Source organism: Lapidilactobacillus salsurivasis (assembly GCF_054785215.1).
Window position 1 is genome coordinate 1 of sequence record NZ_BAAABI010000006.1, and the last position, 57,671, is coordinate 57,671.

A 57,671-nucleotide genomic window follows, 5' to 3' on the forward strand; every position below is an offset into this window, starting at 1 on the left:
CCGAGTTTTGAGATTTTCGGCGCACTTCCGAAAAGCTCAAAATCGTGCCCGCCGCGTTCCACCACCCCCAGCCCGACCTGGAGCCCCACCACATCTGCCATCCACCAACGCCACGCGCAGCGCAAGCTGCGGCCAACCTACTTCCTTTGGCATGCGCTTACTGGATTTTTAAAGCTAATCTAGGTATAATAATGTTGATCAAAAAAGCGACAACCACTCACTGGCTGCATACTGTCCAATAAGCGTCAACAAGCGGTTTCGGGGGAAACAACTTGTGTATTTACGCTTAAAGTGACGCCTGAGATTTATTCAGTAGTTGATGATTGGCAAAATTATTGGGAATTTTGCGCCAATGGGGGAATCATCATGAAAAGATTAAAAGAGCAACAGGACACACCATCAGTGACGGCACATTTAGTTCAGGCTGGATTAGTGATGACAGTGGGTCTATTTTTGTACGCGCCGAATGTGTTGGTGAAAGCGGCGGCGAATGTGGAAGCGACCGAGGAAAATAGCTTGAACACTAGACTAACGGCGGCTTCGAGCCAGTTAGGAACAACGGCACGCCTGACCAGCACCACGGAGGTGATCACGATAAGTGCCACCACTGCCATGGAAAACGGCAACACAGAGCCTGGTGAAACCGGAAATCCAAGCGATGTGGCTAAGGATTCTGGATCGACAACTGAACACGAACCTACAATCGCTGCTGGGCCGACTAACTCTGAGCAGTCGGCCAATTCGGACCAAACGACCAATTCAAATCAAACGAACAAACCTGATTCAGCAGATCCTGACTCAACTGACGCGACTGATGCAGGGGTGTCCACGACCGAAACGCCCAACCAAGACGCGGAGGTGGTTCAGTTTGGCGATGAGAATCTAAGCAATTATTTGAAGAACTCGGTTTTTACAATCCCGCAAGCAGAACCGATCACTCTGAAGATAATCAAGCAATATTCTCGCGGGAAATTGACGATTAAGCCTCAAGACGATACTAGTAAGAGGTTCGCGGTGACAAGCTTGCAGGGACTGGAGGCGTTCCAGTATTTACCGGAGCAAGTTAAACTGGAACTCAATCTTGATTTATCTATTCCTACGTCTGGCGAGTTCAGTTTTGATCCGTTGAAGACTTTGAGACCTGCGGAGCTTACACTGAATACACCAATGTGGGGAAGAGTAAGCGATGAGTCGTTGTCAGAACTGAAAAATATCAGCGTGGAGCGACTTGATTATCTGGCGTTGAGTGGCTTTCAACTCAATCGTTCAAGGGAGTTCTATCAAGCAAATACACACGGCTTAACCAATCGACAATTAGGGCTCCTCGCAACTTGGATCAAAGGTTTTGCTGAGAATCACGTGTACTCGTCATCGTACAAATCGCTCGATTTACAGAATAATTCCCTCAGTGATTTTAGTTCGTTGGGAATCATTGACCCGAATCAAATTGACGCGGAGGATCATTTTTGGATCAAGGGTCTAGCACAGTGTTATCTGAATCGAGAAAAAAAGCTGAATTTTGTCATTGGTCAACCCGGAGAATTTGATATGGATGACCTGATCGGAATTGACGGTAAGCCCATGAATTTGAAAGCGGGTTCCAATGGTGATCCAGTCGTGCCCGGCACAGTTGGGAATGAATCGGTTGACATTTTTAGTTACAATACCGCGAATGGCGAATCAACAGCGTTGGAGCATCTTGGGTCGGCCTCATCCTTACGTTATCGAATTTCTGCCGCAAACCAGCTTCCTAACTCGAAAATGTTTATGTACTATCAGAAGGGGATTTATGGGACTGGTTTGAATAGCATTGTTTATCCTGGTTATTACAACAACAAAATCGAAATCGAATACGACGCGGCAATCTACTACAACAATGTTAACTGGCAAGCGCACCCGCAAGTTACTGTCAATTTCGTCGATGAGGCGGGCAAAGTAATCCACGACTCCATGACTCTAGGGGACAAGGATACGAAGATTGGTGACGTTTATGACGCGACTGCGCAACAGGGAACCCAGATTGCTGGTTATACTTTCGAAAAAGTTAGCGCTAGCAGTTTAACGGGTACTTATCAACAAGATCCGCAAAGCGTCAACCTGACGTACCAGAAAGACGGCAGTAATGTAACTGAAACCGGGCAGATCATCGTGGATTATCTTGACCAAACCACCGACGCCACGATTGCTTCTGAGAAATTGAGTGGGGAGGTTGGCGCCGCCGCAACTTATGCGACCGCTGATAAAATCGCCGCGTTGACCAAAGCCGGCTATCAACTGGTCACTGATGATTTTCCGGCAAACGCCACTTTCGCGGAAATGGCACAGCATTATCAGGTGACCTTGAAGCACAGCCAACAAGCTGTCCAGCCGCAAATTAAAACAGTCACGCGGATGATCCAGTTTCAATATGCGACTGGTAAAACGGCGGCGCCGACCCAGACCCAACAGGTTGTGTTAGCGCGGTCAGGCGCTAAAGATTTGGTCAGTGGTGACATCACTTGGGACGCTTGGGCAGCCAGCAACGGCGCTGCTTATTTCGCCGCTGTCACCGTGCCGAAGTTAAGTGGGGTTACGGCCAGCTTGCCGCAAGTACCACGGGTCGAGCCCGTCACCGCGGCCACGGCGGACACCACAGTTACCGTGGCTTACACCGCTAGTGGCAGCGCTCCGGATCTAAAACCCGAGCCAACACCGAGTCCCGATTCAGAACGGCCGACATTGCCAGTCACGGGTCAGAAAACCGCTGATCCCACCAGTCAAGAGCAACCGACACCGACGTTGCCACAAACCAATGAGACGCGTTCGACGCTGGGTCAGCTGGGCACGGTCTTGGCTGGGTTGTCGCTGATGGTTTTAGGCGCAGTTTGGTTAAAGAAACATTAAGGCTAGGTACTGTGGCCGGCGGGCGAATTCGGCGTGTTCCTCAGTAATACGATCTGAAAAAATTAGGTGCAATTAAGAAATATTAGTTTTTCGTGGTTTTACTTTGCTTTACGCGGCTATTTCTAGTATAATGACTTTGAAAACAAGGGAGTAACTGGCAGCGACTTCGCTGCGACAAAACCATCAACAAGACATAAGTTCTGGTTTTGTCTTAATTAGTGAGACTTGTGCGTGTATTTAGCGTACAGGTCTCTTTTTATTCCTGAGTGAAAGAGGAGGAATTATTGTTGACAGAGACAAGCAAGGCATCGTCCAAACGGTTTTATGCCCTGAAGAAATCCGACTTGCTGGCCGCGCTCAAAACCAGTGAACAGGGTCTCAGCGCTGACCAAGCCCAACAACGGTTAGCGGAGAATGGGCCAAACGCTTTGGCGCAGGGGAAGAAACGGACCTTGTTCCAACGTTTCTTTGATCAGTTCAAAGATTTCATGATTTTGGTTTTATTAGTCGCAGCTTTGATTTCCGGGGTGGTCGCGCAAGAATGGGCTGACGCTGGTTTGATTTTGGCCGTGGTGATCGTGAACGCGATCTTCGGGGTCTTCCAAGAATCGAAGGCGGAAGAAGCCATTGATGCTTTGCGGGAAATGTCCACGCCGGAAGCGCATGTGCGGCGCGGCGGTCAAGTTGAGACGATCAGCAGCGAGAAATTAGTCGTTGGTGATGTGGTCTTGCTGGAAGCCGGCGATATTGTCCCTGCTGATGTGCGCTTGATCGATTCGGCCTCGATGAAAATCGAAGAAGCGGCGTTGACCGGTGAATCGGTGCCAGTGGAGAAAGAAGCTGGCGTGTTACCAGACGAAGAAATCGCCATTGGTGACCGCAAAAACATGGCCTACATGAACAGTAACGTGACATATGGCCGCGGTGTTGGTGTGGTTGTCGGCGTGGGGATGGATACCCAAGTGGGGCACATCGCCGGAATGATCAACCAAGCGGAAGAAACCAGCACGCCATTACAAGATAACTTGAATTCATTAGGCAAAACGCTGACTTGGCTGATTTTAGTGATCGCGGCGATTATTTTCGTCGTGGGGATCTTGAATAATCACGATGGCTTGCCAATGAATGAATTGGTGATCAACATGTTGCTGGTGGCGATTTCACTGGCCGTAGCCGCGATTCCAGAAGGCTTGCCGGCGATCGTGACGATTATTTTGGCCTTGGGGACCACACGCATGGCCAAACGCCAATCTTTAGTACGGAAATTGCCAGCTGTGGAAACGTTGGGCAGCACGGAAATCGTTGCTTCTGACAAAACTGGGACCTTGACGCAAAATAAGATGACCGTGGAGAAAGTTTACGAATACGGTCGTTTACAAAACGCGGCGGATCCAATCACCGGCGCGGATATGGCGTTGAAAGTCATGACTTTCAGCAACGATACGAAAACGCAAAGCGATGGCAAGTTAGTTGGTGATCCAACGGAAACCGCCTTGGTTCAATTTGGCTTGGATCACGACTACAATGTGACCACTGAATTGCAACAAGAACCCCGGGTGGCAGAAGTACCGTTTGATTCTGAACGGAAATTAATGTCCACGATCCATCAATTGGCTGACGGGAAATTTTTCGTCGCGGTCAAGGGCGCTCCGGATATGCTATTGAAACGGGTGACCCAGATCCAGGCTTCACCAACGGAAGTTCGCGCTTTGACCGCTGCGGACAAACAAGAAATCTTGGCGCAAAACAAAGGAATGGCGACCAAGGCGTTGCGGGTTTTGGCGATGGCTTACAAGGTGATTGACGCGGTGCCGGCAAAACCAGATACCAATAATGTTGAACAAGATTTGATTTTCGCGGGCTTGGTCGGGATGATCGATCCGGAACGGCCAGAAGCGGCTAAAGCTGTCGCTGACGCGAAAAAGGCCGGGATCCGGCCAATCATGATCACCGGTGACCACCAAGACACTGCTGAAGCAATCGCGGGACGCTTGGGCATCATCAAGCCAGGCGACGACAAAGCAGTCATTACCGGGGCGGAATTGGATCAATTGAGTGACGCGGATTTTGAAAAGAAAGTTAAACAATATTCCGTTTATGCCCGGGTCTCACCTGAGCATAAGGTGCGGATCGTCAAGGCTTGGCAGGATCAAGGCAAGGTCGTGGCGATGACTGGTGACGGGGTCAACGACGCCCCAGCGCTGAAGTCAGCGGATATCGGGATCGGCATGGGCATTACCGGGACAGAGGTTTCCAAAGGTGCTTCTGACATGGTCCTAGCCGATGACAACTTCGCGACGATCATCGTGGCCGTTGAAGAAGGCCGGAAAGTCTTCGCCAATATCCAAAAATCGATCCAATATTTGTTGTCAGCTAACTTAGGGGAAGTTTTGACCTTGTTCATGATGACCTTGATGGGTTGGGATATTTTGCAGCCAGTCCAATTGTTGTGGATCAACTTAGCGACGGATACCTTCCCGGCGATCGCCTTAGGGGTAGAGCCAACGGAACCTGGAATCATGGACCGCAAACCACGGGGACGGAAATCCAACTTCCTTAGTGGCGGTGTCGGCTCCTCGATCATTTATCAAGGGATCCTGGAAGGCGCACTGACCTTGGGCGTTTATGGCTTGGCGATTCTCTTCCCTGTGCATACTTCAAATGACGCGATGCATGCGGACGCGCTGACGATGGCGTACGCGACTTTAGCGCTGATCCAATTGTTCCACGCGTTCAACGTGAAGTCGATCCATCAATCGATCTTCAGCGTCCATCCATTCGCTAATCGGATGTTCAATATCGGGGTGGGAACTTCCTTCATCATGGTCGCTTTGACCATTGTGGTGCCAGGCTTCAACAGCCTCTTCCACGTCACCGAATTGAATCTGTTGCAATGGAGCATGGTGCTTGGCGCCGGCGTCTTGATGGTGTTGATCGTCGAATTGGTCAAATTCTTCCAACGCCGTGCAGGCAAAGAATAACGATTGATTTCTGCGAGCAAACGTTGATCAGTTTGTCAGGTGCTGAGGGTGCCCCTTGTGGCAGCCACAGTTAATCAGTCATCAAAAACTACCGACAGCATTTTTGTCGGTAGTTTTTTTGACTCTTTTTTTCTTGCTCGTCCGCTTGACTGCAGTTTTTGGTGGGTTTGGGTGGTGACGCAACCGCCTCAGGACGTTTATCATGGCTGGAAACGTGGTCACCGACCCAGCTCCCTGCGCTTAGCTACGCCACTATTCCGGAGGCACAGACCAGGCTCCAAAATAGTGGCTAGGCTAATGCTCAGAAGCTGACCGGGTCGGCTCTCACTCTGGTTAGAGCCGCGCAGTCCTGAGGCGGTTGCTAGGCGGCATTGAGCCTATCTGCAATCGAAGGCGAAGGATTAGACAAAGTGCTTTTGCAAGTGTGGTGGTCAAACAATTAACCTATTTTGGGGTGGTATGGCAATGTCAACGGATTCGGATTGGTTGGTCGGTACAGCTTGCATCGGTTGGACAGCTTAACCCGTTCCCCAAACAATCCATAGGTGGAAAATCGACCGATTCAGTTGATTAACTGCGAACTAGGTCTGTTTATCAGACGGACTTGTACTGGTGTCACCAATTCAAGCATTGTAATCACTAACCACGGTCGTCAATGGCGTGGATTACCATCAATTGGCAATAGTTTGCCAGTCGGCGTGAGTGCTCAAACGGCTGCTATAACGTTGAGCGGCTGGAGCGGAGAAATTCGGGGTGAGATCGCCGTGAAATTGTCCTAGCGGCTCTGCCGCTTAGGACAAGGCTCAGCTTTGAGATTCGCGGGTTTTGCGAAGCTCAAAGTGACGCCCACAGCGAGCTCACCCCGAATTTCGCAGCGCAAGCCGCGGACAATCTGCTTTTGCCTGGGCAGTACACCCCCAAGGTCGACTCGCACTGGGTCGAAACGTGCTCACCGACCCAGCTCCCTGCGCTTAGCTACGCAACTATTCCGGAGGCACAGACCAGCCTCCAGAACAGTTGCTAGGCTAATGCTCGAAGTCAACCCGTTGCGCTGCGCACTGTTTTTAAACATGCGCCCTGACCTGGTTTTCAAAAAGGCGGCTGTAATGATCTTCCAGCTCCGCTTGCCCTTCATTGGCGACCAGCTCAAAATGACGCTCAACTAAAAAACAAATTTGCTGCGCAGTCCGACTCAGCTCTGTCAAATCATGGGAGGCAACCAAGACCGTGCGCCCGCTTTGCCCTAATTGGACCAATTCTTCGCGAATGATCCGTAAACTAGTGGGATCGATCCCGTTCAAGGGCTCGTCCAGCAAAATCAGCGGAGTTTGGGGCAGCAGGCTCATGGCTAACACCAAACGTTGTTGCATCCCTAGCGAATATTGCTTGACCTGTTGTTCCCAAATATCGGTGAGCTGGAGTTTTTCAGCGATTTGGGTAATCTCTGTTTCTGGCAATTGGCGAGATCGGGCGATAAAACGCAGGTGATCGCGGCCGGTCAATGTAGGAAACAGGCAATCAATGCTGGGACAATAGGAGATGTTTTCGAAGACGGTTTGATCGTTATTCGGTTGATCGAAAAGACTGATCGTGCCTGTCTGCGGCCGCAGGAGTCCGCACAATAAGCCGAAGAACGTGGTTTTTCCATGGCCGTTCGGTGCGACCAAGCCATAAACACCAGGCGCGCTGATGGTTAAATTGGCGTTTTCAAGAATCAGTTGGTGACGGTGAAAGCCAAAACTCAGTTGTTCCGCAGAAATAATCATTTTGTAAACTCCTTAATGGATTTTCTTGTGGTGGGGGTATGGCTCAATTGGACCAAAACCAGGCGCCGCTCGCGATCAGCCCGCTAAACAAACCGCTTGGGAAACTGACCACGGTTGCAAGCGTAGTTGTCAGTCTGACGACCAGCTTTGTGGCAGGGCCGTGACCGCCTAGTCCGCATCATCTGCAGGTAAGAGGATCTCTAAATTTAATTGTAACGCTTTCAAAAGCGGAAGCAACTCAGATTTTCGAGCAAGACCCACGATTATCGAAAAATTTTAAGGCCATTCGCCAAACGTTACAAGAACTGGATAATTTTGCTGCTGAGAGCGCATGGCTCGAACCGGTTGCTAGGCAAAATTGAGCTTATCTACAATCGAGACGAAGGATTTGACGAAGTGGTTTGGCAAGATAGAGGTTGAACAACTGAGTCTTTTTGGGGCGGTACACAATGTCAACGAATTTAGGCTCGTAAGCGGTCGATGCAGTTTACATCGGTTGAATATCTTTACCTGATCAGTAAACAATCCTTGGGTGAGAATTGACCGATCTAGTTGATTCATCAAGAACTTGCCTCAGTTCGTCAAGCAGACTGCGCTGGTGTCACCAATTTAAAGCTGGTGACCACTAACCACGGTCGTCAATGGCGTGGTTCCTCATCAATTGGCAATAGCTTGCCAAATGGCGTGAGTGCTCAAACGGCTGTTAAAACGTTGAGCGGCTGGAGCGGAGAAATTCGGGGTGAGATCGCCGTGAAATTGGTCTTAGTGGCTGTGCCACTTAGACCAAGGCTCAGCTTTGAGATTCGCTGGTTTTGCGAAGCTCAAAGTGATGCCCACAGCGAGCTCACCCCGAATTTCGCAGCGCAAGCTGCGGCCAATCTACTGTTGCTAGGTTAATGCTCAAAGTCAACCCGTTGCGCTCCGCACCTTATCTAAACGTGCTGCGAGGTGCAGACCGCTGCGCCTTAAAGTATCTGCTTGCCCAATCTGCTGCGCAGCTTAGTCAATCAGATAAATTAATGCTCACGGTCTAACCGCACCTCTCCGCACTCTGTTATAATAGAACTATCAATTTTGAAGAGGTAGACGAGATGGCTAATAAAATGCAGCAAAAAGCGATGCACTATGGCGTAACAATCAATCAGGTCGTGGAGCGGACTGAACAGATCCAAGAGGAATTGGATCCAATGTTCCGCGCGTTGAAGGATGCGATTGCCGCGGATCAAGTTGCGGCGATGGCTCCGGTTAAGTACACAGAGACTCGCGATGTTTTCACGGAGCGGTCGGCGGAGTATCAGCAACTTTGCGCCCGTTTGGCGAAGGGAACCGCCCCAGCGCGGTTAATGGGCAATCATAAATTGTTGGTCGCGGCTTATCAGGATTTTGCTGATGGTTGTCAGGCGATGGCGGCCAGTCTGCATGAAGATCAGACTGTCGATCAGGCGGCTTTCGCGGCGGCGGAGGCTCAACAAGATGACGCGACGGAGCGGATGAGCAAATATTTACAACGGATCACTGCTTTGGTTTAAATCGGTCCGCCATTTGGGATGAAGTAGGAGAAACGGCCATTCGTTGGCCGAGGAAAAGGGATTACAACGGTTATGATTTTAGAATCAAGAGCGTTAATGCAAACACAGGCAGCGTTGTCCTATAAACCGGCGGCTGTGGCCACGGTTTTGACCATGCTCAACGAAGGCAACACGGTACCATTTATCGCCCGTTATCGGAAAGAATGGACTGGCAGTCTTGATGAGGTCCAGATCCGCGAGATCGAGGCGACCTTCAATCGCGCGGAACGGTTGCTCGCCCGCAGAGATGAGGTCTTACGGTCGATTTCAGAGCAGGGTAAACTGACACCTGCTTTGAAGAAGGCCTTGGAAAAAGCGAACAAGTTACAACAGGTGGAAGACCTGTACTTGCCTTTCAAACAAAAGCGGAAGAGCAAGGCGACCGTGGCGCGGGCTCAAGGACTAGCGCCGTTAGCCGAGAAAATCAAGAAGCAGTTGGATCTGTCGCCGGAACAGTGGCAAAGTAAAGCGAAGCCATATTGTGATCCGCAAAATGGCCTGCCAGATGTGACGGCAGTTTGGTCAGGCGTTCACGAAATTTTAGCCGATGAATTCGGTGATTTGGCGACTTGGCGGCAGTGGGCCCGAAACTACATCCTGACGACCGGGAGCTTGACCGCCGAAGTTAAAGATGAGACGGCGGATCCGAAGGGCGTTTATCGCCTGTATTACGATTTCACTAAGCCCTTAACGAAAGTGGCGGCCCATCAGATCTTAGCCATCAATCGGGGTGAAAATGAAGGCGTTTTGCGGGTAGGAATCAATGTTGATAGCGAGTATATTTTGGCGCATTTTATGCAACTAGCGGATTCGCGAAAAAATTATTTTGCTTCTGAGCAGATCAAAGATGCCACAGTTGGCGCGTACCAACGCTTCATTCGACCAGCGCTCGCGCGAGAAGTTCGCGGCAATCAGAAGGAAAGCGCCGGCACCCAAGCAATCAATGTTTTCGGTGAGAATCTGCGTCACCTGTTGTTACAGCCACCGTTAAAAGGAAAGGTCGTTTTAGGCTTCGATCCGGCGTATCGGACGGGCTGCAAGCTGGCCGTGGTTGATAGTACTGGGAAGTTTTTGGACAAGTTGGTCATTTACCCCCACAAGCCCGCTAGCCAACAGCAGCGAGCCGCTGCTGGACCAGCTTTTCTCGATTTCTTGGAAAAATATCAAGTGACGATGATCGCTATTGGCAACGGAACTGCCAGTCGCGAGTCGGAACAATTCGTGGCGGAAACGATCAAGCAAAGTCCCCGGGAGATCTATTATGTCATTGTTAATGAGGCCGGTGCTTCGGTTTATTCCGCCAGTGACACTGCGCGCGCTGAGTTCCCGGAATTGCACGTGGAGGAACGTTCGGCGGTCAGTATCGCCCGGCGCCTGCAAGATCCCCTAGCTGAATTGTTGAAAATCGACCCCAGCTCAGTCGGCGTCGGCCAGTATCAGCATGATGTGAGCCAAAAAGCGCTGGGTGAACGCTTGGATACGGTGGTCGAAGATGTGGTCAATAGTGTGGGCGTGAATTTGAATACGGCCAGCGTTGATCTGTTGCGGCGCGTGTCTGGCTTGTCCACGATGCTCTCAACGTATATTGTTGCTTATCGCAATGAACACGGGCGTTTTAACAGCCGCGCAGAATTACGGAATGTGCCGCGCATGGGGCCGAAAGTCTACCAACAGGCTGTCGGGTTCTTACGCATTAGCGGCGGCACCGAACCTTTGGATAATACCGATATTCACCCGGAAAGTTATGCAGTGGCGGAGCAAATACTGGCACGCGTCCACTTGACCAAGGCTGATTTGGGCTCGGATAAACTGCGTCATGCCACCAAATCTTTGAACGTGGCCCGCTTAAGCGAGAAATATCAAATTGGTCGGAGTACGTTGCAGGATATTATTAAGGGATTGACCACGCCGGGCCGTGACCTGCGCGACGATGTTCCTGCGCCTTTGTTGCGCCAAGATGTCATGGCGATTGAGGATCTGCGTCCGGAAATGATTTTGCAGGGGACCGTCCGCAATGTGGTCGACTTTGGCGCTTTCGTGGATATTGGCGTTAAGCGTGATGGCTTCGTCCACATTTCCCAACTGGCCGACCATTTAGTCAATAACCCTAGCAGTGAAGTGGCCGTTGGGGACATCGTCAAGGTTAAGATCCTTGAGGTTGACTTGGAGCGGGACCGCATCAGTTTAACGATGCAAGGGCTCCCTCGTGACTGATCAGGAGCTTCAGCGCTTGGTGGAACAGGTTTCCTTGACCGCCTTTCATCGACCTTTTCGCCATCAAGCACGCTTCAATTCGCGGCTGAAAACTACAGGCGGTCGTTATTTCATCGGGGATCATCATTTGGATTTCAATCCGAAATATGCGGCCACCCTGAGCCCGGCGGATTTTGTCGGAATCGTGAAACATGAGTTGTGCCACTACCACTTGCATTTAAGTGGTCAGCCTTATCAGCATCGCAGCCCGGCGTTTAAAGCGCTGTTGACGCAAGTGGGTGGGTCGCGCTATGTACCCGCGACGGCGGCTACTTCGGCGCGCCAAACGCAACGACCGGCCCGCTACCAGTACCGCTGCCAAAAGTGTGGGCAGGTCTATTGGCGACAACGACGGATCAATCTACAACGGTTTGTTTGCGGCCGCTGTCAGGGCCAGTTGCGCCTGCAGGCCTAGGCTTAACGCCGTCGCAGTTCGGATATAACGAGTAGCTAGCTCCCACAGAATTAGCGGTTGAGTATACTGGCCCATTGCAGCTGGGGCCATTGATTTGAAGATATTGAGGTGAAAGATAGCATGCAATTGGCTTTATTAGCCCAAAACATTGGTGATACGATCAAAGGTCGCCAGCAGCGACCGGCGCGGGCAGAAACTACTTTTCCAGTCGAATTTACCCATGCCTATAAATCGGCCCAAGGTTGCTTAATTGTACTGGTGACCACTGATGGTCATTATCAGATCAAGAAGTTCGAGCACCAATATAAGGATGTGAACGATCCTTGGCGCGAAATCGCCCACGCGGCCTTTATGGAATGTGATGAAGATTTCGACGCCGCCGATGAGTTGGTCAGCGCCATCGCCACAGTTGTTGGCGCGCCAGCTCAAGACTGAGTCACCGTCAAACCAACGTTGCCCTTGGGGTAACGCTGGTTTTTTGTCTAATCGAGATGGTCAAGGACCAGCCATTTTTTCCACAAAAAAAGCGCTGGATCAAATGATCACAGCGCTCACGACTTGCACGATGCGGGCAAGAAGACTCGAACTTCCACGGCCATAAGTGGCCACAAGATCCTTAGTCTTGCGCGTCTACCAGTTCCGCCATGCCCGCGAAACAATGCAACATTCATTATAAGTTATTTTACAAGCCAGGTCAACAAAATTTTGCGCCAGGTTGCCCGGTAGTTTTGGCGGATGTTGCTGCTGAAAGCACGATGCCCGCAGTTTGCGCTGCGCGTGGCGTTGGTGGATTGCAGATATTGTAGGGCTCCAGGTCGGGCTGGGGGTGGTGGAACGCGGCGGGCGTCACTTTGAGCTTTTCGGAAGTGCGCCGAAAAGCTCAAAACTCGGCCTTATTGTAGGCGATAAATCGCCAACAATAATTGGTTCAGAGTGAGAGCCGACCTGGGTAGCTTCTGAGCATTAGCCTAACAACAATTTTGGAGGCTGGTTTGTGCCTCCGGAATTGTTGTGTAGCTAAGCGGAAGAAGCTAGGTCGGCGAACACGTTTCGCGGCTGACTCACCCCCAGCCCGACCTTCCGCTGACGAGCAAACAGACCACCAACGCCAGAGCGGAACACAACTGGTTGACTTTGAGCATTAACCTAGCCAGGCCTCCGGGAGCTGGTTTCGCTTCCGGAAGCCTGGCGTAGTTAACCGAAGAAGTCAGTTGTGTGGAGCACATTTCAACGCTCCGCTCCAGCTGCTCAACGTTGTAGCAGTCGTTTGATCACCCACGCCCAACTGATAAGCTATTGCCGATTTGATGTGGAGCCGCGCAAATGACGGCCATGGCTAGTGGTTATCATCTTTAAATTGGTGACACCAGTATGGTCTGTCTGATGAACAAGCCTAGTTAACAGTGAATCAACTGAATTGATCGGTTTTCACCTAAAAATGGTCTAGGGAGCAAGTAACGCTGTCCAACCAATGCCAACCGTACCAACTTCCTAATCTAAATCCGGCGGCATTGCTGTACCACCCTAAAAAAAGGGGGGCAATTGTTTGACAGCTAGCTTGCGAAAGCACTTTGTCAGATACCCCACTTCGATTGCAGATGGGCACAATCCTGCCTAGCAACCGGCTGGGACTGCGCGGCTCAGTGGTGAAATTGTCCTTGGCGGCTTTGCCGCTTAGGACAAGGCCTGATTTTGAGACAAGCCGCGGTCTTTGCGGATTGGCTCAAAACAGCGCCCACCACGTTCGAAACAGAGTGCGAACCGACCCGGGTAGCTCCTGAGCATTAGCCTAGCAACTATTTTGGAGGCTGGTCTGTGCCTCCGGAATAGTTGCGTAGCTAAGCGCAGGGAGCTGGGTCGGTGAGCACGTTTCCAGTCCGCAACAGCAGTCCCAGCCGGTTGCGTTCACGCGCAAAACCCGCCATACCCGCAACCAAGCGCAGACCAAGAATCAAGCCGAACACTTTTTCGCAAAACCGCGCGAGAAAAAATGCACGCCAGTCTTGACAAAACGCTCATTTCGCGGTAAATTGGACTAGACCAAACAAGGAGGATGTATGGATGGATATCAAAATTGTTAAAGATAAACTTGCCGGCGGACAAGCCGCTTTCGAACTGATCAAAGCAGGAATGGCGCATGGCGCGCAGGTCTTAGGCCTAGCGACTGGGAGCACACCGATCTCACTTTACGAGGCAATGTGCCAAAGTGACCTGGACTTCTCCCAAATGGTTTCAATGAACTTGGATGAATATGTTGGGTTGACGCCTGACAACGATCAAAGCTATCACTATTTCATGAATGAACATCTTTTCAGCAAGAAGCCATTCAAGGCTAGCTATGTGCCTGATGGGGCTAATCCAGATACAGACGCCGCGGCGGCCGCTTATGAGAAATTGTTGGCGGAACACCCAATCGATATCCAGATCTTAGGGATCGGCCGCAATGGTCATATCGGGTTCAACGAGCCTGGTTCTGACTTGGACGGCAAAACCCAAAAAGTGGCGTTGACGCAATCGACGATCGATGCCAACTCACGGTTCTTCGCCGACGAGAAAGATGTGCCTCGTTTCGCGATCTCAATGGGGATCGGTTCGATCATGAAGGGCAAAGAAATTATTTTGATTGCCTATGGCGCTGACAAAGCTGACGCCATCAAAGCAACGGTTGAAGGCCCAGTGACAACGCATGTTCCCGCTAGCGCTTTGCAAAATCATGACAATGTGGTCTTGATTTTGGATGAAGCCGCTGCCAGCAAATTGTCTAAATAATTTTAACAAAGTTTTAGTTGTGAAAAGCCAGTCCGTGGTGTGAAAATTGCCACGGACTGGCTTTTTGCAAACTTTAAAATTGCGAGTAAACGATGACCAACGGGGTGTCAGTCGATCGTGGCGAAGAATTGGTACAACTGTTCTTTGGTCAACGCTTGTTTCGCCGCGCCGGTGACGTCAAACGTGATCCGGCCTTGGTGTAAGACGATCAGGCGATTGCCATAGGTGAGGGCGTCTTCCAAATGGTGGGTGATCATTAAACAAGTGAGTTGGGCCTGGCTGACCCGCTGTTCGGTCAAGGTCATCAAACTTTGGCTGGTTTGGGGATCCAACGCGGCGGTATGTTCATCCAGCAGCAGGAGTTCTGGGCGGCGGATCGTGGCCATTAAGAAGCTTAAGGCTTGCCGTTGCCCGCCGGACAAGTTTCCGGTGGGGGTATCCAAACGTTGCTCCAAACCATTCCCCATGGCTGCCGTTAATTCTTGGTAACGTTGGTGTTGCTGCTTCAAATGTCGTGGTCGCAAGCCGCGCCGTTGCCCACGTCGTTCGGCCAATAATAGGTTTTCCGCCACGGTCATTCGCGGCGCCGTGCCCAGTTTCGGATCTTGGAAAACCCGGCCGAGAAAGCGGGTCCGTTTTTCCACCGAATCGTGGGTCACATCGTTGCCGTGGAGCTTGATTTGGCCGCTGCTTAAAGCGAGATCGCCGGCGATGGCATTGAAGAGGGTTGATTTCCCGGCGCCATTGGAACCTAATACGGTGATGAAGTCGCCTTGATTGATGGTCAAGTTAAGATCGTCCAGGATTCGTAATTCTTCGTTTGTCTGGCGATTGACTTTCACGACCAGATCTTGTAATTCCAATAATGGTTTAGACATTGCGATCTAACCCCCGTTTCAATAAGTGTTTGAGGTGTAAGCGTTGCTCGAAGACCGGCAACATCATGCATAGCGCCAAGACAATGGCAGACAGCAAGTTCAAGTCGTTGGCGTTAAAGCCGAGTTTCAAGACGAGCAGTAAGACGAAGCGATACAAAATACTACCTAAGGTCACTGCCACCAAACGTTGATTCAGGGTCAATTCGCCAAAGGCCACCTCACCAATAATGATCGAGGCCAAGGCGATCACGATAATACCGATCCCCATATTTACGTCTGCGTAGCCATTATTTTGGGCGACCAGCGCGCCGCCAAAAGCGATCAGGCCGTTGGAAACCATTAAGCCAAGAATTTTCATGCGGTCGGTGTTGATGCCTAGAGAACGGGCCATGGTTTGATTGTCGCCGGTCGCGATAAAGGCCTGACCGAGGTCGGTTTGCAGGAAGTAGATCACCAAACTCGTGACCAGGACCATAACCACCGCCCCTAAGAAAACTCCGTCAAAGTAAGGCGGCAAACTTTTCAGAAAAGGTAGCTTGAACAAGGTCTTTTGTCCCAATAATGACAAGTTGGCCCGGCCGAGAATGCGTAAATTGATCGAATAGCAGGCGGTCATCACCAGGATTCCCGCTAACAGGATCGGAATGTGCCCTTTGGTATACAATAATCCGGTCATCAAACCGGCTAAACTCCCAATCGCGAAAGCCAATAATGTGGCGGCCAGCGGAGAGAGCCCGTGACTGATCCCGGCGACGCAAACCGCCGCGCCCAAGGGGAAGGTGCCTTCAACCGTCATGTCGGCGAAATCAAGGATCCGGAAGGTTAGGAAGAGGCCAACGCCTAAAACTGCCCACAACAAACCTTGACCGATTGCTGAAACCATTAAACTCATTTGAAAACCTCCCCATCTTGTTTCGCTTGTTTGATTAGATCCGCTGGGAAAGTGATGCCCAGTTTCTTTGCGGCGCTAAGGTTCAACGTCAATTCACCTTTCCGTTCAAAGTGGATCGGGGTCGTGGCCGGCACGGCGCCCTTGAGAATTTTAGCGGTCATTTTGCCGGTGGACACGCCTAATTGATATTGATTGATGCTTAAGGTAGCCAGACCACCTGCCTTGGCCATCGTATCCACCGCTGGGAAAACTGGAATCTTCGCGGTATTGGCCGTGGCTACCAGCGTCTGCATCGCGCTGGCCACCGTGTTATCCGTGGGCACGTAGATGGCGTCGACTTGACTGATCATTTGCTGGGCGACTTGATTCAAATCGTTGGTGCTGGCGATCGAATAGGCCTTGAGAGGAACCCCGGCCGCTTGGCAAATTTTGACGAACTGGTGATATTGCGCCGTGGCAGAATCGTCAGACGAGGTGTAAATGATCCCCAATGTTTTCATCTGCGGCATGATTCGCTGAATCAATTTCAGCTGAGCTTTCAAGGGGGCTTGATCAGAGACCCCGGTCACATTACCGCCAGGGCGCTGGTTATTCTTGACCAAATGAGCCCCTTGCGGATCGGTGATCGCGCCTAAAACCACCGGAATCGTCGTCGAAGCATTGGCCAACGCTTGCGCTGCCGGGGTGGCGATCCCAATCATGGCGCTGGCCTGTTCGTTGACGAAGCGCGCGCTCATTGTTTTCAAGTTACTCTGATCATTTTGCGCGTTTTGAAAATCAATTTTGATATTTTTGCCGACATGGTAGCCTTCCGCCGCTAGTCCGGCGATGATGCCCCGATGGATCGCGTCCAAGGCCGGATGCGAGACCAGTTGTAAGATCCCAACGGTCGGCACCGCCGCTTGTTGCTGATCTTGTTGCCGTTCCTTAACGAAGGCAAAGCCCAGAAAAACCAGGATCAGCCCAATTAACCCATATAACCGTTTCATTTTTTCCTACCTCATTTCATCATTGTAAAGCAGAGTGCGAGCCGACCCGGGTAGCTTCTGAGCATTAGCCTAGCAAAGCGGAAAGCACTGGGCTGGAGAGCACGTTTAGACAGAGTCTGAGCCACCCCGGTTAGCCAAGTTGAAAACGCTGGAGTGGGGGAACAAGTTTAAAAAAAGGGTACCCAGTCCACCTGGATACCCAAAAATAAAAGGCCCGCTGGCGGATTAACATCCGTGCGGACCCCTTCATACGAAAAGTTGGCCGGCGCAGATGCGATGAGCACTCTGAAGAGCACAAGTCGCATCTACTTCGATGACGACTTGCTTACCGGCTTTGCCAACGTCCATTTAATGTCATTACGTTTGTCATCATAACTTTTCGTCCTTCCGTTGATTGATTAGGTTTAGTTTACGGCAATGTTTCCCAGCCGTCAAGTGGAAAAATAGGTAAGTAAGGTATGGAAAGTAGCTTTGGCAGCTGTTTTATTTTCGTCCAGTCCGCCAAACTTCAACGTCCTGGGACTTTCTTTTTCTCAGGGGTTCAGGTAGAATTAGACCAGTTTAGAACAATGGCGCTGGTTGATTTGTCGCGGTCAGCGGCGGTTACGTAATCTTGTCCGGCATATTTATTCAATGAGGTGACTGAAATGAATCGAAGTCGTGGTAAGGCACGAGAAATCGCGATCCTTGGTATTTTTACAGCTATTCTGATTTTACAATCATTTGTTCCGTTTCTCGGCTATATTCCACTTTTGCCAGGGATGCCGGTGATTACGTTAATGGTGATGACGGTGATGGTCGGCGCGGTGATGCTGGGGCCGAAAGACGGCGCGCTATTGGGCTTGATCTGGGGCGTCACTTCCTTGATCCGCGCTTATACCATGCCAGGAACGGTCACGTTTCTATTATTCGCCAATCCCGTCATCGCCATTGTGCCCCGCTTTCTAGTTGGCTGGTTGACCGGTCTTGGCGCCAGCTGGTTGCGTAAACTCAAAATCCCTCAGGCCGTGAGTTATGGGCTGATTGGCTTTTTCGGAGCGGCGTTGAACACGTTTACCGTGATCGCATTGTCTAGCTTATTTTACTTGAATCAGTCCAGCACCTTGTTGAGCCAACTGGGCTACCAAGGAGATTCGCGGAATTTGTTTGTCATTTTGTTGACGGTGCTTGGGGTCAACGGCTTGGCCGAGGCGATCAGCGCGCTGTTTATCGTGCCACTGTTGGGAATTCCGCTGATCCATGTTTGGCAGCGGCGGCAGTCTTAATGGTTTTGTTTGCTGGAAAAAAGTTTGCTGTTCATTGGTTTGCGATTGGTTGCAGGTGTGCTGGGTTTGGATGGGGACGCAACCGGCTGGGACTGCTGATGCGGACTGGAACGTGGTGGGCGTCGTTTGAAGCCAATCCGCAAAGTGCGCGGCTTGTCTTCAAATCGAGCCTTGTCCTAAGCGGCAAAGCCGCCAAGGACAATTTCACCACTGAGCCGCGCAGTCCCAGCCGGTTGCTAGGCAGAATTGAGCCTATCTGCAATCGAAGTCGGATATCTGACAAAGTGGTTTTGCATGTGTGATGGTCAAACAATTCCAACTTTTTTGGTGGTATGGCAATGCCAACTGATTTGGATTAGTTGGTTGGTACAGTTTGCATCGGTTGAACATCTTTGCCTGCTCCCTAAACGATCCTTGGATAGAAACAGACCGATTCAGCTGAGTCATCAAGAAATTGCCTCAGTTCATCAGATAGACTGTACAGGTGTCGCCAATTTAAAGCCGGTACCCACTAACCACGGTCGTCATTTACGTGGTTCCCCATCAATTGATGATAGCTTGCAAAATGGCGTGAGTGCTCAAACGGCTGTTATAACGTTGAGCGGCTGGAGCGGAGAAATTCGGGTTGAGATCGCCGTGAAATTGTCCTTGGCGGCTCTGCCGCTTAGGACAAGGCCTGATTTTGAGACAAGCCGCGTCCTTTGCGGATTGGCTCAAAACAGCGCCCACAGCGAGCTCACCCCGAATTTCGCAGCGCAAGCTGCGGACATTATACTCTCACAGTCAGCACTTTGGCGGAAATAAAAAAACTCTCAACTGATGCTCTTGAGAATTTTTTTAGCGGCAGCTTCGGTACTATTTAAATTGACTTGCAAAATTTCAAGTTGTTGATCCACCGCGCCCAGATAGCGCCGTGATCGCGATTGACGCTCATCCAGCCCATCCTTGTCCGCCGCGAACAATTCTGGGACGTCCCGATAAAACTCAGTCTGATCTTTCTGGAAAGCCGAAATGAAATTGGTAAAGTTTTCATGATCCAAAGTAATAATGTGGATACTTTGAGTCAGTTCTGTCACCTCTGCCGAGGTCAGCCCGTTGATGCGGGTGATATCGACTTTTTTCACCCGCTCATTGATCTTTAGGACTTGTTTTTGGCTACGACCTAGCCGATCCAAACTTTTTCGTGCCTGTTCATTCAGGCGGTAGGTCTGGGTCGAATGGTCGGTCAAGAGATTAGTTTCCGGGTTATTTTTTTGCTCTTTGGCGAAAACTTTTTGTAATTGCGCGTATTTTTGGTAGATCGTCTTGAGTTCTTTGCGTTGGGTGGCGATCTCCGTTTGGATCGTTTGCACGTCGTTTTTGAGATCGGCGGTGCGATCGGTCGCTTTCTGGCAAGCGGTCAGCAGGATCAGTAGTGGCAGCGCTAGTAAAATTAAGTAAACCGGTGTTTTTTTCATGAGCTCGACTCCCCTTATAGTTAATAAGTTACCATATTCACCACGCGCATTAAAGCAGAATTTGAAAAATGAGCTGACAGGTTGGTCGGTGATTAGCCTAGGCAGTCATTAAGTGCCAACAAATGGCAGAAAGATGATAAAAAAGGTGATTCATGAATGCGTTTTAATTGTTGCTATAATAAAGAAAGTCCGCACAATTTCCGCAAAAACGCTTGTATTCTTTCGCCCTGCATGATACTATAAGAGTTGTACTTTTTGAATGGTATTGGTTCGATTGTTCGCATAGACTTTCTTCCAACAAGTACCACACAGAAATACACACATACAAATTTTTAGCTTTATCAAGGAGGAAACGTTCTAATGGAACACGGAACAGTAAAATGGTTTAACGCAGAAAAAGGTTACGGCTTTATCACTCGCGAAGATGGCAGCGATGTATTCGTACATTTCTCAGCTATCCAAGGCGACGGCTACAAGACTCTTGAAGAAGGCCAAGGCGTTACTTTCGACATCGAAGAAAGCGATCGCGGACCTCAAGCCGTTAACGTTAACAAAGACTAATTAATTTTTGATTAAAAAGTTTTTTGGATCGGCAAAGTGCCGGTCCTTTTTTTGTACAATTAATTCAATATCCTTAACTGAACGGCCTTGCCAGCCTGGGTGAAACGCCTGGATGAAATGACTGAATGAAACGCCAACCTGAATGGGAGATCGAAATGTTCGTTTAAAGACTAGATGAGGACCGGGTAGGCAAGTTTACCGCGATAATTTGCTAATCAGGCGGTAAAGTGGGAGAAAAATCGTTATAATAGAATTCAAAGTCAATTTTTAGCGGGCAGGTGGGTTAGGGCCACTGCGCGCTGACTGATGGAAGGAAATGATCAGGTGGTTGAGCTACTGAAATGGATGTCGGGAATCAGCTTGTGGCAAGTTGCGGCGGACGAAGCGTGGTCGCAATTGGCGCCGTTACTCTGCTTGGCCGATGAGGATCAGGAGATGATCGTTCGCTATTTGCTGGATTGTGACTATTGGGCCTTGCGTCAGGATGATCAGTTTATCGCCAGCATTGCGGTGCGGCCGTTACCGGCGGAAGAAGCGATGGCGCCGACTTGGGAGATCATGAATCTGGCGGTCGCCCCCGCCAAGCAAAATCAGGGATTGGGCGGCTGGTTGGTGGCTTGGATCTGGCACAAAGCGGTCCTTACCCATCAACAAACTTTGCTGGTGGGAACGGGTGATGCTTCGCTGGCGAATCTGCGGTTTTATTTGCGTCAAGGTTTTCGCTTCGATCATGTGCGCCGCGATTTCTTTAAGCAATATGATCAACCGATTTTCGAAGACGGGATCCAATTACGTGATATGGTCGTGCTGGCTCAAGAATTACCTAGGCGGCAAAAGCAACAAGTGTTGATCGATTTTCTCAAGGTAGGTCCAAGAGGCTGAGCGCCAAGCCGCTGCTTCGTTCGGCCGGTCAATGAGTTGCAACTGTTTTTTTGAAAAATGGGGTAAATTTAGCGAAACAAAGGAGTGGGCGTTGTTGCCTTATCAGCCTAAAAAGAAAAGAGTCACACCGGCGCGTCCACCGCGCAAGCCGAAGCGGTCGCGTGGCAAACTGATCGATACGAATAATTTCTTCTTGGGGATCTTGATTTTCTTTGTCTTGGGGATCGTGGTGGTGTTGTTTCTCCACTCCCATCAACAGGAAGAAAACCTTGCGGCGCAACAGGCGGCCTCGTCGCAAGCAGCTGCCCGCGAACGGCAGGAAAAGCGCGACTTCATCAAGAAGGTCGCGCCGGAAGCCGTTAAGTTACACCAAACTTATGCGGTATTACCCAGCGTGACCATTGCCCAGGCGATTCTAGAAAGCAATTGGGGCAAAAGCGCCCTCAGCGCCAAATATAACAATTTATTTGGAGTGAAAGGCTCGGACCCCGCGAATACCCAGGAAATGACCACGCAAGAATATGTTAACGGCGAGTGGCAAACGGTGACCGCCCGTTTTCGCGTCTATGACTCGTACGCCGCTTCGATTCTGGACCATGCCCAATTATTTGTGCGCGGCACGACCTGGAATCCTCAGCAGTATCAACATTTCTTGGCAGCCAAAGACTATCATGCGGCGGCTCAGGCCTTGGAAACAGATGGCTATGCCACCGATCCAGAATACGCTGCCAAAATCGTCTCTTTAGTGGAAACCTACAAGCTGGATCAGTATGATCAAACCAGCGCCAATTAAAGCGTCGCTGGGGAGCTCAGTCGCGTTGTCCAATGCTTAGCTGCCTTAGCTGCGGCGGGCAATGCTTCGTTGTCCAAGCGTCAACCAAGCGTCAACCAAGCGCCGCCAACACCAATGATCGCAGAAACACATCAATCATAGGCTTTTAAAATCACGCAACAATACTAGGAGGATGAATTATGCGCGCCTTAGAAGAAAAGATTCGCCAAGATGGTCAAGTTTTACCGGGAAATGTGTTGAAGGTCGATAATTTCTTGAACCACCAAATCGATCCCCAATTGATGTTTGCCATCGGTCAAGAATTCCAGCGGCTTTTCGCTGACAAACCAATCACGAAGATTCTGACGGTGGAGTCCTCGGGGATCGCGCCTGCGGTCATGGCCGGGTTAGCGATGAAAGTGCCGGTGGTGTTCGCGCGCAAGCACAAGTCGTTGACTTTGAAAGACGATCTTTACACGGCCACCGTTTATTCCTACACCAAGAAAACCAGTAATCAGATTTCGATTTCGCGGAAATTCCTGGATGCCAATGATCATGTGCTGATCATTGATGATTTTCTCGCCAACGGTCAGGCGGTTGAAGGATTGATGGCAATCATCGCCGCTGCGGACGCGACTCTTGAAGGCGTCGGCATTGTCATCGAGAAATCCTTCCAAAAAGGTCGTCAATTATTGGATGAAAAAGGGATCCAGACCGAATCTTTGGCACGGATCAAAGCTTTCGCCGATGGTCAAGTTGTTTTCGCCTAACCTGGACAGACGGTGTCAATGTCAGTTCGCGGTTGCGACAATCGGCGTCCTGACGGCATAAGAAGTGTTTTTCCCGGTCAAATTTGCTAGAATGGCAATAGTAGTCGCGTTACGGCAAGCACGTGTTGCCGCCAAATCATGAAGTTAGAGGGTTTGTGCAGATGAGTTTCATTTATCCACGTTCTTATATTGGCATTATTGGTGGTGGCCAAAGCAATTGGCAATTAGCGCAAGCGGCCCATCGGATGGGGTTCTTGGTGAATCTACTGGTGCCTGACGCCAGTGACCTAGCCACCAAAGAAGCCGACCAGGTGATTGTTGGCGCGCCCACCGATGTTCAGCGGTTGCGGCAGTTAGCCGCAGCAAGTTCGGTGGTGATTTTTCAAGATGAGAAAATCAGTATCAACAGTTTAAATGAAGCCCAAATCAGCGCCAAATTACCTCAAGGCACCGAGTTGTTGGCGATGACGCAAGATCGGTACTTGGAGAAGACATTCTTAGAGGATCACAACATTAATATTCCCCCTTACGCGATGGCAGTTTCGCTGGCCGACATTCGCGCGGCGGTTGACTCCATCGGCTTTCCCAGCGTCCTGAAGCCAATCCAAAAGGGCATTGGTCAGGCGCATTATATTTTGAAATCCGCGGCAGATGTTGACCGCCTAGCTGGGCAGCTCAGCGATGGTAGTTATATCTTGGAATCGTGGGTGCCAGTCAGCAAGGAATACGCGATCATGGTTACGAAAGACGCGCAACAACGAATCCAAACGTTGCCGGTGTTGGAAACCGCTGCCCGCGAAGGTCGATTCCATAGCGCTTTGGCCCATCAAGAAACGCCGGCGCCCCTGGTTCAGGAAATCCAGCGCGTGGCCACCCAAATCGCCGAGAATCTCGATTATCAAGGCCTCTTAGGGGTGACTTTCTTCGCTACTGAGGCGGGGATTCTCTTCGTTGACCGAATCTATCCCGGACCGTATCAAGGCGCCGATCTGTATGAGAGCGTAACTAACTTTTCTCAGTATGACCTACAGTTGCGCAGTCTTTGCGAGTGGCCCTTGCCGGAACTTTATTTGCGGCAAGCAGGGGCGCTCTTAAGTTTGCCCGCGAAATCAGAGCCGCAAGTTTTCGCGCAGATCCAGAAGCGGGCCAACTGGCAGTTCCTGTTTTGGCCAGTGATTACCGGCGTCGCTGACGGCGCCACCATTGGCGAGGCCATGATCATCGCCAATGACCACGCCAGTTTAATGGAATTGGTCGAACACACAGAATTATGGTAAAACCAGAGTGCGAGCCGACCTGGGTAGCTTCTGAGCATTAGCCTAGCAATTGTTTTGGAAGCTGAACTTTGCTTCCGGAACAATCGCGTAGCTAAGCGGAAGAAGCTAGGTCGGCGAGCACGTTTAGATAGAGTGCGCAGCGGTCTGCACCGCGTAGCACGTTTCAACAATGGACAGTAGCGGAGGAGAGAGCACATGATCGAACGTTATACCCGCCCAGAAATGGCGCGAATTTGGAGCTTACAGAACCAATATCAATCTTGGCTAGAAGTCGAGGTTTTGGCCTGTGAAGCTTGGTCAACCCTAGGTGAGATCCCGGCGGTTGACGCGGCTAAAATCAAAGCCAACGCCAGCTTTGACGCCGAGCGTGTCCAAGAATTGGAGAAAGTGACCAAGCATGATGTGGTCGCTTTTACCCGCGCCGTTTCCGAGTCTTTAGGCGCCGAGCGCAAATGGATCCACTTTGGCTTGACGTCAACGGATGTGGTGGATACCGCTCAAGGCTACCGCTTAAAACAAGCCAACGACCTGATCCGCGCCGATTTGAATGAGTTGTTGGCCACAATCAAGCGGCGGGCCGTGGAATTTGAGGACACGGTCATGATCGGGCGCACCCATGGCGTTCATGCTGAGCCAACCACTTTCGGCCTGGTTTTGGCAACTTGGTACGCCGAACTCAAGCGGGACATTGAACGGTTTGAACACGCGGCCCAAGGAGTCGAAGCCGGTAAAATCAGCGGCGCAGTCGGCACCTTCGCCAATATTCCACCAGAAATCGAAGCTTTTGTGACCGAAAAGTTGGGGCTGCGCGCGCAAGACATTTCCACGCAGGTCCTGCCCCGTGACCTTCATGCCGAATATCTCTCGACGATTGCCTTGATTGCCACTTCCATCGAGCGCTTCGCCTTAGAAATCCGCCACCTCCAACGAACTGAAGTCCACGAAGTCGAAGAAAGCTTCGCCGCTGGTCAAAAGGGTTCTTCGGCGATGCCGCATAAGCGCAATCCGATCGGTTCTGAGAATTTGACCGGTCTAGCCCGCGTTCTTCGCGGCTATCAAACGCCTGCGTTGGAGGATGTTGGTCTGTGGCACGAACGGGATATTTCCCACAGCTCAGTTGAACGGATCGTCTTACCTGACGCGACCAGCCTGCTGGACTATCAGTTAACGCGCTTCAACCAGATCTTGACCAACCTTGGCGTCTTCCCGGATAAAATGCTCCAGAATCTTAACCTGACCCACGGCTTGATCTTCAGCCAACGAGTTTTGTTGAAACTCGTTGAGAGCGGTTTGAGCCGCGAGCAAGCCTACGATTTGGTTCAGGGCAAAACCGCCTTGGTTTGGAATGAGGGGTTGGACTTTAAGACTTTGTTGGCGGATGATCCCCAGGTGATGGCGCAGTTGACGCCGGAACAGTTGGATGACGCCTTTGATTATCGCTGGCATTTGCGCCGGGTCGATTTGATTTTCCGGCGACTGGGGTTGAAGTAGCCTTTCTTGTGATAACGGCGGGGTTCTATTCCTGATTGTTCGCTTGATTGCAGGTGTGCGGGGTGTTGCGCGTGAGCGCAACCGGCTGGGACTGCTGATGCGGACTGGAACGTGGTGGGCATCGTTTTGAGCCAATCCGCAAGACCGGCGGCTTGTCTCAAAATCGAGCCTTGTCCTAAGCGGCAAAGCCGCCAAGGACAATTTCACCACTGAGCCGCGCAGTCCCAGCCGGTTGCTAGGCAGAATTGAGCCTATCTGCAATCGAAGCGAAGGATTAGACGAAGTGGTTTTGCAAGCTAGAGGTCAAACAATTGCCCGCTTTTGGGGTGGTACTGTAATACCAACAAATTTGGATCAATAATTCGGTACATTTCGGATAGAGCCACCAACTTTATCCCACTTACAATAAGTGGATTTGGGTTAGAAACTGACCGATCCAGTTGATTCAACAAGAGCTTGCCCTAGTTCATCAGACAAACTGCGCTGGTGTCGCCAATTTAAAGCTTGTTACCACTAACCACGGTCGTCAATTGCGTGACTCTCCATCAAATCACCATAGCTTGCTGAGTGACGTGAGTGCTCAAACGCCTGCTATAACGTTGAGCGGCTGGAGCGGAGAAATTCGGGGTGAGATCGCCGTGAAATTGTCCTTAGCGGCTCTGCCGCTTAGGACAAGGCCTGATTTTGAGACAAGCCGCGCACTTTGCGGATTGGCTCAAAACAGCGCCCACAGCGAGCTCACCCCGAATTTCGCAGCGCAAGCTGCGGCCAAGCTTCAGCTACTTCACCCATTCAAAAACAGCAAAACTCGTAACCACAAGCTCTTGGTTGCGAGTTTTCTATTTCTCCGCCAGCGCGAATAAAAAAGGCGCCGAAAGCAAAGCCTCATGGAATTTTAATATTTTCGCCCCGTTTTTTTGTTATAATGGTAGTCTGGATGTTATGTACAAAACAGGTTTCGGGAAAGGACGGCAACATGGTCGTAAGTAAATTATTGGCAGGTTTGAACGATAAACAAGCAGAGGCGGTCCAAGCAACTGAGGGCCCCTTGCTGATCATGGCAGGCGCGGGCTCGGGCAAAACGCGCGTGCTGACCCATCGAATCGCCTACTTGATTCAAGAAAAAGGCGTGTTGCCTTGGCAGATTTTAGCCATTACCTTTACCAATAAGGCCGCGCGGGAAATGCGAGAACGGGTGGAGAATTTGTTGGGCGCTGACGCCAATGAAGTCATGGTGGCCACCTTTCACGCCTTGTGTTTGCGAATCTTGCGGCGGGAAGCGAAGAAAATTGATTATAGCAGTTCCTTTTCAATCGCTGATCCGGCGGAACAATTAACCTTGGTCAAGCGCATTCTGAAACAATTGAATCTGGATCCCAAACGTTATGATCCCAAAGCGATTTTAGGCACGATCAGTCAGGCCAAAAACGAACTGCAAACGCCGAAAATGTTTGCGGCCACCGCGAGTCAGGGTTTTGACCAGATCGTCAGCCAGGTTTATACGATCTATCAGCGAGAAATGAAGCGAAATCAGTCCTTTGACTTCGACGATTTGATCATGGAAACGATTATGTTGTTCCAACGAGACGCTGAGACCCGCGGCTACTACCAACGGCGCTATCGCTATATCCATGTGGATGAGTATCAGGATACCAATGAGGCGCAATATCAGCTGGTCCGGTTGCTAGGGGCAGGCTACCACAATGTTTGCGTGGTCGGTGACGCTGATCAGAGTATTTACGGCTGGCGGGGCGCGAATATGGATAATATCATGAATTTCGAGAAGGATTATCCAGACGCCCAGAGCATCCTCTTGGAGCAAAACTACCGCTCAACCAAGAATATTCTTGACGCGGCCAATGCGGTGATCCAGCACAACAATTATCGCAAGCCGAAAGAGTTATGGACAGATAATCCAACGGGCGATAAGCTGGTGTATTACCGCGCGCAAAGTGAAACCGATGAGGCTAACTTTGTTGTCAGTCAAATTCGGACCGGCATCGCGACGGACCATCGGAACTACGGCGATTTTGCGGTTCTTTATCGGACCAACGCCCAATCCCGGGTGCTGGAAGAAGTTTTACTGCGGGCCAATATCCCATACAAATTAGTGGGCGCGCATAAGTTTTACGATCGTAAGGAAATCAAGGATATTTTGGCGTATTTACGACTGGTAGCCAATCCGGCCGATTCGTTGAGCTTCAATCGGGTCGTCAACGAACCGAAGCGAGGCTTAGGCGCGGGGACAGTTGGCAAGTTACAGGAATTCGCTGACGAACATGACTGGTCGCTCTTAGAGGCGGCGCATAATGTTGATTTGGCGAATTTACCAGCGCGGGCGCGGACGAGTCTGCTGGACTTTGCCCAATTGATCTATGACCTGCGCGACCAACGCTTGAATCTATCGATGACCGACTTGACCAAACAATTATTGGAGAAAAGCGGCTATCAAACCAGTCTAGAGGCGCAAAAAACCGTTGAAGCAGATACCCGCCTAGAAAACTTGGCTGAGTTTCTCACGGTGACGCAACAATTTGATGATAGTTATGAGCCAGAAACGGACGAAAGCGAGCCTTTGACTGATTTTATCGCAGGCTTGGCGCTGACTTCGGATCAAGATGATCTGGAAGAGGACAGCAAGCAGGTCACGTTGATGACCTTGCATGCGGCTAAAGGGTTGGAGTTCCCCGTGGTCTTCCTGATTGGCCTGGAAGAAGGGATTTTCCCCCTGTCCCGGGCGTTATTGGATGATGACGCGTTGGAAGAAGAGCGCCGCTTGGCTTATGTGGGGATCACCCGAGCGCAACAGCAGCTCTTCTTGACCAACGCATATGCGCGGATGCTTTATGGGCGGACGCAAAGCAATCCGCCGTCCCGCTTTTTGAACGAGATCGACCAGAATGTCTTAGTGGAAGAGAATCACGCTACTGCCAATGTGGGCAGTCCATTTCCCTTTGATCGTGGTCGTGGCGGCCGTTATAACGGCGCTACAGGTGGCGGCAACGCCAGCCAGCGCCGTGAGCAAAACCGCCAGGACCGTGTTCTGGCGCCAACTTATCAAGCGACAAAGCAGGCCAAGACAGCTACTGGCGCGGTGGGTGCGGAGCAAATCGGCTGGCAGGTCGGTGATAAGGCAGAACATCGAAAATGGGGTGTCGGGACGGTGGTTCAGGTCAGTGGCAGCGGCGATGACGTGGAGCTGGCGATTGCCTTTCCGGAGATCGGCATCAAGAATTTAATGGCGGTGTTCGCGCCAATCAAGAAAGTAGATTGAGCACCGTTCATAACGGTGCTGTAACGCTGGCCGCTGGACGTGATTGGCGGACGCTGATCAATGACGTTCATAATCGACGCTAACTTTTGCACGTAGATCCGGCAATCAGCGCGCTGATTGTCTCCATACGGCGACCGTGACGAACGTTTGAACGGTCAGACCTTCGGGTTAATTTTTTAATTACGTTTTCATGATCCTCAGGTTTTACGGTGGGTGGTGCCATCGGTTATGATATTTCTAAAGGTGTTAAGGAGGATGCAATCATGCCCTTACCAAAAGCAATTTCGGCCTACTCATTAGCAGAGGCGACCGCGACTAGCGCCCAATTACGGCAACAGTTGCGGCAGTATGCTCAAGCTTACTACACCCAGGACGCGCCTCTGGTTGAAGATGCGGTTTATGACGACCTTTATCGCCAATTGCAACAGTTAGAGACCGCGTTTCCCAGCTTGGTCACGGCTGACTCGCCGACGCAACAAGTTGGTGGTGCGGTGTTGGCTGGTTTCAACAAGGTGACCCATCAAGCGCCGATGCTGTCCATGGGCGATGTCTTTTCATTCGAAGAGTTGGCTCAGTTTGACAACCGCATGACCAAGGCAATCGATCAGGCCACGGAATATAATGTGGAGTTGAAGATTGATGGGCTGGCGATTTCTTTGCGCTATCAAGCGGGCCGCTTAGTGCTGGGCTCCACGCGAGGTGATGGCGCTGTTGGCGAGGATGTGACCGCTAATTTGCGGACAATCAAGTCGATTCCCCAACAATTGAGTCAACCGTTGGACTTGGAGGTTCGCGGTGAATGTTATATGCCGAAGAAATCCTTTGAAGCGCTAAACGCCGAGCGTGACCGGAATGGCGAGGCGGTTTTCGCCAATCCACGGAATGCGGCGGCTGGTAGTTTACGTCAATTGGACACCAAAACCACCGCCAAGCGGCAATTGGACACGTTCATCTATACGATCGTTGACGCTCAGCGGTACGGGATCAGCACCCAGGCAGACGCTTTGAAACAACTGCGGCAGTGGGGCTTTCACGTTAATCCCGAGTCGCTGGTCGCCCGGGAATTACCGCAGATCCATGATTACATTGACCGTTACCAAGGGCAGCGCGATGAGTTGCCCTATGGCATTGACGGCGTCGTATTGAAAATCAATCAGTTGGCGCTCCAAACTGAATTAGGTAATACCGTGAAGGTTCCTCGTTGGGAAATCGCTTATAAGTTTCCGCCAGAAGAAGCGCAAACGATTTTGCGCGCCATCGAGTGGACCGTGGGCCGAACGGGCGTGGTGACGCCGACCGCGGTGATGGATCCGGTCACCTTGGCGGGAACGACGGTGGCACGGGCGACGTTACATAACGTCGATATGCTCCGGGAAAAGGACGTGCGCATCGGCGACACGGTGCTGATCCACAAGGCGGGCGACATTATCCCAGAGGTTTCCCAAGTGGTTTTGAGCAAGCGGCCTGCCGACGCGGCGCCTTACCAAGTGCCGACCACGTGCCCATCATGTGGCTCTAAGTTGATTCATTTGGCGGACGAGGTGGCCCTACGTTGCGTCAATCCCATGTGTCCCGCCCAGGTCAAGGAAGGCTTGACCCATTTTGCCTCGCGCAATGCCATGGATATTTCCGGCTTGGGTCCGAAAGTGATTGCCCAATTGTACGATCGTCACTTGATCAAAGATGTGGCGGATCTGTACAAATTGACCGCGACGGAATTGGCCCAGCTAGATAAATTCAAGGAAAAGTCGATCAATAATTTGTTGGCGGCGATCCAACGCTCGAAACAAAATTCGGCAGATAAACTTTTGTTTGGACTGGGCATCCGCAATGTGGGCGCGAAGGCGGCGACCTTGTTGCTGGCTCATTTTGGCTCGATTCCGCGCTTAATGGCCGCCGACGCTGATGAAATCGTGGCGATCAAGTCGATCGGCCAAACGATCGCCGACAGTTTGACTGCCTATTTCGCCAACGCTCAGGTTCAGGAATTGATCGAAGAGCTGACCGCGGCCAACGTTAATTTGACTTTCTTAGGCTCAACAACGGCAGCGGCGGCGAACTTTTTCAAAGATAAAAAGGTTGTCTTGACCGGCAAATTGGTTCACTATACTCGTAGTGAACTGACCGCGAAACTGACCGCGTTGGGCGCGGAAGTGACCGGTTCCGTTTCGAAGAAAACAGATTACCTGATTGCCGGCGCTGACGCTGGTAGTAAATTGGCGAAGGCGCAGCAATTGGCCGTCGCGATTTTGACGGAAGCGGAAGCGCAGCAACATTTGGACGAGGTGAGAGAATGAAGTTTTCGGTAAAACGATGGTTCCAAGGCGCTGTTGGTCTGGCAAGTTTGCTGGTGCTGGCGGCCTGCGGGAATTTACAAAACGCGGATCTGAGTGGCACGGAAACCACCGCCAGTAGCAATAAATCGGCTTCCTATCAAATCACAGGTAGCACGGATGGCACGCAATATAGCGCGTTGTTGGCTAACGGCAAGTATAAGGTTAGCACGTCCCGCGGCTTGACTGTGGATCAGAATTCCAACACGTTCAATACCTCCAGTTTTGAGACCGGTTTGACCACCATCAGTAAAAGCACTTTTTCTCCGGAGAAGTATGCCTTTCAAGAAGGCCAACATATTTCGCGAACGACAGCCAATAGTTGGCTGAAGCGGGAATCGGACAGCAATGAGGCCGGGCTCAACCCGAAAGACAATGGGTCCACCGACCCGGACAAGCGGGCGCCGATTTATCTGCAAGAGATTCTGGAGCAAGACTATTTGCAACGGACCAACAATTCCTATCAGACGGCGGGCGTGGCCATTGGGTTGGGACTCAACGAGATCGACTATTACCAGAAAGTCCAATACGGCGCCACGTTCAAAACGACGATCAGCCAGGCTGAGCGGGAGAAACAAGGTAAGGCGATGGCGGTCAAGATTCTGGCGCGCTTGCGCAAGAAGAAAGAGTTGGCCGATGTGACGATTGTTTTCGGCTTGTATAAACAAGCGGCGAATGATAGTTTAGTTGGTGGTACTTATTTCGCCACCGCGGTCAGTAAGTCAGGCACGACGATTTCTGAATGGAAGACCCTGAATCAAGAGAATGGGGTTTTGCCGGTGGTCAATAATCAGAAAGCGGTCAATGACGGCGACGCTGATTCCTTTAGTAATTTCAAAACGAAGATCCAAGCCTTTTTCCCGAATTTGAGCGGGGTCACCGCCCAAACCCACTATGAGAACGGGACCTTACAGGGAATGAAGATCAAGATCAACACCCAATTCTTCGGAGTCAACGAGATCCAGAGTTTCACCCAATACGTGGATACCGCGGCCAAGCGTTACTTGCCGGCCAATATCCCGATCGAGATCACAATCTCTTCAGTGGAGGGTATGCAGTCCTTCCTCAGTCGAGAAAGTGGCGATAAAGATTTCTACACCCATGTTTTTAGCAGCTATTAGTTTGTAAGTTGGGCGTTAAATGATAGAATTAGTTTTGACTGATAAACGAATGGAGGACGTTTAGCAATGATATCAAAAGATCAAGTTGCTCACGTGGCAAAACTTGCACGGTTATCTTTCAGCGAGGCGGAATTGGAACAATTTACCCACCAGCTGGATCAGATCATCGCGATGGAAAATGAATTGGCAGCAGTGCCAACAGATGGGGTAACGCCAACAACTCAGGTCAGTGACGAGCGCAATGTCTTTCGGGCAGACGTGCCGGTGACTGACGGACCGACGCGCGACCAATTGTTACAAAACGTACCAGAAAGTAAAGATGGGCTGATCAAAGTACCAACGATCATTGATAAGGGGGAAGCTGACGCATGAGTAATTCCGATTATTTGAGCTACGACCTACAAACACTGCATCAGCTTTTGGTCGACAAGAAAGTTACCGCCGTCGCGTTGACTGAAGAAGCGCTGGCGAAAATCAACGCGCAGCAACCAGCGTTGAACGCCTTCATTACCATTAACCAGAAAAAGGCTTTGGCACGGGCGGCCGAGCTGGACGCTAAAGGAATCGATCCCGATGACTTGTTGGCGGGGATCCCGATTGCTTACAAGGATAATATCGTCACCAACGGCATCCGCACAACGGCGGCCAGCCATATTTTGGATAACTTCAATCCGGTTTATGACGCCACCGTGGTTGAGAAACTAGACGCCGCCGGCACGATCAATCTAGGAAAAACCAACATGGATGAATTCGCCATGGGTTCTTCCACCGAAACATCTCATTTCGGCGTAACCCATAACCCTTGGGATCTGGACCGGGTCCCCGGAGGCTCTTCAGGCGGTTCCGCCGCCGCTGTCGCCGCTGGTGAGGTCTTCGCGGCCTTAGGTAGTGATACTGGGGGCTCGATTCGCCAGCCCGCCGCGTACAATGGTATTTTCGGGATCAAACCAACTTACGGACGCGTTTCCCGCTGGGGCTTGATTGCCTTCGGTTCCAGCTTCGACCAGATCGGCGTCTTTACCCGCCGAGCGCAAGACGCTGCGGTGCTGTTAGGCGCGATCAGTGGTCACGATCCGAAAGATAGCACCAGTTCCGAACAAGCGGTCCCTGATTTCACCGCGGCGATCGGCCAAGGCATCAAAGGCTTAAAGATCGCTGTTCCCGACGAATTCTTTGGCGAAGGAATCGCCGAAGATGTTAAGGCCCAAGTTGAAAAAGGCCTGCAACAATTAGCCGACCAAGGCGCGATCATTGATCACGTCCAATTGCCGCACACGAAATACGCGGTGCCGGCTTATTATGTCTTGGCTTCCAGTGAAGCGTCCTCTAACTTGCAACGTTTCGACGGGATCCGTTACGGTTTCCGCGCCGCTGACGTGAAGAACTTGGATGATGTTTACGTTCGCAGTCGTTCTGAAGGCTTTGGTCCGGAAGTTAAACGGCGGATCATGCTGGGCACTTTCGCCTTGTCCTCTGGCTACTACGATGCGTACTTCACCAAAGCTGCCGCGGTCCGGACCTTGATCAAGCAAGACTTTGAAAAGATCCTGGCGACGCACGACCTGATCATTGGGCCCACTGCGCCAGATACCGCCTTTAAGATCGGTGTTAATGATGATGATCCGATTACGCTGTATATGAAAGATATTTTGACCATTTCCGCTAACATGGCTGGTGTTCCTGCTGCGTCGGTTCCTGCCGGTTTCAATGCTGAGGGCTTACCAGTGGGGATGCAGATGATCGCCAAACGCTTCGACGAAAGTACGATTTTCCGAGCGGCCGCCGCGTTTGAAGAGCTCAATCATTACAATTTGGAAACGCCGACTTTTAAAAATGGAGGTAACGCCTAATGAATTTCGAAACAACGATTGGGCTGGAAGTCCATGTGGAGTTGAAAACCAAGACCAAAATGTTTAGTCCCTCGCCGGTGGCTTACGGTGCGGAACCGAATATGAACACCAATGTGATCGACTTCGGCTTTCCTGGGGTTCTGCCAACAGTCAACCGCGAAGCTTATCGCTTAGGCATCATGGTGGCCTTGGCCTTGAACGCGGAAGTGGCGACCGAGACGCACTTTGACCGGAAGAATTATTTCTATCCCGATAATCCGAAAGCTTATCAGATCACCCAGTTCGAACAACCGCTGGCCCGCAATGGCTGGATCGAGATCGAAGTCGGTGGCAAGAAGAAGAAAATCGGCATCGAAGAAATGCACGTGGAAGAAGATGCCGGTAAGAACACCCACGGCGACGCGGGTTATTCCTACGTCGATCTGAATCGGCAGGGCACACCGTTGATCGAGATCGTCTCCAAACCCGACATCGCTTCGCCAGAAGAAGCCTACGCGTATCTGGAGAAATTACGGCAAACGATCCAATTCACCGGCGCTTCCGATGTGAAAATGGAAGAAGGCTCGATGCGGGTCGACACCAACATTTCGATTCGCCCGATCGGCGCTGACAAGCTAGGTACCAAGACCGAATTGAAGAACCTGAACTCCTTCAATTACGTGCGCCAAGGTTTGGACTACGAAGAAAAACGGCAAGCGGAAGTCCTGATGTCTGGCGGCCAGATCCGTCAAGAGACCCGACGCTTTGATGAAACTTCTGGTGAAACGATTTTGATGCGGGTCAAGGAAGGCTCCGATGATTATCGCTACTTCCCCGAACCCGATATTCCGCCATTTGATATCAGTCCGGAATGGATCAAAGAAATCGGCGCCAAAATTCCGGAAATGCCAGACAAGCGGCGGGCCCGTTACGTTGGTGAATTGGGGATCCCCGAATATGACGCGAACTTGTTGACAGACACCAAGGAAATGTCAGACTTCTTTGAAGCGACCTTGGCTGCCGGCGCCGATCCTAAACTCGCGTCCAACTGGTTGATGGGTGAAGTCAACGCTTTCATGAACGCGCATAAATTGGAGTTGCAACAAACCAAGTTGACCCCGGCTAATTTAGCGACCATGATCAAGTTGATCCAAGACGGCACGATCTCCTCGAAGATCGCCAAGAAAGTTTTCCAAGAGACGATCCAAAAGGGTACCGAACCAGAAGCTTGGGTCAAAGAAAAAGGTCTCGTTCAAGAGTCGGATCCAACGGTTCTGACCCCGATCATCACTGCGATTCTCGATGACAACGAACAATCGATCGTTGACTTCAAAAACGGGAAAGATCGGGCAGTCGGCTTCTTGGTTGGTCAGATCATGAAACAGACTCATGGCAAGGCCAATCCGAAGGTCGTCAACACGATCCTCATGGCTGAGTTGAACAAAAGATAGTAGAAAGTAGGGTTGCGTAATGCGAATGCGTGCGCGCTTGATTTATAACCCCACGTCGGGGCATGAAACCATGCTCCGCAATGTGGGGGAGATTCTTAATGTGCTCGAACGCGCTGGGTACGAAGCCAGCGCGTTTCAAACCACGCCAGAACCAATGTCCGCGGCTAAAGAAGCGCGGCGTTGCGCCCGTGATGGCTTTGATCTGGTGTTAGCGGCAGGTGGCGATGGCACGATCAACGAAGTGGTCAACGGGATCGCGCCGTTGAAACATCGCCCCAAGATGGGCATCATTCCCGCCGGCACCACCAACGACTACGCGCGCGCTTTGCGGATCCCCCGGGAAGACCCGGTGGAAGCCGCCAAAGTCATCTTGAAGAAACAAACCATCAAAATGGACATCGGCAAAGCCAACGAGAATTATTTCATGAATATTGCCGGTGGTGGTTTCATGACGGAATTGACCTATGATGTGCCTTCCGAATTCAAATCGGTCCTCGGTTATTTAGCCTACGTGCTTAAGGGCGCGGAAATGTTGCCGCGGATCCGGCCGATCGACATGCACATTGAGTACGACGATGGCATTTACGAAGGACCAGCCTCGATGTTCTTGCTGGGACTGACGAATTCTGTCGGTGGCATGGAATCGATCGCCCCAGACGCTTCCTTGGATGATGGTAATTTCGCGATGATCCTGGTTAAAACCGGTAATCCCGCGGAGATCATTAAGTTGATGACCATGGTTCTCAACGGCGGGCGCCACATCAACAACCCCAATATCATTTACACCAAGACCCGCAAAGTTGTCGCTAAAACCGTCCACGGCGATGAAATGAAAATCAATCTGGATGGCGAATACGGTGGCTTGGCGCCGATGACCTTTATTAACCTGCGCCAGCATATCGAAATGTTCGCCAATGTGGATGAGATCCCCAAGACGGCGCTGTCGCCAGCAACGGTGGAACAGTTTATCGATCAGCAAAAGAACGCGGCTGACGGTGAGGATACCGCAACAACGAAGTAAACAGGCAAGCTTATTGGTCGTCAGTTAGGATTCGGCGCACCGATAAGCTTTTTGTTGCCTTGCGCTGTTCTTGATTGCAGGTTTGGTGGGTTTGGTGTGGACGCAACCGCCTCAGGACGTTTGTCGTGGCTGGAACGCGGTGGGCACTGTTTTGAGCCAATCCGCAAAGACCGCGGCTTGTCTCAAAATCAGGCCTTATTCTAAGCGATAAATCGCTAAGAATAATCTCACCGCTGAGCCACACGTCCTGAGGCGGTTGCTGGGCAGTATTGAGCCTATCTGCAATCGAAGTTGGGTATCTGACGAAGTGCTTTTGCGAGCTAGAGGTCAAACAATCGCCCACTTTTGAGGTGGTACGCATCGCAACAGGTTCGGCATAGTCGGTTCGGGTTGCGTTGGTTGAACATCTTTAACTGCTCCCTAGACAATCTTTTGGTGAAAGCAACCGATCCAGTTGATTCACTGAGAACTAGATTTGATCATCAGACAAATTGTACAGGTGTCACCAATTTAAAGATCATAACCACTAACCACGGCCGTCAGTTGCGTGGCTCCCTATCAATGGACCATAGCTTGCCGGCCGACGTGAGCGCTCAAACGGCTGTTATAACGTTGAGCGGCTGGAGCGGAGAAATTCGGGGTGAGATCGCCGTGAAATTGTCCTTGGCGGCTCTGCCGCTTAGGACAAGGCTCAGCTTTGAGATTCGCGGGTTTTGCGAAGCTCAAAGTGACGCCCACAGCGAGCTCACCCCGAATTTCGCAGCGCAAGCTGCGGTCACCCTACTTTTAACCGAACCAGCAATCATGCAGAAAATCCCTAAAAGTGATCAGACATCACTTTTTCAAGAAAAATGAGGTAAAACATGGCAAAAATTCAAGCACCAGTTCGCAAGAACGAAAAAGGTTCCGGCACCGTAACTGATTTGACCTACGAAGCAATGGGCGTGATCAAGGTCGACGATTATCCCCTGTTCATCGCCAACGTTCTCCCCGGCGAAGAAATTGATTATCTGGTCACCAAAGTCAACGCTCATTATGGCTTCGCTCGCGTATTGGCGGTCAAAAAGGCCAGTCCAGATCGGGTCGAAGGGGTTGAGCGCGTTTATTTGCAGGCAGGCATTGCTCCCTTGGCGCAACTGTCTTATCCAGCCCAATTGAAATTCAAACAGCAACAAGTCATCAACTTGTTAGCCAAAGTGAAATTGCCGTTGACTGTGGCGCCAACGATCGGCGCGGATCAACAAACAGGTTATCGCAATAAGGCGCAAGTGCCGGTGCGAACGATCAAGGGTGTTTTGGAAACGGGGATCTACCGCCAGAAGTCCCATGATTTGTTGCCGTTGAGCAACTTCTTGATCCAGGCGCCGCAAATCGATGCCACCATCAAAGCCATTCGCGATTTGTTACGTGAGTTTGGCGTGCCCGCCTATAACGAGCAGTACCACAGCGGCGTGATCCGCCATATTATGGTTCGGCGAGCGCAGGTGACAGGGCAACAAATGGTAGTGCTGGTCAGCAAGCAACGCCATTTACCCCATGAGATCGAATTGATCGAAGCCATCGCGGCCTTGCCAGAGGTTGTCAGCATCATCATCAATTACAATCCGAAAACCACCAATGTTATTTTGGGCGCGCAAGAACGTTTGGTCCACGGCCAACCTTATATCGAGGACGAACTTTTAGGTCACAAGTTCCACATTTCGGCGCAATCCTTCTACCAAGTTAATCACGATCAGACTGAGAAACTTTACCAAACCGCGATCGCCGCCGCCGACTTGCAACCAGATGATGTGGTCGTTGATGCCTATTCAGGCATTGGCACCATTGGTATCTCCGTGGCGGAAAAGGTCAAAACCGTCAAAGAAATCGAAGTCGTGCCCGAGGCCGTGGCGGACGCTAAAGCCAATGCCCAACTCAATGGCCTGACCAATTTGGAATTCACCGTGGGCAAAGCCGAAGAAGTGATGCCAACTTGGGCCGAACAACAAGTCAAAATGGACGTCCTGTTCGTCGATCCACCGCGCAAGGGCCTTTCCCCAGAATTTGTCGCGGCGGTGCTCCAAGTCAAGCCGGCCAAGATCGTCTACATTTCCTGCAACCCCGCCACGTTGGTCCGCGACCTGCGCCTGTTGGTCGATGGCGGTTACGCGGCCAAAACCGTTCAGCCGGTCGATATGTTTCCGCTGACGAACCATGTGGAAAGCGTGGTCGCGTTGACGGCAACTGGTTTTGATAAAAAATAAAGAGTATGGCCATGAAAATGTTGTGGCCTGACAGCAAAAATCAGGACGAAATCGGGTCAGCTGATGACCGATTTTAGTCCTGTTTTTTTTGCCGATGGCACTGATGACTGCTGGGGTGCGGGGCCACTGCGCCCACCATCTGGCTCAGCGTAATCATGATCGCTGGCGTTTGTCCTTTTTCTACTCTAAAATTCATATCGTACAACCCCGCCGCTTTCGTATTCGCGTAACAACGTGATAAATCTATAATTTCAAGGCACATTAAAAACATCTTTGAAGAAGGCGAACTAACCAGAGATTCAATTGTTGCAAATTCTGCAACAATTGCTTCAGATTGGAAAACGTATCAAGTGGTTTATAATAATCTTTAGTCAGGAAAATCATTTATCTGCGCACGAGTCATCCCTCAAGCTGATTATCAACTAGCTAGAAGGATGACTCGATGACGCCTAAGTTCTGTTCAAGCGCGGATTTGCAACTATTTTTTCGCTTGAATAGGCTGACGAACGCGGCCGAAAGAATTGATACGTTGTTGATAGAGAAAATTTAGAATCAAGTTAAGGGAGCAACCCAAATGACTCATCATCAAATTACGTCAGCGCCAATGCCAAACGACAACAGCGCCATCTATCTCAATGAACCGTGGCTGATCGATCATGCAAATACGCCCCAGACGAAAGCGGATGTAGAAAAATTTCAACAACCGGAGACTAGTGCGGATAATGTTCGGGTGTACATCCCGATGGACTTGAACCGTGCAGCAATCCTAGGCCGTCTTGATGAGATCATCGATCGGAACGGCGAATGTAGCGAGGCTAATGAATTGGTGTATTCGGCGGAAGTTGCTACCATTATTTCACAGCTGGAAATCTACGATCAGGTTCATTTTCGACGTGACTGTGATCAAAAGGATGATAAGACCAACAACGCCAACAGTAATCATAGCCCAAGCGGCCAAATGCTAGCGAAAAAAATCGTCGCAAAACTGGCGGAGATCCCAGATGATGGCGCGGAGTCGTTTCCATTTGACCTGATTGCGGAACTGGAGACGGAGTTCGATTAGGTGCGGTAACTTCGGACGATTATTCGTCAATTCCCCCGACAACCCGCCACAAGGTTGCGACTAGATGAATTGTTTCAGCAATTGGACGCTGGTTTGCGCGCCGGAGAGCGTTGGTTGTGATCTAATCAGGGCTATTAATGCGAAACTGATAGGCGGAGGAAGCATGACTAAGGAAATGATGTTTAATCAATTTTTTGCCAAAGGGAAAGACTATATTGTTGGATCGACCACCGGGAACAACCAATAATATTTTTTCAAGGAGTGTTAATAATGGAATATGTAACTCTAAACAATGGCAAAAAAATGCCGATCGTCGGCTTTGGCGTATTTCAGATTGAGGATTCTGCTGAATGTGAAAAGGCAGTCTATGATGCAATTTCTGTCGGCTATCGCAGCATCGATACGGCTCAAGCCTATCATAATGAGGAAGCCGTCGGAAACGGGATAGCGCAAGCAATTTCAGATGGAATTGTAAGGCGTGAGGACCTATTTATCACAACGAAGGTCTGGGTAACAGAGTTTTCCTACGAAAAAGCAAAGGCTTCTATACTGCAATCACTAAAGAAGCTTCAAATAGATTATCTTGATTTGTGCCTGCTTCATCAGTGCCTTTCCGATTATTACAGTGCCTACCATGCAATGACTGAACTATATCAAGCGGGCAAGATAAAAGCTTTGGGTGTCTCAAACTTTTCTGCGGAAAGAATGGCGGATATGTGTGTCTTTAACGAAGTGAAGCCGGCGGTGAATCAGGTGGAAACGCATCTGTTTTGGCAGCAGTACAAGCTGCACGAGTGGATGGATAAATACGATGTCCGTCATGAGGCTTGGGGACCGTTGGCACAGCACAGAGTTAAGGAAGTAGCGGCTGATCCAAAGCTTATGGAAATCGGCAGGAAATACGGAAAGACGGCTACCCAGGTCTTTCTTCGTTCTCTTGTCCAAAGAGGAATTGCTTTTATTCCGAAAAGCACTCATATCGAAAGAATGAAGGAAAACATTGATCTGTTTGATTTCAGCTTAACGGATAACGAAATGAGTATCATTAAGACGTACGATGAACACAAATCGATGTGGGCTGAGTATGATGATCCCAATATTGTAGAATATGCGATGAGCTAAGCCACACTCAGCCGGTTGATGGGTCACAGAGCGAAAACTTATTCAGTATTCTTACACAGCCGCGAGGTTTTCTTAATCGAAAATCCCGCGGCTATTTCTATTTTCGGAGGTGATTTGATTGAATGAGAAATAGCAGACATAAAGTGCTACTCCTGCCGCCTGGGGACTGGCGTTGGTCACTGACTGACTTTCGCCGTGGCGACGTGCATTCACCTGGGGGAGTCTTCCCCACAAAATGAATAGGTATCTGTCCGTAGCATAAGCGTGCCCTTATTTTTGGCCAATCCTCAATAAGCGTTGCTTATCTTAATAAAATTTTGCTAGTTTAGCGTATAGAAATGGCGCCCAATCTGCTATGCTAGGGTTAAACTGATTCGCACGCCGGCTGATTAAAATGGCACGGGGAAATCGTGCTTGGACGCTGACCTTTAAGCGGCGCATGGAAAGACGGACGGAAAGTTGTGCGCTGATAACATAGGTTCGCGCCAGTTTCTGCGTTCAGGATTCTTTGGCGTTGGTGTTCCTAGCATTTACTAGGTAGCAAGAAAGGTGGTTGGCTGATGTTTGATGATTTCTTTGAGCAGGCGCCCTTAACCAAGTTCGTGTTGACTTCGCAGGCTTTAGACGTGGATTTACACCGTTGTCCAGAACAGGATGAAGAATTGGTCCAGTGGCTTACCCTGACGGCCACAGGTGAGGGGACCTTTATTGGCGCGCTCGCCGATTCGGAAACGTTGACGCGGCGGCAAACTTTTCAGATCGATCCCGCGGAGGTCCAACAATTATTCGCGACGATCAGCGCGGCTTTCCGGCAAGACCCACCTATTCCCAGAACGAGCACGACCGGTATCTGGCAATTGACTTTGGTGAACGAAGCTGGGGTAACGCTGCCCTTTACCGGCGCTCTGGGATGTTGCAGCGCGACCAGCGAGCCCAATTTATCGGAATTGATTCGCACCACAGTCAAAATCGCCAAAGTAATCGCTTTTGGCGAACCCAGACCGGCGGATGCGATTTCCCGCCTGACCCTGACTTACCAAGACCGCCGGCCGCCCGTTGCTCCGTTTTTGCGGTTTATTTGCCTGCTATATCCCGAAAAGCAGCTTGAGCGGTTGCAGACTTATTCAGAGCAATGGCAGATCGATCGGCCCACAGCGACAATCACCCAGATCCAGAATTTCGGCGCGGATAATAAAATCACGCGGACCTACCAGTTACCTGAAGTCGTTGCAGTGCTGCTGGGAGATCTTGAGGAACATGGGACTTTTGCCTATACCGTGGGTCATCCGCCCGCGTCCGATGTTATGGCGGATGATGCGAAGACTTATCAAATCACGGTGGATTACGAAAAAAACCCCCAGCGCCTGCTGAGCGGTAGCTTCGATCGCCAGGGTCTACCGGAGGATTTCGCTGACTTTGCGGCTGAGCTGGCTGAACTGCTAGGCGAGTATGATCAAAGCGCGATCCTTGATCCGCGAATTTATCGACGAGCTAAACGGCGCCCAGATGACTTGATTTTTTGCAGCGTTATCTTTCGACCTGGCGCTGAAAGTTATTACTATCTGACCGATGATGAGCAGATCGCGGTGGGTGATCTCGTAATCGTGCCCACCGGCGCTGGTCAGCACGAGACAACGGTTGAAGTGGTGGCGGTGGATTATTTCAGCGCGGAGGAAGCGCCCCGCCCCGTTGCGCAGACCAAGTGGATCATTGGCAAAGCGTCAGCCGCAGATTAACCACAACGCAAACGAGGCCATTGCCGCCGACTTGCCGTGAAAATACGATGCTGGCATCAGATGTTAGCTCAAAGGAGAACCGCATGGAAAAACTACCCCTGACCCCCGCCGATCACGCGTTGATCGAACAAGCGTTAGCCGTCCTCAGCAACAATTTCGATGACGGTACTTATCGTCACACAGTCGGTTGTGCCTTGCGCACGAGCACCGGCCAAATCTATCAAGGGGTGAATTGCGATGGCATTCATGGATCCTGCGCAGAATACGTGACCATGGGCATGGCCATCTCGGCCGGCGCCCGGACTTTCGAGACGATCGTCGCGGCCCATGAGCATAGTTTGCATGGGGTGGTCGCGCCCTGTGGCAATTGTCGGCAAATGTTGTTCAGTTATTGTCCCGACATCAAGGTAATCGTCAATGATGATCAGGGTCACCTGGTCAAGGTAGCTGCCCGTGACCTCCTGCCCTTCGCCTGGCAGCCAATTGTTGTCGACTGACTGATCGCCGCTGGGCAGGTCGGTCCCCCAATAGCGGAAATTTTTCCCGGGGATAGAGTCAACCGCTGGCGATGCTACGATAATGAATTTGTTCGGGAAATATTTTCCGAAAGAACTTGTTGAAAAACATTGCGGGAAAAATCTTGCCGGAAAAATCTTGTTGAAATAGCCTGCCGGAAAGGCTTGTTGAAAAAGATTGTTGAAAAAGGATTGCGAGCCATTGTTCCACAAAAGCGCGTATGAATTAAATTTTCTGGAGGATGCAGATCATGGCTAGACCGACTTCAAAGGCCGAACTCCTGACGGCCGCGACGACCCAATTTGAGCAATTGGAGAAGTTGATCGCCCAGTTGCCGGCAACGGCGCGAACGGCGGATTTTACTTTTCCCCTGACCGCGCAGGATCAAGCCGTCCATTGGCAACGGGATCGTAATTTGCGCGATGTTTTGGCGCATTTGCTGGAATGGCATCAGTTGCTGCTGAACTGGGTTGCGGCCAATCGTGGCGGTGTTCAGGTGACGCCCTTTTTACCCGCGCCTTATACGTGGCGGAATTACGTTGGATTGAATACAGAATTTTGGCGGCAACACCAAGCGACTAGTTTGGCGCTGGTCCAGACGGCTTTACGGCAAAGTCATCAGGAAGTGTTGACCTTGATCAATACGTTCTCTGATGAAGAACTGTTCACGAAGGCGTATTTCAATTGGACCGGCAGCACTAGCCTTGGTAGTTATTGCGTTTCAGCCACTAGCAGTCACTACGCCTGGGCCGCGCAGAAAATCAAGCGGCAGTTGCGGGCGCTGCAGGCGACGTAACGCAGTTGTTTGATATTTAATGGTAAAATGATGACTTGCTTTTCCCGCCATCATTATCAGTCGCAATGGAAAAACTGAGAAACTAGCTTTGCCGAAAGGGGAAAATGGCATGCGCACACTTGTGGTTGGTGATCTGCATTTGTTGGGTTCAACGGTTTTGCCGCTGGTGACGGCGAAATTGGCAGACTTGGCGGTGGATCAGGTGGTCTTGTTAGGCGATTACTTCGATCAGTGGTCGGAAACTGAAAATAGTAATCTGTATCAGCGTGAGTTGGCCTTTTTGACGGATTGGGTCACGGCTTTGCGCGGGCAAGGAACGCCGGTGGTTTGCTTATTGGGCAATCACGATGTTCCTTACCTGACGGGGAGTCTGAGCCACTATTCCAACGCCGATCCTGTGTTTGGGCGGAAAATCAGTGCCGGTCTATTTCGCTTGGGTTGTCAACTGGCGCTGAAAAGCGATGGCTATCTACTCAGCCACGCTGGCTTCGTTGACAACGAAGCGCCGGAGTCTTGGTATTTCGCATCGCTTAGTCGCGGGCATTTGTCCGACTTGAACCGTTTAGATCACACCATTGGTTTTAGTCGTGGTGGTTTGGCGCGCTGGGGCAGCTTATTGTGGGCTGATTTTGATACTGAGCTGAGTGGTTATTTCAATCCGGATTATCCGCGGCAGATCGTCGGCCACACCCCGGTAACGCAACTGACCCGTGAGCGTGCTGACGGGACGATTATTGATGTGGACACGTTTAGCTTGTTTTCGAATCATCGCCCGATCGGCAATGGTGATCTGTTGTTGCTGGTTGATGGGCACGTTCAAACGATTCCCACTGATTTTTGTGAAGTTCTCGCCGCCAAACAAACCCATGGTGATTTGTTTTCTCCATCATAATTGACCTGTTGTTATTTTTCAGTTATCAGTTAAAGGTCAATCGTTTCAAAATCGTCATTTCAAAATCAGTTGGTTCAAATTCAGTTAAGGAGCATCGTTATGGAAGTGATCTCTGTTCGAGAGCAGCCGGAATTCGCGCCGGCGGCAATCGCGTATTTTCAAAGTAAGTGGGGCGATGAGGATAGTCGCATGGTCTATCAGGATTGCATCACCAATTGTCTGACCACGCCGGCGGCCTTGCCCCAGTGGTATTTGTTGCTGGATCAAGGGCAAATTATTGGCGGCGCCGGCTTGATCCCCAATGATTTCATCAGCCGGATGGATCTGTATCCCTGGCTGTGCGCACTATTCATCGAAGCGGATCAGCGCGGCCACGGGTACGGCGCCAAATTGATCCGGCGCGCCGAACAGGATTGCCGCCGCGCTGGTTTCGAGCAGTTATATTTGTGTACGGACCACATCGGCTACTATGAGCATTATGACTTCCATTACTTGGCCGTCGGGTATCATCCTTGGGGCGAACAATCCCGAATCTACCAAAAACAGTTGTAAACAGAGTGCGGAGAGGTGCGGTTAGACCGTGAGCATTAATTTATCTGATTGACTAAGCCGCGCAGCGGATTGGGCAAGCAGATACTTTAAGGCGCAGCGGTCTGCACCGCGCAGCACGTTTCAAACCAGTGCGGAGCGCAAAGGGTTGACTTCGAGCATTAGCCTAAGAATTGGCTTGGAAGCTGGGCTTTGCTTCCGAGCCAATTCTGTAGCTAAGCGCAGGGAGCTGGGTCGGAGAGCACGTTTCGATCATGCCCGCGACTTGCACTGCGAGAATTGGGGTGAGATCGCTGTGGGCGTCACTTTGAGCTTCGCAAAACCCGCGAATCTCAAAGCTGAGCCTTGGTCTAGGTGGCCAAGCCACCAAGACCAATTTCACGGCAATCTCACCCCAATTCTCTCCGTTTCAGCCGCTCAACGTGTTCTAATTTTTTCTTTCGCCGGCGAGCAAGCTTGGTCCGGTTGATTTGGTGTCACGGAATTGACGACATTGACTGGTGGTCCCTAGTTCAATATTGGTGACATCGGAAGAACTTGCCTGATTGGCTAGATTGAGTTTTGGGTGAAGCAAATAATTTGGCTACGTCAAATGGCGTACATCTCGAAAAATAGCGCCACTCACTGAGTTAGTTTGGTGACTCGGCCAGTGCACCTGTTGCATCGCCGATCCAGCAGGTAACTTGATTGAGATTGGTTCCTTTAACCGGCTGTTCTTAGAAAAAGATCAGCAGTAATCTTTGTGGCTGCATGATAAAACTTTGGCAATAGTTACGCCTGTTCACAAAAAAGTCCGCATGACGCGGACTTTTTTGCTGGTGATTTTTAATTCGAGGTGTGATCTTGCTGGTTCAACTCTCAGCCAACATAGCTAACGCGTGGAGATTGGTCAGAAAAGCGTGCTTGGTAATCGGTCGTAACAAGGTCAGCGGGACACCAGGAAGCGCCTCGGTGTCGATCAGCACCGTTTCCGCAACAATGGTGCTTGAGCCATTGTCAGTCAGTTTGAATTGCACGCGGTAAGCTAGCCGGTTACCGTTGACCGAATAGGTGATCAGATCCGCGTTTTGACCAATCGTTAGCTCTTCAGACTGATTGATTGCCTCGCGGTCGCGCCCGATTTGATAGTGCCGAGTGCTTTCCGTCAGTTGGTTGGTTTGGCTTGATTTGTTCGATTGAACCGGTTGAATCGGTTGGATCGATTGAATCGCCGGATTCCACCGGATCAACCGGCTGGGATCCAACAAGATCGCGCTGATCGTTGCCGCCTCCGCCTGAATAGTCAGGGTATTGTCGAAAAAATTTTGCATGATGAGTCACGTTCCTTCTAAGAATGACTTCAGCATACTTGGGTTGACGAGTAAGGCCTAATCAGAATACTGATATCGACTAAAACTTCATCGCCAAAATCCTATTGACTAAAATTTGTAAACTTTTTCGTGAAAAAGATCAGCCAGGAAAGTGGCCTGGTCGTGCGCCTGTTTTCCCTCTGCGGCGGGCCCGGCGGATTCTGTGAGCAAGGCCCGCAAATAATAGCAGTTGGCCAAGAGATAGTGGGAATCGTGGGCGGTGATGAAATCGATTCCCTGTGTTAATTGCTTGAGCTCAACCCGTGGTTTGTCTAGGTAATAGTTGGTCAGAGCGGCTAAATAGAAAACGATATTGAGATTCTCATCAAATGGAGCATGGGCAATCCCGGCCAGCGCCGTTTCGACCTGGGCAACGACGCCCTCAGTCTGGCCCGATTTGGCGGTGAGACAAGCGGAAGTCACCTGGGCCAACCGCGTTAATGCAGGTTGCGCTGTTGTTGCGCTGGCCAAAGAGAGCCGGAGTGAGCCTTGAACTTTTGCCAAATCAGGTTGCGGCCCTGCTTGCAGTTGCGCCACTGCCAAATAATAGTAATAGGATTGAGTTTGGGCACTTGTACTGATCGAAGCGATCACGTCGGCTCGTAAAAGTAGCGCCAGCAATTCTTGATAGCGATGTTGGTTGCATAGCGCAATCGTCTGGGCATTGAAGTCTGGTTGGCCGCTGACTGCATAGTTGGTTGCCAGACTAAAAGTGTCCAGCGTCAGCGCCAGACGTTGACTCAAGGCAATCAGAAGTTGGGCATTGGGAATATATTGGTCGTGTTCGATCGCCGAAAGCATGGATTGGGAACAGATTCCGGCGCAGATCTGAGCTTGTGTTGCCTGACGTTCGTGACGACGTTGCTTTAGAATTTGGCCGATTGTTATCGACATCATGACACCTGCCTTATAGTTGGTCAGCAATGGCCCTGCCTACCGTGGACGTACCTTGACACCTTACTTTTACGACCACTGCGCTTTGTTGCGCATCCGTAAAATAAGTCTAGCTGATTTGGGGAGATCATGCAAAAAAGCAGCCAAGTTTTTATTGGGCACGCCAACTGAAAATCTGAGCTTGGCTAGCAGACAGCTGGGTTGTCTCAAACGTTCAAAAAATAGCAACGTTTCCTGGAACCAGCCGAATTCGGCAGGTCAAAATCGAGAAAGGGCTTTCATCACCGTTCGATTGTGCTATGATAAATTTGAAGGACTTTAGGAGGGGTCTGGATAGAATGCTAAACAAAGCAACGGCATCAATTTGTGCTTGTTGGTGGTCATCACGGCGTTGGTTAAGCCTTAAGATTCTCTGGTCTGACGCGCAGTGATGATTGCTTTTTTGAAACTGTTCGCTGGCCATAGTCGCCAATTGTCTGGCCCTAAATCAAGGGGACATGGCTGGTCTCGCGGGGAAAGGGTGGGAGACGGTGCTACCATCAAAAATTGAATTGCATGCTTTTGCAGTGGACTGGTATGGGCAATTGCTAACTGCTGGAGCCAGTTTGACCTGGGTTCGACCGTTCACCCAAGCGGTTCAACAGGTGCAGGCGTCCACTGGATCTCGGTCAGCGCAGGACACTTACTTGGGCTTATTTACTTCAGAACAAGCGCCGTGGACCGGCGCGAGTTTGATTGCCCAATTGGATCGGCTGACCGCACCACGATTGCTGGACGGATTAGCTAGTTTCACGGCTGAACTGCCACGTTTAATAACGGTCAAGGGCTTGCCAGCCGAACAGCAACAGTGGCTACTGCTGGCGTTGAGTCAACTTGCGCTACTCAGCGCACCGGTCGTTAGGCGAGACACTGATCAGCCATTACAACAGTCAGTACTACAGGACTGGCTGTTTGGCGAATCGGGGATATTGCGTTTTGGTCAGACCAGCGCCTTGACGTTGGTGGTCAACGATTTCGGTTATCGTCCCTTGGCCAACCCAGGCACAGTGGTGGAGCAGCGGCTGGATTTCAATGCGACAGGTCTGACGCATTTACGTTATTACGATTATTTGACCCGCCAAGTCGGGCCCAGCAAGTATTGGCGCTTACGCTCGCCCCAATTGGCGGAGGTTTTGACCACTTTCTTTGACCAGGCAGTCAGTTGGACACCGGGACCGACTTCAGGAAATTTCATGGGGATGTGGCATTTGGCTGTGCAGACGACTGGTGGTGATGGTTGGCAGTTTAGCGGTTGGTTACGTGCTGACCAAATGGGAAGCGTGATCGATTTGGCCTCACTTTTGTCAGAAGTCGCAGCTCAATTACGGGCGCGACTGGCAACAAGGCCTCCAGTTCCCAGCAAAATCAGTTGTGTCTACCAACGTCACTTTAAGCCAAAGCTGGTGCGGCCCGCCTTCTTGCAAGACTTGCCGCCCTATACAGATTGTTGGGAGACTTTCGAATTTGATGGGACAACGGGAACGTTTACTTGGTTGTTGCAGTTGGACGAGGTGCAACAACGGATTACTTTCACGCGAGCAACGGCAGTCCAAACCTTTTTAAACGAATTGACCAGTGCTGATTTCCAAACTGCGGCACCACCGATCACTGCAACGGTCCCGGCTGATTTCGGTGACTTTGAGTTGACAGTCGATTGGTCAGATCAAACAACTCAGCAACGCCAGGGCCCATTAGTTGGTGCACAATTACCGGCTGTTTGGGAGCGATTTGCTGGCTGGTTGGATGATCAGCAATTGTCTTTACCACGGACAGAATTATTTGATTTTCATAATAACAGCCGGGCTTGGCCGCTTCCTGGCGAGTTGTTGATCTGTTGGGTTATTTTTCGAGACGGCGGTCGTCAGTACATGTATCAAGCGACGGATGTTTCCTTGGTGGTCACTGATTTGGTGGTCGTTCCTGCGGGCGTCTTGAATCACCCAAAAGTTGCGGCCATTACTAGATTGGCGAGCTGTTCACCAGAGCAGTTGACCTATCCTGCCGCGAAATTGAAGCAAGTGCTCGGGCGGTATCAGCAGGGATAATGCCGGTAGCGACGAGCAATTTTAAGCAAGGAAGCGTTTTCCACGTTTCGAAAAGAAATCTCTGAAATGTTTTTTTATTCGGGGAAACTGGATTGGTTGGCGTATTTAATTAAGAAGGGGCAAGCAAGTTCTTACTTGTTACTTTTTTGTGAGGAGATTCGATCAAGAAGAGGCAATTCGGCACTGCTTTTTCTAGTGGATTCCTGATAAAATCAACGTGGATGGGCACACTCATTCAAACCCTGGGGCTGCTTGCCCTAAGCACGATGATCAGATCATCATGAGGAGGAGTTTAGTTTGGCAAAGAAAAGTGGATCACGGCGACAAACCCTGATTTGGTTGGTCGTTCTTAACTTTATCATTGGGCTGGTCTTTGGCCCCAGCCGCGCACTCTTGGCGGCGACAGATCCTGTAGCAACGGCAAACACTGAAGTTGTCACGATCATGCACACGAATGATATGCACGGTCGGCTGGCTAATGTTAAGGATCAATCAATTGGGATGGCCCGACTCAAGACTTATCGAGATCAGCTCAAACCAACATTACTCGTTGATGCCGGTGATGCCATGCAAGGGCTACCGCTGTCCAACTATTCCAAGGGCATGGATATGGTCAAGGCAATGAATGCTGTGGGCTATGATGGCATGACTTTGGGCAATCACGAGTTTGATTTCGGGCTAGAAACGGCGTTGAAATATCAGAAGGAATTGAACTTTCCGATTGTTTCAGCCAATGTTTTCTACCGTGACGGGAGCCGACCGTTCCAGCCCTATGCCATGACGACCAAGAGTGTCAATGGCCAGTCACGCAAATTTGCTTTGATCGGCTTAACAACACCGGAAACTGCTTATAAAACACACCCTAAGAACGTCGAGAAAATCAAATTTGAGAAGCCATTACCGGCGGCAATCAAAGCAATGGACGCTGCCATTAAAGATGGCGCGGATTATTTTGTTTTTATGACGCACTTAGGCGTGGATGAAACGACTCTGGCTGATGAAAAATCAACCTATTTGGCGACTGGTTTAGAAAAACAATATCCAGATAAACGCATTTTTATCGCTGATGGTCACTCCCATACCCAACTACCAGAAGGACTGAAATTTGGTAACGTTTTGGTGGGGCAAACAGGCAATTATTTGAATACGGTTGGTGTGATGACAGGAACCTATGCAGGGAACCAAACCACGCTGAAGGCCGAATTGCATCCGGCTAAAGAATTGCAGGATCTGGCCGAAGATCCCATCGTCAAAGCTGTCGTGGATCATGCCCAAGCCGAATATGATCGGGACAATTCGCAAGTGATCCTGGCCAACAATCGAGTCAAATTCAATGGCTTACGAGACAATGTCCGCACTCGGGAAACGAATTTGGGTAATTTGATTGGCGATGTCCTTTGGTCCTATGGGCAGACCGGGTTCGCTCAGAAATCAGATTTCGCGGTCGTTAATGGCGGCGGTATTCGCGAGAATATTGAAGTGGGCCCAGTGACTAAGGGGCAAATCGTCTCAGTGATGCCTTTTGGTAATACCATTTCCCAAATTGCAGTAACGCCTGCTGAAATGTACGAAATGTTTGAGCATTCACTGCGCTCGCCAGTCGCAACAGACAGCCAAGGCAAGCCGATCATGGATGAGAATGGTTTGCCAAAACTTGGTGCTAATGGTGGCTTCTTACAAACGTCTCATACTCTCCAAGTCACTTATGATCCAACTCGTGAAGGTCGTGCGTCGAACAAGAAGACGACGGATGGGCTACGCGTCTTGACGATTCGGCTCAATGGTAAAATCATTCCTCGGGCTGACAATCAGACGAAATATCAGATGGCCACCAATGATTTCATGGCTGCTGGTGGTGATGGTTACACCATGTTAAGTGGGAAGCCAGTACAACAAGGCCCATCGATGGATACGGTTTTCCTTGATTATCTGCGTAAGGTTACTCCGGAAACATTGGATCAGTATCGGACCGAATTACCAATGACTCGGATTGTGTCACGGCCAGCTGCTCACGAAATTGCCTTGGAGTGGCTAGGGTATCGCTTGGAGGCCAAAGATTTGACCAGCAAGCAGGCGAAAGACTATACACCACAAAGTTGGGCGGCTTTTGTCGCAGCGCGGGATCACGCCCAAGTTGTTGTCAGTAAGCAAGATGGTGTCGCGGCTGAACCAGCACGCATTCGTTTAGAAAAGACCTTCAAGGGACTGCAGCTGATCAAGACCAGCACAGGGACAGCCACGCAACCAGCGACTAAACCAAACGGTTCTAACAAAACCAACCAAGGTAAATTACCGCAGGCTGATGAACAAACCAGTGATTTGGCAATTTATGGCGTCATGGCACTGGGCTTACTGAGTTGTGGTGGTTTCATCTGGAAACGACAACAGGCTGCCTAGGTACCAACCACACCGAAATTCTTTCGATTTTCTATGATTGATTATCACGACCACCTTCAACGGAATTTAACGTGAAGGTGGTCGTTTTTGGGTACCGTGCAACAAACGTTGCCGGACAGATCCGGGGTTGGAGCAACAAACGCGGTGGCTCGGGGATTGGTGTGGACCAGCAAACTGTTGCGTCATTCTTTGTTGGCAGTTCCAAGTGGCGTGATTGTTCACTTGATTAGCAGTTGGTGATTGAATCTATTGGTTTCGCATGCTACAATTTGAGACATTAGATACGTGATTTTTTCCACGGAAATTGGGCAAAAAAAGCAAATTGGTAAACTGGTTGGTGGTTGATTTGCAACAATTAGGGGCACCGAATCTTTGGCCGCCATGGGCACCGTCAAATCAGTCAATGTTGAAAGACTGGATGACGATTTTGGACGATCTAGTGTGAACTTAAACTTTCTTTGGAGGTTCTAAAATGACAAACGACTATGTGATCAGTTGTTGTTCAACAGCTGATTTAACCGAGGAACATTTCCGCCAGGCGGATATTCATTATATTCCGTTCCACTTTGAACTGGACGGTAAATCTTATCCCGATGATTTGGGCAAATCGATGCCGTTTCATCAGTTCTATCAAGCGATGGCCAATGGTGCGGAGACGAAAACATCGCAGGTCAATGTGGAAGAGTTCACCGCTTATTTCGAGAAATTCTTGCAGGCGGGGCAGGACATTCTACACGTGACCTTATCCTCCGGTTTATCGGGCGTGATCAATTCCGCCAACTTGGCGAGAAATATCTTAGCCGAGAAATACCCCGAACGTAAAATCTACATTGTGGATTCATTGGGCGCGTCTTCAGGCTACGGCTTGATTATGGACAAATTGTCCGAATTACGGGCTGGTGGTATGGGCATCGATGAGTTGCATGAGTGGGTCGAAGCGCACAAATTAAATCTGCATCATTGGTTTTTCTCCACTGATTTATCTTTCTACGTTAAAGGTGGCCGGATTTCCAAAACCAGTGGCTTTGTCGGCGGCTTGCTGGGAATCTGTCCGCTGTTGAACATGGACAAGGCGGGACATTTGATTCCCCGCAGCAAGATTCGCGGAAAGAAGCGGGTGATCCAGGAAATCGTGAAACGCATGGAAGAACATGCGGATGATGGCCTAGCGTACGCGGACAAATGTTTCATTTCCCAATCAGACTGTCTGGAAGACGCGCAAAAAGTCGCGGAATTGATCGAAGGCCGTTTTCCTAATTTGAAGGGCCACGTGGAAATCAATTACGTCGGCACCACGATCGGAAGTCACACAGGTCCTGGCACGGTGGCGCTGTTCTTCTGGGGCGATCGGCGAAATGACTAGCCTTAAGTAATTGGCGAAAATCAATGGGTCATCTCCTCGGGACCAGCGCGCTTGGTGCGACGACGCTAAGGCAGCTTGGACTCACGGTGACAGCCGATTGAGCGAACCCCGTCCAAGTTCAAGCCGCAGTTTGTAAATGAAAAAAGGTGCTCTGACAAGTTGTCGGGGCACCTTTTTTGCTTTTCCGTTTGGTGGGCTAGTTCTCTTCTGGAGCGGTTTTCTTCTTGAAAGCCATGATCATTGCGGGTAACAGCGAAATCAGGATGATCGCCACCATGATCAGTTCGAAGTGGTTTTTGACAAAGGCGATATTGCCGAAAAGATAGCCAGAACCGACGGCCAGCAGGACCCAGCTGATGCCGCCGAGAATGTTGTAGGTGATAAACGCGCGATAAGGCATCTGGCTGATGCCAGCGGTGAAGGGGATGAAGGTGCGAATGATCGGCATGAAGCGGCCGAGGAAAATCGCCGCTTTGCCATGCTTCTCGAAGAAGCCTTGGGAGCGGGCTAAATATTCTGGTTTGATCCAGCGTTGCATCTTCTCCGAATGGGTTAGGTGGTTGCCCAAGTGTTTGCCGATTTCGAAGTTTAGCGAGTCGCCGATGACCGCGGCGATGCTTAGCAGAAGCAGCAAAATTTCAATGTTAAGCGGTTGGCCGTCCAGCGCCGCCAGTGAGCCGCAGAGAAACAGCAATGAATCACCAGGCAAGAAGGGCAGCACGACCACTCCGGTTTCAATAAAAATCACGATGAAGAGGCCAAGATAGATCAGGTTGCCATATTGGCCGATCAGTTGGGGCAAGAGTTGGTTCAGATCTGGCATAATTGACGCAAGCATGGGCAGGAACTCCTTCGGTGGTGTAACGCCACGAAATCGGCTGATCGTTGTTAAAATCAGCGTTTGTTCAATCTACCAAACTTTAGCACTTTTCGGAAAAAACAACAGGTAGGTAACCGCTTTAGCGAATTTTTTAAACAAATTGAAAGATTTACGTTGAATGGGTGAGTGATCGGCGGTTGTCCATCTGTCCACGGGGGTTGGCGGTCAGGGCGCAGCAATCGTTATAAATACCAGCCAATTTGAAAAAAGGCCTTGACTTAGACTATGGTCGAAGCAATATGCTAGTCAATGTTCAGGACATTGGGATTGAGCAGTCCAGCTCAAGAAAGGGTGACTAATTTGAAACAAGTTAATATCGGGCAAACACAATGGCAAACCTCCGCGCTGGCTTTGGGAATTATGCGGATGGAAGCCCTAACGCCCGCTCAAGCGGCACAAACTTTGATAGCCGCCAAAGAAGCCGGGATCAATTATATTGATTCCGCAGATATTTATGGCATGGGTAAATCTGAGGAAATTTTCGGACAGGCGCTGCTGGAATCCGGCTTACATCGAGAAGATTTTGCGATTCAATCGAAGGGCGGCATTGTTTTCGATCCTGCTAAAAGTCACGGCAGTTTTGTTTTCGGCAAGCGCTACGATTTCTCTAAAACACATTTATTAGCGGCAGTCGATGGGATATTGCAGCGGATGCAGATCGATTATTTGGATGCCTTTCTATTACACCGTCCCGATCCGCTAATGGACTTGGACGGTATCGCCGGGGCGTTTGACGAATTGACAGCCTCGGGAAAGGTGCGCCACTTTGGCGTATCCAACTTCAATCCGGAGCAATTTCAAATGGTGCAAGCGGCGGTCTCACAGCCATTGTTGATCAATCAGCTGCAATTCAGCATCATGCATTCGGGAATGATCGATTATGGGCTACATACCAACATGGCCGATGCGCGCTCGATCAACCACGATGGCGGTCTGCTTGAGTTTTCCCGGCGTCAGGGTGTTACGGTTCAAGCTTGGTCACCATTCCAATATGGCATGTTCGAGGGCACCTTCATCGATAACGCCAAGTTCCCTGAGCTCAATGAGCTGCTAGCGCAATTGGCGGCGAAGTATCATGTCGGCAAAAAAGCGATTGCCACCGCTTGGATCCTGCGTCATCCGGCGGAAATGCAAGTAGTCTTAGGGACGATGAATCCGGCACATATCAAAGACAGCGCGGTCGGCGGCGATTTAACGTTGACCAAACAAGAATGGTACGATATTTACTTCGCGGCGGGCAATGATTTGCCTTAGTTAGTCTTCGTCAGCGATCCAGTGATCAGGCCTATTTAATAAGCCCCCAGGCCATATTCGCAGAGAAACATTCACAACAAATCCATGAAAAAGATCCCGGGGACACCCATGGCATGGTGATCCGTCGCTAATTCAAAGGGCCTTGACCAATTTTCTTATTTAGAAATTGGTCAAGGCCTTTTTGCTTGTTGAAATATTGTATGGGCGGCGCCAGTCTTTGCGCAGCACGCTGCTGGGGCCATGATTGATGCTTGGAATCAGTGCTACTCCGAGTTAGCGTGGTTGTGGTAAGGTCGCTGTTTCCCGAACCGCATCCTCAGTTCCCGCGGCGCAGGCTCTTTGGTAGTAATCGATTTTATGATCTACTTTCTGTAAATAGCCCTGAACTTGCGCCAGTTGCGCCTCGACCTTTTCGCGGTGGGCGATGAAGAAGTCCAACCGCGCCGTTAAAGTGGTATCACCAATCAAACACCAGTCAACGAATTGGCGGATCTCGTCCAACTGCATACCGGTCTCCTTCAAGCAGGTGATTACAGCCAGGAACTCGAAATCGTGTTCTTTAAAGTGGCGGCGGCCATTGCTGTCGCGGTCGACAAAAGGAAGCAGTCCCTTTTTGTCGTAATAGCGTAGTGTGTAGGCACTTAGGCCGGTGATTCTGGAGACGTCGCTGATTTTATATCCCATTTTTCCAACTCCTTGTTAATCTGCCGCTAGTATAACTCATTTCGAATCATTCGGCATCTTTTTTCACCAATTTCCGCTGATTTGGTTGGCAAAAGTATGATAGCCGCGGCTTGCGCTGCGCGTGGCGTTGGTGGTTGGTAGGTGTGGTGGGGCTCCAGGTCGGGCGGGGGGTGGTGGAAACGTGTTCCACGCAATTGCTTTCTGCGCCGATACGCAATTTCACTGGATTGACTGCATCAATCCAGCAAAATCGCTAGTCGTGCTCAAAAGCAACCCATTGCGTTGCACACTGTTTCGAACTCGGCCTTATTGTAGGCGATAAATCGCCAACAATAATTGGTTCAGAGTGAGAGCCGACCTGCATTGCTTCTGTTATGAAATGACCCTTTGTCAAGTCAGAAGATTCAGTTGTCAAAGTCCCTCGGTTATCGTTGGCACTAACAAACTCCAGAAGATATAATCTCTCGACATTTAGCCACTCTGTTATACGAGGATTTTGTGTACCTCAGGTTAATGGTCCAGTCGAAGGCTTTTATAATCTCTTAACGTAGATCACAGATATTGATCAACTAATACGGCCATATCAGTTGAATCTATCTGCGCTACAACAGTGCGCATCGTAAGTAGCCAGACCTTTCATTCTGGAGCTTGTTGGTACCAACGATAACCGATGATTGTGTTCTGATTTTTGATTTGAATTATTCCGTAGGTATCGAGACAGCTGTTTAAAATATTCCTTGTTTAACTGCAATTAGGTATCTCTTAGTAATCGATGTGTCCTGTTTCTATCCCCCAAATAAAGCCGGCTAGTTCCCTGGCTATTGCGGTGATTGCGACATTGTGTTGTTTTCCTTGTTCAATCATTCTTCGATATTTACGTTGGAGATGGTTAACCCCCTTATCCGCGTAAGCAATGATGGCGCTCGGCTGACCAACTTGTCTCGCTCGAAC

52 protein-coding genes and 1 tRNA gene (1 of these 53 running past the window's edge) are annotated in these 57,671 nt (G+C 50.4%); 39 read left to right on the forward strand and 14 right to left on the reverse strand.

The genetic code is table 11. The features are described from left to right. Window positions 1–366: 366 nt before the first annotated feature. The 3 genes from ACYVSB_RS08175 to ACYVSB_RS08185 all read left to right on the forward strand — a co-directional run bounded on the left by ACYVSB_RS08175 (window position 367) and on the right by ACYVSB_RS08185 (window position 6,643). Entirely contained in the window at window positions 367–2,883 is a 2,517-nt protein-coding gene (locus ACYVSB_RS08175; protein WP_461219067.1) for a mucin-binding protein, read from the forward strand. Window positions 2,884–3,170: 287 nt separating this feature from the next. After that, window positions 3,171–5,864, forward strand: a complete 2,694-nt coding sequence (locus ACYVSB_RS08180; RefSeq protein WP_461219068.1) for a cation-translocating P-type ATPase — start codon at window positions 3,171–3,173, stop codon at window positions 5,862–5,864. A 566-nt stretch (window positions 5,865–6,430) separates the two neighbouring features. After that, window positions 6,431–6,643 (forward strand): hypothetical protein, encoded by a 213-nt coding sequence (locus tag ACYVSB_RS08185; RefSeq protein WP_461219069.1) that lies wholly within the window; start codon window positions 6,431–6,433, stop codon window positions 6,641–6,643. Between the two features lie 285 nt (window positions 6,644–6,928). On the opposite strand, the gene ACYVSB_RS08190 is transcribed toward ACYVSB_RS08185, so the two are convergent. Continuing rightward, complete coding sequence (locus tag ACYVSB_RS08190; RefSeq protein ID WP_461219070.1) at window positions 6,929–7,630, reverse strand: ABC transporter ATP-binding protein; 702 nt, start codon at window positions 7,628–7,630, stop codon at window positions 6,929–6,931. A 552-nt stretch (window positions 7,631–8,182) separates the two neighbouring features. Here ACYVSB_RS08190 and ACYVSB_RS08195 point away from each other — a divergent pair. The 5 genes from ACYVSB_RS08195 (at window position 8,183) to ACYVSB_RS08215 (ending at window position 12,301) form a co-directional block, all read left to right on the forward strand. Continuing rightward, a complete protein-coding gene (locus ACYVSB_RS08195) occupies window positions 8,183–8,527 on the forward strand; it encodes a hypothetical protein (protein WP_461219071.1) in 345 nt (114 codons plus the stop codon). Window positions 8,528–8,721: 194 nt separating this feature from the next. Beyond that, a complete protein-coding gene (locus tag ACYVSB_RS08200; protein ID WP_461219072.1) occupies window positions 8,722–9,159 on the forward strand; it encodes a hypothetical protein in 438 nt (145 codons plus the stop codon). Between the two features lie 96 nt (window positions 9,160–9,255). After that, on the forward strand, window positions 9,256–11,412 hold the full coding sequence (locus ACYVSB_RS08205; protein ID WP_461219073.1) for a Tex family protein: 2,157 nt from the start codon (window positions 9,256–9,258) through the stop codon (window positions 11,410–11,412). Then, on the forward strand, window positions 11,405–11,866 hold the full coding sequence (locus ACYVSB_RS08210) for a SprT family protein (RefSeq protein WP_461219074.1): 462 nt from the start codon (window positions 11,405–11,407) through the stop codon (window positions 11,864–11,866). Before ACYVSB_RS08205 ends, ACYVSB_RS08210 begins: the two co-directional genes overlap by 8 nt. Before the next feature lie 120 nt (window positions 11,867–11,986). Continuing rightward, on the forward strand, window positions 11,987–12,301 hold the full coding sequence (locus tag ACYVSB_RS08215; protein WP_461219075.1) for a hypothetical protein: 315 nt from the start codon (window positions 11,987–11,989) through the stop codon (window positions 12,299–12,301). A gap of 131 nt (window positions 12,302–12,432) precedes the next feature. Here the strand turns inward: ACYVSB_RS08215 and ACYVSB_RS08220 are convergent. Next, a tRNA-Leu gene (locus ACYVSB_RS08220) sits at window positions 12,433–12,518 on the reverse strand. 919 nt (window positions 12,519–13,437) lie between these two features. On the opposite strand from ACYVSB_RS08220, the gene ACYVSB_RS08225 reads away from it, so the two are divergent. Both ACYVSB_RS08225 and ACYVSB_RS08230 read left to right on the forward strand, forming a co-directional pair. Next, window positions 13,438–13,647 (forward strand): hypothetical protein, encoded by a 210-nt coding sequence (locus ACYVSB_RS08225; protein WP_461219076.1) that lies wholly within the window; start codon window positions 13,438–13,440, stop codon window positions 13,645–13,647. 280 nt (window positions 13,648–13,927) lie between these two features. Then, window positions 13,928–14,635 (forward strand): glucosamine-6-phosphate deaminase, encoded by a 708-nt coding sequence (locus ACYVSB_RS08230; protein ID WP_461219077.1) that lies wholly within the window; start codon window positions 13,928–13,930, stop codon window positions 14,633–14,635. A 107-nt stretch (window positions 14,636–14,742) separates the two neighbouring features. On the opposite strand, the gene ACYVSB_RS08235 is transcribed toward ACYVSB_RS08230, so the two are convergent. From ACYVSB_RS08235 to trpX, 3 genes are read right to left on the reverse strand one after another with little or no spacing between them, the layout of a single operon-like run. Further along, complete coding sequence (locus tag ACYVSB_RS08235; protein WP_125596866.1) at window positions 14,743–15,513, reverse strand: ABC transporter ATP-binding protein; 771 nt, start codon at window positions 15,511–15,513, stop codon at window positions 14,743–14,745. Continuing rightward, window positions 15,506–16,405 carry an ABC transporter permease gene (locus ACYVSB_RS08240; RefSeq protein ID WP_461219078.1) on the reverse strand — a complete coding sequence of 300 codons (900 nt, stop codon included), beginning with the start codon at window positions 16,403–16,405 and terminating at the stop codon, window positions 15,506–15,508. Before ACYVSB_RS08240 ends, ACYVSB_RS08235 begins: the two co-directional genes overlap by 8 nt. After that, the gene (gene trpX, locus ACYVSB_RS08245; protein ID WP_461219079.1) at window positions 16,402–17,394 is read right to left on the reverse strand and encodes a tryptophan ABC transporter substrate-binding protein; all 993 of its coding nucleotides are present in this window, start codon (window positions 17,392–17,394) and stop codon (window positions 16,402–16,404) included. Before trpX ends, ACYVSB_RS08240 begins: the two co-directional genes overlap by 4 nt. A gap of 647 nt (window positions 17,395–18,041) precedes the next feature. Between trpX and ACYVSB_RS08250 the strand changes: the two genes are divergently transcribed. After that, entirely contained in the window at window positions 18,042–18,659 is a 618-nt protein-coding gene (locus ACYVSB_RS08250; RefSeq protein WP_125596857.1) for an ECF transporter S component, read from the forward strand. 31 nt (window positions 18,660–18,690) lie between these two features. On the opposite strand, the gene ACYVSB_RS08255 is transcribed toward ACYVSB_RS08250, so the two are convergent. Continuing rightward, window positions 18,691–18,921 carry a hypothetical protein gene (locus ACYVSB_RS08255; protein WP_461219080.1) on the reverse strand — a complete coding sequence of 77 codons (231 nt, stop codon included), beginning with the start codon at window positions 18,919–18,921 and terminating at the stop codon, window positions 18,691–18,693. A gap of 101 nt (window positions 18,922–19,022) precedes the next feature. On the opposite strand from ACYVSB_RS08255, the gene ACYVSB_RS08260 reads away from it, so the two are divergent. Beyond that, window positions 19,023–19,463: a hypothetical protein gene (locus ACYVSB_RS08260; RefSeq protein WP_461219081.1), complete on the forward strand. Its 441-nt coding sequence runs from the start codon at window positions 19,023–19,025 to the stop codon at window positions 19,461–19,463. Between the two features lie 8 nt (window positions 19,464–19,471). Here the strand turns inward: ACYVSB_RS08260 and ACYVSB_RS08265 are convergent, their stop codons facing one another. Continuing rightward, entirely contained in the window at window positions 19,472–20,116 is a 645-nt protein-coding gene (locus tag ACYVSB_RS08265; protein WP_461219082.1) for a hypothetical protein, read from the reverse strand. A 360-nt stretch (window positions 20,117–20,476) separates the two neighbouring features. Here ACYVSB_RS08265 and ACYVSB_RS08270 point away from each other — a divergent pair, with 360 nt between their 5' ends. The 14 genes from ACYVSB_RS08270 to ACYVSB_RS08335 all read left to right on the forward strand — a co-directional run bounded on the left by ACYVSB_RS08270 (window position 20,477) and on the right by ACYVSB_RS08335 (window position 36,898). Then, the gene (locus ACYVSB_RS08270) at window positions 20,477–20,677 is read left to right on the forward strand and encodes a cold-shock protein (protein WP_125596848.1); all 201 of its coding nucleotides are present in this window, start codon (window positions 20,477–20,479) and stop codon (window positions 20,675–20,677) included. Between the two features lie 306 nt (window positions 20,678–20,983). Then, window positions 20,984–21,559: a GNAT family N-acetyltransferase gene (locus ACYVSB_RS08275; RefSeq protein ID WP_461219083.1), complete on the forward strand. Its 576-nt coding sequence runs from the start codon at window positions 20,984–20,986 to the stop codon at window positions 21,557–21,559. Window positions 21,560–21,728: 169 nt separating this feature from the next. Next, window positions 21,729–22,352, forward strand: a complete 624-nt coding sequence (locus tag ACYVSB_RS08280) for a glycoside hydrolase family 73 protein (protein WP_461219176.1) — start codon at window positions 21,729–21,731, stop codon at window positions 22,350–22,352. Between the two features lie 179 nt (window positions 22,353–22,531). Then, window positions 22,532–23,101: a xanthine phosphoribosyltransferase gene (locus ACYVSB_RS08285; protein WP_125596841.1), complete on the forward strand. Its 570-nt coding sequence runs from the start codon at window positions 22,532–22,534 to the stop codon at window positions 23,099–23,101. A gap of 161 nt (window positions 23,102–23,262) precedes the next feature. After that, on the forward strand, window positions 23,263–24,378 hold the full coding sequence (locus tag ACYVSB_RS08290; RefSeq protein ID WP_461219084.1) for an ATP-grasp domain-containing protein: 1,116 nt from the start codon (window positions 23,263–23,265) through the stop codon (window positions 24,376–24,378). A 195-nt stretch (window positions 24,379–24,573) separates the two neighbouring features. Then, window positions 24,574–25,869 carry an adenylosuccinate lyase gene (purB, locus tag ACYVSB_RS08295; protein ID WP_125596835.1) on the forward strand — a complete coding sequence of 432 codons (1,296 nt, stop codon included), beginning with the start codon at window positions 24,574–24,576 and terminating at the stop codon, window positions 25,867–25,869. A 440-nt stretch (window positions 25,870–26,309) separates the two neighbouring features. Continuing rightward, entirely contained in the window at window positions 26,310–26,732 is a 423-nt protein-coding gene (locus ACYVSB_RS08300; RefSeq protein ID WP_461219085.1) for a hypothetical protein, read from the forward strand. 113 nt (window positions 26,733–26,845) lie between these two features. Then, window positions 26,846–29,143 (forward strand): DNA helicase PcrA, encoded by a 2,298-nt coding sequence (gene pcrA, locus ACYVSB_RS08305; protein ID WP_461219086.1) that lies wholly within the window; start codon window positions 26,846–26,848, stop codon window positions 29,141–29,143. Window positions 29,144–29,406: 263 nt separating this feature from the next. Then, window positions 29,407–31,440 (forward strand): NAD-dependent DNA ligase LigA, encoded by a 2,034-nt coding sequence (ligA, locus tag ACYVSB_RS08310; protein WP_461219087.1) that lies wholly within the window; start codon window positions 29,407–29,409, stop codon window positions 31,438–31,440. Continuing rightward, window positions 31,437–32,597 (forward strand): CamS family sex pheromone protein, encoded by a 1,161-nt coding sequence (locus ACYVSB_RS08315; RefSeq protein WP_461219088.1) that lies wholly within the window; start codon window positions 31,437–31,439, stop codon window positions 32,595–32,597. Before ligA ends, ACYVSB_RS08315 begins: the two co-directional genes overlap by 4 nt. A gap of 66 nt (window positions 32,598–32,663) precedes the next feature. Further along, window positions 32,664–32,969 (forward strand): Asp-tRNA(Asn)/Glu-tRNA(Gln) amidotransferase subunit GatC, encoded by a 306-nt coding sequence (gene gatC / locus ACYVSB_RS08320; RefSeq protein WP_461219089.1) that lies wholly within the window; start codon window positions 32,664–32,666, stop codon window positions 32,967–32,969. Beyond that, complete coding sequence (gatA, locus tag ACYVSB_RS08325) at window positions 32,966–34,447, forward strand: Asp-tRNA(Asn)/Glu-tRNA(Gln) amidotransferase subunit GatA (protein WP_461219090.1); 1,482 nt, start codon at window positions 32,966–32,968, stop codon at window positions 34,445–34,447. Before gatC ends, gatA begins: the two co-directional genes overlap by 4 nt. Beyond that, window positions 34,447–35,877 (forward strand): Asp-tRNA(Asn)/Glu-tRNA(Gln) amidotransferase subunit GatB, encoded by a 1,431-nt coding sequence (gene gatB, locus ACYVSB_RS08330; RefSeq protein WP_461219091.1) that lies wholly within the window; start codon window positions 34,447–34,449, stop codon window positions 35,875–35,877. Before gatA ends, gatB begins: the two co-directional genes overlap by 1 nt. Window positions 35,878–35,896: 19 nt before the next feature. Continuing rightward, window positions 35,897–36,898: a diacylglycerol kinase gene (locus ACYVSB_RS08335; RefSeq protein WP_461219092.1), complete on the forward strand. Its 1,002-nt coding sequence runs from the start codon at window positions 35,897–35,899 to the stop codon at window positions 36,896–36,898. Between the two features lie 10 nt (window positions 36,899–36,908). On the opposite strand, the gene ACYVSB_RS08340 is transcribed toward ACYVSB_RS08335, so the two are convergent. After that, window positions 36,909–37,229, reverse strand: a complete 321-nt coding sequence (locus ACYVSB_RS08340; RefSeq protein WP_461219093.1) for a hypothetical protein — start codon at window positions 37,227–37,229, stop codon at window positions 36,909–36,911. A gap of 104 nt (window positions 37,230–37,333) precedes the next feature. Between ACYVSB_RS08340 and ACYVSB_RS08345 the strand changes: the two genes are divergently transcribed. The 9 genes from ACYVSB_RS08345 to ACYVSB_RS08385 all read left to right on the forward strand — a co-directional run bounded on the left by ACYVSB_RS08345 (window position 37,334) and on the right by ACYVSB_RS08385 (window position 45,818). Then, window positions 37,334–37,753: a hypothetical protein gene (locus ACYVSB_RS08345; protein WP_461219094.1), complete on the forward strand. Its 420-nt coding sequence runs from the start codon at window positions 37,334–37,336 to the stop codon at window positions 37,751–37,753. An 8-nt stretch (window positions 37,754–37,761) separates the two neighbouring features. Then, on the forward strand, window positions 37,762–39,141 hold the full coding sequence (gene rlmD / locus ACYVSB_RS08350) for a 23S rRNA (uracil(1939)-C(5))-methyltransferase RlmD (RefSeq protein WP_461219095.1): 1,380 nt from the start codon (window positions 37,762–37,764) through the stop codon (window positions 39,139–39,141). Between the two features lie 574 nt (window positions 39,142–39,715). After that, on the forward strand, window positions 39,716–40,204 hold the full coding sequence (locus ACYVSB_RS08355) for a hypothetical protein (protein WP_461219096.1): 489 nt from the start codon (window positions 39,716–39,718) through the stop codon (window positions 40,202–40,204). 270 nt (window positions 40,205–40,474) lie between these two features. Continuing rightward, complete coding sequence (locus ACYVSB_RS08360) at window positions 40,475–41,326, forward strand: aldo/keto reductase (protein WP_461219097.1); 852 nt, start codon at window positions 40,475–40,477, stop codon at window positions 41,324–41,326. Window positions 41,327–41,886: 560 nt separating this feature from the next. Beyond that, on the forward strand, window positions 41,887–43,062 hold the full coding sequence (locus ACYVSB_RS08365) for a hypothetical protein (protein ID WP_461219098.1): 1,176 nt from the start codon (window positions 41,887–41,889) through the stop codon (window positions 43,060–43,062). Between the two features lie 83 nt (window positions 43,063–43,145). Then, window positions 43,146–43,559, forward strand: coding sequence for a cytidine/deoxycytidylate deaminase family protein (locus ACYVSB_RS08370; RefSeq protein ID WP_461219099.1), 414 nt, complete (start codon window positions 43,146–43,148; stop codon window positions 43,557–43,559). A 269-nt stretch (window positions 43,560–43,828) separates the two neighbouring features. Continuing rightward, the gene (locus tag ACYVSB_RS08375) at window positions 43,829–44,374 is read left to right on the forward strand and encodes a ClbS/DfsB family four-helix bundle protein (protein WP_461219100.1); all 546 of its coding nucleotides are present in this window, start codon (window positions 43,829–43,831) and stop codon (window positions 44,372–44,374) included. Between the two features lie 109 nt (window positions 44,375–44,483). After that, on the forward strand, window positions 44,484–45,266 hold the full coding sequence (locus ACYVSB_RS08380; protein ID WP_461219101.1) for a metallophosphoesterase family protein: 783 nt from the start codon (window positions 44,484–44,486) through the stop codon (window positions 45,264–45,266). Window positions 45,267–45,365: 99 nt separating this feature from the next. After that, window positions 45,366–45,818 carry a GNAT family N-acetyltransferase gene (locus tag ACYVSB_RS08385; RefSeq protein WP_461219102.1) on the forward strand — a complete coding sequence of 151 codons (453 nt, stop codon included), beginning with the start codon at window positions 45,366–45,368 and terminating at the stop codon, window positions 45,816–45,818. A 163-nt stretch (window positions 45,819–45,981) separates the two neighbouring features. Here the strand turns inward: ACYVSB_RS08385 and ACYVSB_RS08390 are convergent, their stop codons facing one another. From ACYVSB_RS08390 to ACYVSB_RS08400, 3 genes are all read right to left on the reverse strand, one after another. Continuing rightward, on the reverse strand, window positions 45,982–46,197 hold the full coding sequence (locus ACYVSB_RS08390; RefSeq protein ID WP_461219103.1) for a hypothetical protein: 216 nt from the start codon (window positions 46,195–46,197) through the stop codon (window positions 45,982–45,984). 469 nt (window positions 46,198–46,666) lie between these two features. Next, window positions 46,667–47,125 (reverse strand): hypothetical protein, encoded by a 459-nt coding sequence (locus tag ACYVSB_RS08395; RefSeq protein ID WP_461219104.1) that lies wholly within the window; start codon window positions 47,123–47,125, stop codon window positions 46,667–46,669. A gap of 108 nt (window positions 47,126–47,233) precedes the next feature. Beyond that, a complete protein-coding gene (locus ACYVSB_RS08400) occupies window positions 47,234–48,058 on the reverse strand; it encodes a helix-turn-helix domain-containing protein (protein ID WP_461219105.1) in 825 nt (274 codons plus the stop codon). Window positions 48,059–48,588: 530 nt separating this feature from the next. On the opposite strand from ACYVSB_RS08400, the gene ACYVSB_RS08405 reads away from it, so the two are divergent. The 3 genes from ACYVSB_RS08405 to ACYVSB_RS08415 all read left to right on the forward strand — a co-directional run bounded on the left by ACYVSB_RS08405 (window position 48,589) and on the right by ACYVSB_RS08415 (window position 53,902). Beyond that, window positions 48,589–50,142 (forward strand): hypothetical protein, encoded by a 1,554-nt coding sequence (locus ACYVSB_RS08405; protein ID WP_461219106.1) that lies wholly within the window; start codon window positions 48,589–48,591, stop codon window positions 50,140–50,142. Window positions 50,143–50,439: 297 nt separating this feature from the next. Next, a complete protein-coding gene (locus ACYVSB_RS08410) occupies window positions 50,440–52,539 on the forward strand; it encodes a 5'-nucleotidase C-terminal domain-containing protein (RefSeq protein WP_461219107.1) in 2,100 nt (699 codons plus the stop codon). Between the two features lie 472 nt (window positions 52,540–53,011). Beyond that, the gene (locus tag ACYVSB_RS08415) at window positions 53,012–53,902 is read left to right on the forward strand and encodes a DegV family protein (protein ID WP_461219108.1); all 891 of its coding nucleotides are present in this window, start codon (window positions 53,012–53,014) and stop codon (window positions 53,900–53,902) included. Between the two features lie 196 nt (window positions 53,903–54,098). Here the strand turns inward: ACYVSB_RS08415 and ACYVSB_RS08420 are convergent, their stop codons facing one another. Further along, a complete protein-coding gene (locus tag ACYVSB_RS08420) occupies window positions 54,099–54,740 on the reverse strand; it encodes a VTT domain-containing protein (RefSeq protein ID WP_461219109.1) in 642 nt (213 codons plus the stop codon). A gap of 342 nt (window positions 54,741–55,082) precedes the next feature. Here ACYVSB_RS08420 and ACYVSB_RS08425 point away from each other — a divergent pair, with 342 nt between their 5' ends. After that, window positions 55,083–56,036, forward strand: a complete 954-nt coding sequence (locus tag ACYVSB_RS08425) for an aldo/keto reductase (RefSeq protein WP_461219110.1) — start codon at window positions 55,083–55,085, stop codon at window positions 56,034–56,036. A 273-nt stretch (window positions 56,037–56,309) separates the two neighbouring features. Here the strand turns inward: ACYVSB_RS08425 and ACYVSB_RS08430 are convergent, their stop codons facing one another. Further along, window positions 56,310–56,720, reverse strand: a complete 411-nt coding sequence (locus ACYVSB_RS08430; protein WP_461219111.1) for a MerR family transcriptional regulator — start codon at window positions 56,718–56,720, stop codon at window positions 56,310–56,312. A 762-nt stretch (window positions 56,721–57,482) separates the two neighbouring features. Then, window positions 57,483–57,671: the 3' portion of an IS110 family RNA-guided transposase gene (locus tag ACYVSB_RS08435; protein WP_461219112.1), read on the reverse strand. Its footprint extends 930 nt past the window's final position; only the last 189 of its 1,119 coding nucleotides appear in the window; its start codon lies off the right edge, out of view; it ends in the stop codon at window positions 57,483–57,485.

Excerpts from the sequence above, each read along its gene's own strand:
- ACYVSB_RS08235 (WP_125596866.1), bottom strand. The coding sequence starts at position 15,513 with ATGTCTAAACCATTATTGGAATTACAAGATCTGGTCGTGAAAGTCAAT.
- rlmD (WP_461219095.1), top strand. The coding sequence starts at position 37,762 with ATGGCAAAAATTCAAGCACCAGTTCGCAAGAACGAAAAAGGTTCCGGC.
- ACYVSB_RS08270 (WP_125596848.1), top strand. The coding sequence starts at position 20,477 with ATGGAACACGGAACAGTAAAATGGTTTAACGCAGAAAAAGGTTACGGC.
- ACYVSB_RS08395 (WP_461219104.1), bottom strand. The coding sequence starts at position 47,125 with ATGCAAAATTTTTTCGACAATACCCTGACTATTCAGGCGGAGGCGGCA.
- ACYVSB_RS08400 (WP_461219105.1), bottom strand. The coding sequence starts at position 48,058 with ATGTCGATAACAATCGGCCAAATTCTAAAGCAACGTCGTCACGAACGT.
- ACYVSB_RS08315 (WP_461219088.1), top strand. The coding sequence starts at position 31,437 with ATGAAGTTTTCGGTAAAACGATGGTTCCAAGGCGCTGTTGGTCTGGCA.
- ACYVSB_RS08265 (WP_461219082.1), bottom strand. The coding sequence starts at position 20,116 with ATGAAAAAAACACCGGTTTACTTAATTTTACTAGCGCTGCCACTACTG.
- ligA (WP_461219087.1), top strand. The coding sequence starts at position 29,407 with ATGCCCTTACCAAAAGCAATTTCGGCCTACTCATTAGCAGAGGCGACC.
- purB (WP_125596835.1), top strand. The coding sequence starts at position 24,574 with ATGATCGAACGTTATACCCGCCCAGAAATGGCGCGAATTTGGAGCTTA.
- ACYVSB_RS08355 (WP_461219096.1), top strand. The coding sequence starts at position 39,716 with ATGACTCATCATCAAATTACGTCAGCGCCAATGCCAAACGACAACAGC.
- ACYVSB_RS08215 (WP_461219075.1), top strand. The coding sequence starts at position 11,987 with ATGCAATTGGCTTTATTAGCCCAAAACATTGGTGATACGATCAAAGGT.
- ACYVSB_RS08240 (WP_461219078.1), bottom strand. The coding sequence starts at position 16,405 with ATGAGTTTAATGGTTTCAGCAATCGGTCAAGGTTTGTTGTGGGCAGTT.
- trpX (WP_461219079.1), bottom strand. The coding sequence starts at position 17,394 with ATGAAACGGTTATATGGGTTAATTGGGCTGATCCTGGTTTTTCTGGGC.
- ACYVSB_RS08385 (WP_461219102.1), top strand. The coding sequence starts at position 45,366 with ATGGAAGTGATCTCTGTTCGAGAGCAGCCGGAATTCGCGCCGGCGGCA.
- ACYVSB_RS08380 (WP_461219101.1), top strand. The coding sequence starts at position 44,484 with ATGCGCACACTTGTGGTTGGTGATCTGCATTTGTTGGGTTCAACGGTT.
- ACYVSB_RS08415 (WP_461219108.1), top strand. The coding sequence starts at position 53,012 with ATGACAAACGACTATGTGATCAGTTGTTGTTCAACAGCTGATTTAACC.
- gatA (WP_461219090.1), top strand. The coding sequence starts at position 32,966 with ATGAGTAATTCCGATTATTTGAGCTACGACCTACAAACACTGCATCAG.
- ACYVSB_RS08190 (WP_461219070.1), bottom strand. The coding sequence starts at position 7,630 with ATGATTATTTCTGCGGAACAACTGAGTTTTGGCTTTCACCGTCACCAA.
- ACYVSB_RS08365 (WP_461219098.1), top strand. The coding sequence starts at position 41,887 with ATGTTTGATGATTTCTTTGAGCAGGCGCCCTTAACCAAGTTCGTGTTG.
- ACYVSB_RS08360 (WP_461219097.1), top strand. The coding sequence starts at position 40,475 with ATGGAATATGTAACTCTAAACAATGGCAAAAAAATGCCGATCGTCGGC.
- ACYVSB_RS08335 (WP_461219092.1), top strand. The coding sequence starts at position 35,897 with ATGCGAATGCGTGCGCGCTTGATTTATAACCCCACGTCGGGGCATGAA.
- ACYVSB_RS08285 (WP_125596841.1), top strand. The coding sequence starts at position 22,532 with ATGCGCGCCTTAGAAGAAAAGATTCGCCAAGATGGTCAAGTTTTACCG.
- ACYVSB_RS08430 (WP_461219111.1), bottom strand. The coding sequence starts at position 56,720 with ATGGGATATAAAATCAGCGACGTCTCCAGAATCACCGGCCTAAGTGCC.
- ACYVSB_RS08200 (WP_461219072.1), top strand. The coding sequence starts at position 8,722 with ATGGCTAATAAAATGCAGCAAAAAGCGATGCACTATGGCGTAACAATC.
- ACYVSB_RS08375 (WP_461219100.1), top strand. The coding sequence starts at position 43,829 with ATGGCTAGACCGACTTCAAAGGCCGAACTCCTGACGGCCGCGACGACC.
- ACYVSB_RS08420 (WP_461219109.1), bottom strand. The coding sequence starts at position 54,740 with ATGCTTGCGTCAATTATGCCAGATCTGAACCAACTCTTGCCCCAACTG.
- ACYVSB_RS08250 (WP_125596857.1), top strand. The coding sequence starts at position 18,042 with ATGAATCGAAGTCGTGGTAAGGCACGAGAAATCGCGATCCTTGGTATT.
- ACYVSB_RS08370 (WP_461219099.1), top strand. The coding sequence starts at position 43,146 with ATGGAAAAACTACCCCTGACCCCCGCCGATCACGCGTTGATCGAACAA.
- ACYVSB_RS08290 (WP_461219084.1), top strand. The coding sequence starts at position 23,263 with ATGAGTTTCATTTATCCACGTTCTTATATTGGCATTATTGGTGGTGGC.
- pcrA (WP_461219086.1), top strand. The coding sequence starts at position 26,846 with ATGGTCGTAAGTAAATTATTGGCAGGTTTGAACGATAAACAAGCAGAG.
- ACYVSB_RS08275 (WP_461219083.1), top strand. The coding sequence starts at position 20,984 with ATGGAAGGAAATGATCAGGTGGTTGAGCTACTGAAATGGATGTCGGGA.
- ACYVSB_RS08205 (WP_461219073.1), top strand. The coding sequence starts at position 9,256 with ATGCAAACACAGGCAGCGTTGTCCTATAAACCGGCGGCTGTGGCCACG.
- ACYVSB_RS08230 (WP_461219077.1), top strand. The coding sequence starts at position 13,928 with ATGGATATCAAAATTGTTAAAGATAAACTTGCCGGCGGACAAGCCGCT.
- gatC (WP_461219089.1), top strand. The coding sequence starts at position 32,664 with ATGATATCAAAAGATCAAGTTGCTCACGTGGCAAAACTTGCACGGTTA.
- ACYVSB_RS08175 (WP_461219067.1), top strand. The coding sequence starts at position 367 with ATGAAAAGATTAAAAGAGCAACAGGACACACCATCAGTGACGGCACAT.
- gatB (WP_461219091.1), top strand. The coding sequence starts at position 34,447 with ATGAATTTCGAAACAACGATTGGGCTGGAAGTCCATGTGGAGTTGAAA.